This is a genomic window from candidate division WOR-3 bacterium (assembly GCA_039803545.1).
GTDB lineage: Bacteria > Hydrothermota > Hydrothermia > UBA1063 > UBA1063 > UBA1063.
The window spans coordinates 865074-922744 of sequence record JBDRYS010000001.1 but is presented as its reverse complement, the minus strand read 5'-3'; the positions used below and the strand labels follow the sequence as shown (position 1 = coordinate 922744).

Sequence of the window (57671 nt, the reverse complement as noted above, 5' to 3'; positions counted from 1 at the left end):
GAGACGATTCCTAATCCTTGCGGCTTTCTTTCGCTCTTCTCTGTTTCCTTTTTCGATTGTTCCCTTGTCGCTTCAGCTTCTTTTATTGCCCTAATCAGCCTTTCGGCCTCTTCTGGGCTGATCTTCCCTTGTTCTAAGAGGTCCAGCACCTTTTTGATGGCTTCTTCCATTTTTCACCTCCGATAGTTTTAAAAATATAAATTAATTTTTAAGTTTTGTCAAGTATGCTTTTAGTTTTATAAAATTAAGAGTAAATTCCTCAAGGTGGGCTTAAAAAAAACTAAAGTCTTGTGTAGAAGAGGCTAACTTTAGAAGGCGAGAGGAGGAAGAGAGTTTTTATTGAAATTGCTAGTGGACTGGGTTTAAAAACACCAACAAGGGGCTAGGAGGTTTTTTGAAATTAATAAATCCTGTGATTTGACATATTGGCTTTGTTTGGGGTGGATTTGAAGGTTGGGAATTCTAAAACTTCGGGGCGGGCCTTCGGCCCGCCCCGAAGGATTTTCAATGGAGTTTAAATATTATCAATAAGCTTCTTTGGTGTTTTTATAAAGATTTTGGAGTTGGCTCTATATTCTCTTCTTCACTGTTCTTGCTGAAACAACATAAAAGTCTTTGCAAAATCGGGACTCTTTCTCCCTGTAGCACTTTTTGTACTGCGCGACTCTTCTCGGAGAAGAAGCACTTAACTTTGTCAGCCATTTTTAAATAACTCACGAGGAAAAGGATCTGAAAATCGGTAATGTAGCCGCAGGAATTGCCATCATAGGTGAAAAGGCTGTAGTTGCAATAGCAATAGCCGTCCCGTTGTTTTTCCCAGTGCTGGTGAAAACAACGGCCATATTATCCTCGTATGTTAAATTCAACTTTTTGTTTATCAAGGTGAATAAAAGGAGTGAAACAAAGATGAAAGCGATGTTAGGAATAAACAATAAAAGTACGACCTTCCACTGTGCAATAATCATAGTTGCCTTGCTGAAGAAGATGATGAAAACAATTGCGAACATTGAAATCAGAGACAAGGAAGGGAATAAAGGCTGGATTCTTTTGAATCCTTTTTCACCAAGCCATTTCGTTAGCAGAATGCGGGTTAGGTATCCCAAGATCATAGGGGCAATGAGCACGAGCAGGATTGATTTTAACATTTCTGCCATTGGTAATGGAATACGAAAGTTATGTGCAAAAATTGTCATCCAGAAGGGAATGGCAAATATTGCAAGGATAAAGCTTAAGGCAACGATCACGGTGGCAAGTTCAATGTTTCCCTCTGAGAGCCCCGTGTATCCTATAGCCATACTTGAGCAAGGACTACCATAACCAGCATGAATCCCAAGGAAAGCGTGGGGTCGGTCAAGAATAATTTTACGAGTATCCATCCAAAGAGTGGAGCCCATAAGAAATTGAAAAGGATGGAAAGCAAAATTGCCTTGAGATTCTTAGTAGCCTTAACGAGTGATTCCAGTTTAAGGTTTATCATCATCGGGTAGATAATGAGAAAGACAATGAAAGTTGTGAGATTGGATATCGCGACTCGATGTGCCTTGATCCAGGAGGCACTTTGTTTCCCGATCAAAAGGCCTAAAATAATGGCCAGGGTTACATACCCAAGTAACCACTTATTGAGATGTTCTTGGAGTTTTTTCATCATTTTACCTACTCCTTTAAAAATGCTCCTACAAACATACCTGAGAGGATTGCGTAGACAAAAATCAGTATATTAAAAATTAACGTAAACTTCCATCCAAGTACTGCAATAGCAAAGGGAATCCATGGTGCTTTTATTGCCCAGGCACTGATCGTTGTTGCAATGATGTTTGCACCTGCGCCTTTGTCTCTAAGTTCCTTAAAGAGTTGGTAGAAAATATACGGAGGACCCACCATTAGGGATCCGAAGACCGCACCGATTAAAATTCCTTTGATTCCACTCTGTTTACCGATTATCTTCCCTATGGTCTGTTTTGGAATTGTAACACTAATGAGAGCACTGAGCAAAGCCAGGGCGCCAAAAACAACAAAGAGGTTAAGATAAGTTTTTGCCGCGAAAAGTAATGCACTGCTAACTTTTGAGGGGTTGAATATTGCAAGAACAACTGCTATAAGAAGAATTATTATTTCCAATACCCAATCTTTTATTATAGTTTTCATAGCATTACCTCTATTAGAATTGCCACAAGGATCGCCGAGATTAATGCGAATGAGTTTCTCAAAAGTGCGAACTTTTTACCAAGAAATTTAAACTCGAGAGGAAGGGCAACGACACCTATTGCAACCCAGGTGAAAAGGAACGCTGCAACGAGGGAGTATCCGGCATTGTGAGATAATAGATACTGGGCTATTGGATAACTGGAGGCTGCAGTTCCCATCATTATGGAACCGGTAAGAGCACCGACGATTATACCTTTAAATCCCTTGAATTTCAGTAAGAATTGCGATACAGCCTTTGGGGACAAAAATTTATCAAGAATACCAATGATAACGAATATGGCAAAAAGTCTCAAGGAATTTTGAAAAAACACCCTTCCGCTTTTCTTCAAAGCTTCAACGGCTTTTTTTCTGTCTCCCCTGAAGAAGTAATAAACATAGAGGGCAATAACGATCGCTAAGAGGATTATCCCTTCGAGAAGGTTTGGACTCATTGGGGCCCCTTAACTTATCATCTTTTTTATCTCTATCAATAAGGATTTCAAGTCAGCAATTTCCTTTCGCAATGCTGCTATGTCCTTTTTCATCCTTTCAACTTCTTCTGCTAAGTCTCCCGTTTCGCTCTCGAAATTATGCTCATGGTGGGTGTGTTCTTCTTCAATGGCTGCAAATCTAACCTCTCCATGAAGATATTCTTCCAATACATCCTTTACCCTTCCATATGCACCGATGACGGGAGTGATTCCATAGTCTTCGAAAAATGCCTGAGCTCTCGGTCCCATACCGCCCGTGATAATTACATTTACCCCCTTTTCTTTTATAAACCGTGGTAAGTCACCTGGATTGTGTGATTCTGCATAAGGATTGGGGATAGTTTCTACGTTCTTTACGACATTACCTTCAACATCAACGATCACGAAGTACGGGCAATGTCCGAAGTGATAACTCATTGTACTTTCAAGTCCCCTATTTTCATCGCTTGTGAAACATATTTTCATTTTTTACCTCCTTTTATTTTGAAGCCATAGATTAATCATGGCTTTCTTCATTTTCTAACTCTTCAAGCCTCTTTTTGAGTGCTTCAAGATATTTTTCTATTGCCTCTTTCTCTTGCAAGAGAAATTCTTTCTCATTCTTAAAGTTGTCCCAGCACCAGCCGTGAGGATGCCGGAATTTTGGGTGCCTTCCTTCTTCCCCCCAACAAGGTCTGTAAGGCGGGCAAGGTTCAGGATATCCAACTCTCATGGCCCATCCAGGGCCAAATTCCATACTATTGTGACATCTGCCTCTTCTGCACATATTTACACCTCCTCGCTTAAAAAATTTTTAAATGAATCAATTGCATTTTTCAAGGCATCCAGCTCTTTTGCGAAAGTGTTAAGCGCTTCAAGACCTTTTTCAGTTATTTTGTATACTCTTCTTGCGGGACCTTCAGAGACTTCCCACTCCGAGGTAATAAATCCTATTGCTTCTAAGCTTCTAAGAATTCTGTAACCGAGGCCGTTTTCTACGAGCTCTCTAAAGGCGGGTATATTGGGGAAACGTTCTTCTATCTTTGTTAAAATTTCGTAACCGTGGAGCGGTTTTTGGGATAAGAGTTTCAAAATAAGCCCCTGCAAGATATAGCTGGGTTGTAAACCGGCATATCCTACCTCGAATTTCGTTATGCAACAGCGTCTTTTCATTGCAGATATATTATATATTCATATAGGTGAATTGTCAAGTATGTTTAAGGTGGATGGATTATTTTCGTGAAAAATCGGTAAAATTGGCCATTAAAAGAGGGATTGAAGAAAGGTACTGGCGATTTGGATTAATGGTGAGAATGATTAGGTTCGTGTATTATCGAAGTTGTTCTTTAAATTTGAGAAAATCTCCTTTTACCTTATGCATTTCCAGTGGAAAAGGTTAAAATTGGTCAGCCCTCAGAAATTTGCCTTTTTGTAGAAGACTTTTTTCGCAATTTCGGCGGTTACGATGTAGAGGATTACAACGAGCAAAATAGCTAAAAATAAGTGAATGGGCAGGGGTGCAAATCCAAAGATTTTTGCAAGGGGAGTAAAAGGAAACAGGAAAGTGAAGGCCCCTACGGAAAGAGTTGCCAGTAATAGGTATTTTCCAGGTTCACTTTTGAATAAGGATCGCCTGCTCCTTACCACCAGAACCACCATTGAGGCTGAAGCAACGGACTCAATAAACCATCCAGTCCTGAACAGGACTTCATTTGCATGGTAAATTAATAATAGAAGTCCAAAGGTCAGATAGTCGAAAACAGAGCTTAGTGGTCCAAAAATTACCATAAATTTGCGTATCAATTTAATGTCCCAACGGTGAGGATACTTTACAAGTTCATCATCAACATTATCTGTAGCTATTGTCATTTCAGGCAGGTCTGTTAGAAGGTTCGTAAGTAATATTTGTTTTGGCAGAAGGGGAAGGAATGGAATGAGGAGGGATATGCCGGCCATACTGAACATATTTCCGAAGTTTGCACTGGTTGCCATAAAAACGTATTTGAGCGTGTTTACAAAGGTCTTTCTTCCTTCTTTCACGGCTTCAATAAGAACATCCAGGTCTTTTTCCATTAATACGATGTCTGCAGCATCTTTGGCGATGTCCGTGGCATTATCAACGGATATTCCCACATCGGCGGCGTGAAGTGCTGGGGCATCATTTATTCCATCTCCTATGTATCCTACTACATTGCCTCTTTTACGAAGTGCGAGGATTATGCGTTCCTTTTGGTTGGGCTCAATTTCTGCAAAGATGTCAGTATCCATAACGCTTTTAAGAAGGGCTTCATCACTCAGCTTTTTTAATTCCGGGCCTGTAAGAATATTCCTCTGGAGGAGTCCTATTCGTTCAGCAAGGGAAGCAGCAACAATCTTACTATCACCGGTGAGGATTTTGAGTTTTATCCCTAAGTTATTCAGATTTTGGATTGTTTCGGAGATTCCGGGTTTAGGAGGATCATCAAATACGAGGAAACCCAAAAATATCATTTCGTTTTCATCCTCTTTGTCAACGGGGACTCTTTCTACATTCTTGTAAGCGATTCCCAAAACGTGGAAGCCTTTTTTGCTATGTTTTTCGTAAATTTCTTCAATTTTTTCTTTTACAGAATCTAATTTTACAATTTTGCTATCTCCAAGCTCTACGAAGGTGCAGATTTCTAAAACATTACTCAAGGCGCCTTTGGTTATCATTAAATTTTCTACCCTCCACTTAACAACGATACTCAATCGTTTTCTCACAAAATCGTAGGGAATTTCATCTAATTTTGTGTAGCCTGACACATCGTATTTGTGGTCCCTGCGGATTGCCTCATCAATAGGGTTAGAGTATCCTGTTTCGAAGTACGAGTTGAGATAAGCATAAAGCAAAACTTTTTCATTAAATTCTTCGCTTAGGTCAAGGGCTGACTGCAGGCTAACTACCCCTTGAGTTAGGGTTCCGGTTTTGTCAGAGCAGAGAATATTCATGCTTCCAAAGTTTTCTAAAGAAGAAAGCCTTTTAACTATGGTTTTCAGTTGTGCCATTCTTCTTGCACCATGAGAGAGATTTACGCTTATAATTGCTGGCAACAATTGAGGTGTAAGTCCAACGGCGAGGGCTAACGAAAAGAGAAAGGAATCCAGAATAGGTTTCTTTAAAACGACATTTACGAAGAAAATTATAATTACGAGGATTAGAGTTACCTCCATCAAGAAGTAGCCAAAGTGTCGAACTCCCCGTTCAAATTCTGTCTCAGGTGCTCTGAACTGCAAATGCTCTGAAATTTTGCCGAATTCCGTGTTTTTCCCTGTCCTTACAACCAGTTCTTTTCCTGTTCCACTAACAACGCTTGTGCCCATCCACAGCGCGTTTTTTCTTTGATTGATTGGGGCTTCTTCTGGTGAAATTCCTTTTTCTTTTTCTACTGGAAAAGTTTCTCCCGTGAGCACTGCTTCATTCACAAAGAGGTCTTTTGATTCAATAACTATTCCATCAGCGGGCACGATGTCACCTGCATTGAGGATTACGATGTCTCCAGGAACTATTTCTTCCACTGGAATTTCAATTTTTACGCCGTCTCTTAAAACTTCTGCTTTGATTTGCACGATGGAAAGGAGTTTGTTAATGGCATTTGATGCGCTGTATTCTTGCCAGAATCCAAGTACTCCACTTATCAGGATTATCGAGAAAATAATGACTGCATCAACCCAATCTCCCAAGAAGAGGGAAAGCAAAGTTGCGATTATTAAAAGGAGGATAATAGGGCTTTTAAATTGTGATAGAAAGAGTTTATAAGCGTTTAATTGTTTCTTTGCTTTGAGGGCATTGGGTCCATATATACGTAGTCTGCTCTGGGCCTCCTTGCTTGTTAACCCATTATCTGAGGTTTTTAAAATTCTTATTACGTCTTCGACCTTTAAACTCCAGAAATTCTCGAGATTTTCATTTGCCATTTTAATTTCTCTCCTTAAAAGTTTAGAAATTTTTTCATTGAAAGCTTTTGTGAATATGTAAGTTTTTGGCTGGCGAACATTGCCTCAAGGGCTTTAGATTTTTTATTTGGGACTTTGACCCAGCTAAGGTCTGCCCTTCTTTGAAATTCAGAATCGGAAAATAACATTAAAGAATAAAATTCAACTTGCATTGCGAACTTCAAGATTATAATTAGGGCGACTGGTATTGTCAAAATTACGGCGATATTGGAGGAGAATAAAGGGTGAAAGTATTTCTGATGTCAAATATCAGACTCTTAGGTTTTTCGGGTTTGCGGGCTTGATTGAAAGATTATGCTATTTGTTAAGCCCTTTTTAAGTCGTGATTCAAAGTCTGCTCCTGCGAGAAAGTAGAGTACCGGGTACTACGAGAGAATCACTTAAAAAGTGTAATAGGTGGATCAGCTTTTTAAGTATTATTCTGCATAAGGGAGTTCAAACTCCTGGCATAAAAGGTGCCATAAGCATTTTTTATCGAGCAATGTCGGGGAATTTTACTTAGATTTGCAGAGTTTTTTATTCCTGTGCCTTTATTTCTCTTTCCAGAATTTCCAGCATTTTTCTTGCAATGGAACTAAGATCCCTTGCTTCTTTGATTGTTATATAATTTTGCTCGAAACCCTCACTATGAAGTTTCCAGGCTTTTGCCCATATATCTTCTATTGATTCGTCGATTTTGTAAAGTGGATCGTGAGAGAGCCTATAGGCGGAGGCGTTTAAGTGATAAACACTCCAGAATTTAACCTTTTTGGCCTCTTCATATTCAGGTAAGCCTTTAATCTCTGCAAGAATTTTGATGGCCGTGGAAACGATAACATAAATCTTTTCACACGCCCAACGGGCATTTCCCGCCAAAAGGTAGTCTTCTAATTGTGCCTCTTCCTCTTTAAGCCGTTGGAGAAGGAAATCTTTGGACATATAGATAAATTTTGATATAATGGGAAGGTATGTTCAACAGGCCGGAGGCTACTTGGTAATTTGAAAGTCTATGTTTGATGGTTGGGCTTAAGGCGAGAAAATTAGAAATCTTGAGGTCAATTTTTTAAGAGAAGACTTGCCCCTTTTTCTTTTACCAGCTTTAAAATTTAGGAATGGTTTCAATTCCTCATAGGAAGGCTCGCAACACTCAAGTTACCAGCCATATTCATTACTTACATCCGGTTTCAATTCCTCATAGGAAGGCTCGCAACCAAAAGTTATTGAGGCTTACCACGATGATCCGCTTTGTTTCAATTCCTCATAGGAAGGCTCGCAACTCAGCCATTTTGTTGACCCTCCTTTGTGTTGCTTATTTGTTTCAATTCCTCATAGGAAGGCTCGCAACGGGGGCAAGACTTCGATTATCTGGTTCCGTTTAGCAGTTTCAATTCCTCATAGGAAGGCTCGCAACATTGAGGATGAGACAGGACTAACCCCACGTGAACAGAAGTTTCAATTCCTCATAGGAAGGCTCGCAACTATCCCCGCCGACATCACTGTCGGTGTGGGAAGGCAGTTTCAATTCCTCATAGGAAGGCTCGCAACAATGCTGAGAAAACCTCAAGCGGTATTTTTTGGGCAGTGTTTCAATTCCTCATAGGAAGGCTCGCAACAACTAATTACTTTGTTTTTTGAAGCAATTCTTTTTGCAGTTTCAATTCCTCATAGGAAGGCTCGCAACATATTTGGCGGTTTAAGGTTAATCAAGATTTTTACGAGTTTCAATTCCTCATAGGAAGGCTCGCAACCAAGAACGCATATAAACGCATAATGAAAAGACAAAGGGGTTTCAATTCCTCATAGGAAGGCTCGCAACCACTAAACAAAAAATGAGTAAGATTGAATTGACAATGTTTCAATTCCTCATAGGAAGGCTCGCAACTCGAATACGAACTTTGGCATAGGATACCAAGTGATGATGTTTCAATTCCTCATAGGAAGGCTCGCAACAAATCTGGGAATCTCTCAGGGGTGTATTTTATGCACGCGTTTCAATTCCTCATAGGAAGGCTCGCAACCTGGAGCGGATTGACTTAGATTTAGGAGGAGGTATCCGAGTTTCAATTCCTCATAGGAAGGCTCGCAACAAAAGATTAGAGTAATGAAAACACCTAAAATCAGGTAGTTTCAATTCCTCATAGGAAGGCTCGCAACGCACGATATTGCTCACGCATGCGCATCAGAGTGTCTACGTTTCAATTCCTCATAGGAAGGCTCGCAACCCTCGTTCAGAAATTTCCGACGTAGGAACCCGGAGACAGTTTCAATTCCTCATAGGAAGGCTCGCAACTCATATGGACACCGTTCTACAGAAACGCTCTGAAACAAGGTTTCAATTCCTCATAGGAAGGCTCGCAACGAGAGAGGTTTTTGTCTGCGAGCACCGTATTTGGAAGTTTCAATTCCTCATAGGAAGGCTCGCAACTTTTACTGGCGAAATCAATATTATCCCATGTAAGAGTGTTTCAATTCCTCATAGGAAGGCTCGCAACGCGGGCGAGAAAGAGAGAGAGTATATCATCCCAGAATCGTTTCAATTCCTCATAGGAAGGCTCGCAACCCGTGTTTCACTGGACGAGAGAGGTACAGGAGACCCTGGTTTCAATTCCTCATAGGAAGGCTCGCAACATGTAACGTGGGGCAACTCTGTTTCTTCTACTGACATCAGTTTCAATTCCTCATAGGAAGGCTCGCAACGCTAAAAGTACCTACAAATTCCCTGTAGCGAAAATAGTTTCAATTCCTCATAGGAAGGCTCGCAACCTTTGCAGATACAATCCATCCTTTTGCAGGGATAGTAAGTTTCAATTCCTCATAGGAAGGCTCGCAACTCATAGAATCCAACACATCCACGAAAATCATAATGCAATGTTTCAATTCCTCATAGGAAGGCTCGCAACTCTCAAGAACTCAAGAACATCGTAAACAAGTAAGAAAAGTTTCAATTCCTCATAGGAAGGCTCGCAACATAGAGAACTTCTTCGAGGTGAAGAGAACCGTGAATTTCAGTTTCAATTCCTCATAGGAAGGCTCGCAACGACAGTGCTGGTAGGCGAGGAGTTTGAAACTGACGAGTTTCAATTCCTCATAGGAAGGCTCGCAACTTCCCACGCCAGAACTTCTTGCTTTTTCCAGTGTTGGTTTCAATTCCTCATAGGAAGGCTCGCAACATCTTACCGTTTGCCCTGAGAAGATCATCTATACTGTGTTTCAATTCCTCATAGGAAGGCTCGCAACCCGTTATATTTATTATCTACTAACTAAACTGAATTTTCAAAGAACTTTTACTAATAACTTATTATTTTAGGCTTTGTTTGTTTTGTCAAGTGCTTTTGGTGTCGTCGTACCCCTGTGTTTTTTGCACTATTAAAGGTTGACGACTTTACGGTTTTAAAAGGGCTATAGAAAGACCTCATCACCGCCTTTCTTTAGTCCAATTATTTCTCGATTGGTATACCATGAGCTCCTAAAGGTATAAATGATGACTGAGTCCTCTTCTGGTTCAATAATCTTTGATAATTCCATTTTTAATTTTTCGAGTTTAGCTGGAGATATTTCTCCTTCAAAAACAGAATTTTGAACCCAGTAGAGGTATTTACGGCAGGTTTTGAGTACCTTAGCAACCCTTTTAACGTTTACGTCGTAAACTAATATCACATTCATATCACCACCAGGCGACAAAAGGTGTGTATTCTTCTTCTCCAATAAGGTGTTTTTGTAGTTTGTATAACTCGAGTCGAATGAGTTCTCTGTAACTTACATGCCTTCCTAACTTCCTGTGTTTGATAGTCGTTTTGAGTCGTTCATCGAATTCTTGAACGAAAAGTTGTTTGCCTTTTTCATTTAATACAATTCCGTTTAATTTTTCCTCGAAATGAGATGGTTTAATGATTCCTTTGTTTATAACGCTGAATATGAGCCTGTCTCCAATTATGGGTTTGAAAATTTCTGCAACATCAAGATTGAGGGTGAATCTCCTCATGTTGGTTGAATGGAGAAAACCGATGCGGGGATCAAGATGGGTGTGATAGATTTCGCTTAAACAGACTACATAAACAAGCGAATTGGAAAAACTGATGAGAGCATTGATCATATTTTTTGGCGGCTTCCTGGTTCTCCCCTCAAAAGTGAAGTTTTCGTTTTCAATTATTATGTTGAAGGAATCATAATAGTGATCACGGATGTTTCCTTCTATTGCCATTAGGTTTTCTACGGAATTAGCTATACTAATGCTTGGTTCCAGGTTGGCTATTCTTTCAACGATCTCATGTAGCGGTTTTCCGCGGGCAATATAATACTCAAGAACTTTAATTATGTTCTTAACAGCGCCCCAAACGAATTTTTTTGCGAGCCTGAGCCTTTTGGTAGTATCAAGATAATGCTCAGCTTGTTTTAAAATCATATAGCCTGAATTTAGGTGTTCTCTCGGGTAAAAGGAACCGATGTAAAATCCATAATAGTTGAAGAAGTGCACGACTATTTCGTTTTCATTTAGAAATTCTAAAAGGCGTTTATTTAAGGAGACTTCCCCAAAGATTAAGATTTCCTGCGTGTTTTCTATCGGAACATATTTCTTACCTTCTGAAGATTCGAAGTATATGGTGTTTCCCTTTCTCTTTATTTCACCGTCTGAAAAAATGTAAAGTGTACGTTTCATGCCCAGCAGAATTCTCTATAACCGCATTTTGCACAGAATCTGTTTTTTGTTGCAGGTGGAGGTGTTTCACTTTTGATGATTTGGTTTATTCTATCTATGGCCAGATTTAACTTCTCTTCCATTTCTTTCGTTAGAGATAGGGGAATTCTTCTTTTTTCCTTTGGAAAGAGTAGGATGCCTTTTGCATTTATGCCATATTCTTTTAATTTGAGCAAGTAAAAAGCTAATTGCATTGTTGCACTTTTAATAAATCGAGAACTCTTCTTCACTTCGCCAATAATAACTTCTTCATCTTGCGTTTTAACAATGTCAATTACGATATTTTCTATTTGAACTTCCTTTGTGTCCCTTTCATAAGATTCTTGAGAGATAAGACGTCCGAGCTCGATGAATGGATTTTCTTCCCAGGGTGTCAACTGTCTCGACATAAGCCACACCTCTCTTGGACAGATGTAATAGTACCAGATTAGTGTTCCGGTGATCATCTAAAAACTTATTGGCGTTTTGCGGTTTTTATTTCTTCCCACCTTTTCTCCTCTCTGTTCGGTCCGTTGAGGGAATAGGGGAGTAGGCGATATAAATGCCTCTTTCTTTGATTTTGTAAATTTTCAGTTTATCGCTCTTTATTTTCAAAGTGGTAGGATATAAGATGCCTCTCTTCTCTTCAATAGGGAATAGGTAGCTAACCAATGGTAAGTTGTCTTCCCTTTTTAAACACCTTTCATGCATTAGATAAAGGTGACCTTTACCCTCTACAATTTCTGCTTCTTTTAGAAAAGGTACTGGGAATGGTGTAACAATTTCCTTGTGCGTGTTTGCATCTTCTTCTTCAACTTCGACAATTTCTGGGTCTGATTCAAGGGAAAGAGGCGACTCACTGTCACCACAGGTTAGGGGAGAGGTTTTTAAGGCTTCTTTGTAATCCTCAAAGGGGATGCTTTTGTTGTCTTTAAATATTATAGCTATTTCCAAATTTTTTGAATAGCAGAATTGTCTTGTTAAGGCGTTTGTGAATTTTCCGCCGATAAAATCTTCCCACTTGGTGATGGCGGATGTGGTATAGCTTTTCACAACACAGGGTTTTTTAAGGCGCGAACCTGCCCACAATATTTCATCCTCTAATTTTTCCAAATACTCAATGGGGCGTTTGTCATTTTTCGATCTTTGTATAGCATTTGCGAGGAGTCCTATTACAGCAGAAGAAGGTAAAAGGGGGTAAGATAAGGCTGATTGCCAGGTAAAGGGTATGCGGATAGAGTAAAGTGAGTTTAACCTTATTTCAAATATGAGGCCTTTCATTTTTCAATGAGGTTTATAAGCGTTTTAAAAATTTCGTCGATCGTATTTTTTGTCTCTACGCCAGCAGGTGGCTCATTTCCCCAGTATAAAAATTTAGTACCTTCAGGCATAAGGCCTATGGTTTTAGCCTTGTAATCGGAATAGATAGGTGAAACGGGGAAAGGTAGTGGCCCATTCTCAGAGTATGCAACCAAGAGTTCGATAGGGTTTTGGTGTGGGAGGGCATGTGAGAGAGAAGCCCCAATTTGGCCAGATATCATCAATCTATAGGCCTCAATTGCAACTTTAATTCTCTCTTTTCGTTCATTGTCATCAATTGCATAAGGATTCGTTCCGCTTAAGTTTTGTTCTACAAGTCCAACTCTTTCGACGTCAAAGGCTGAAACAAAGGCGTATATCCCAGAAGCATAGGACTTGTTAAAAATCATTTGTGCTGCCCCTTCACCTTCAGCTACCGATTCCTGCTGAGAAACGCGGGTATGGATTACCTGCTTCTGCGTAGTGTCGTAACCTAAAACTGGCATTAACCAGGAAAACATGACTCGTGAAGATCTTCTTAATGGCGGAACCTTTTGCTTCCCTTTTTCTCTTGAAGTTTCTGATTCTTCTTCCTCCTCACCTTTTCCTTTTGCCTCTTGGGCTATTAAGTATCCATGAATATCACAAATAACACAATTCTTCACAAATTGTTCTTCATCTTGAAGTTTTTTAGGTTTAATTTGTTGTAGTTTATCTTCTGATAATGAAGCTGGTCTTATAGGTTCTCCTACTTTGCAGCCAGCACATAGTTTCTTTGAAGAATACTGTCCATTTAATATTAAATGCCTCATCCCTTCATAGTGCCAGTGTTTAAGCATCCTTCCTGAAACTGCTGGGGCTTCGATCCGATTTCCATCTTCATCGAGAAACTCCATTACCCTAATATCTGTAACATTCCCTGCCACAGCCTCATTGTTGAGGTCGTGGACATTTAACTGGATTTTTACTGCAAAGGTTACAAATTTTAACATTTTATAACCCCCTTTTTAATTCTTCAATTTTCTCAAGGAGCAAAAAGAGTCTATCTTTAATATATTGAATAGATTTTGGTGTATTCTTAGCCAAATTATAACCAATGTTCCCTTCTTCTCTTTTACTGTCAGTTTCCCCAAATCCTTGTCAAAGGTATCTAAAATTCTATCTTCTTTAAAGGAAAGATCACGAACATCGCGGTCTACTATCCCCTTTTTAAATTTATACATTCTCCATACATCATAGTTTGAGTTTTTGAGCTCTTTCACCAGATCCAAAGATATGTTTTCATTAGCAAGGAATTTCATTTACTAAAAACCTTTTCTTCTTTTAAAATCTCAAGGGAGTATTCTATGGCAGCAAGGGCATCTTCCTTTGTGAGTTGAGGATAATTTTTAAGAGTCTCCACTGTGTCCCAGCCGTTAGCAAGGATAAACTCAACAGAAATAGGAGTTCCTTTTATAATAGGTTTCCCAACAAGGATTTCGGGATTAATTTCTATCCTGTCTGTATACCTCATTTTATATCTTCCTCTGTTCCCTTTGGAGGGAATGAAAAAGCAAGCATAACAAGTGCAAGCTTTGTAGATTCAAAATCTTCATTGGCAAGTCGGAATACTTCTTTAATTTCTTCTTCGTTTGGCAAATAAATCCAGTTTTTAACTTCTTTCCCTGCCTGTCTATCTTGTTCTTGTTGCACCCTTCTCAATTCTCCTTCCCGTAACATCTTTGCGATAGTTTCTTCAAAGTCCCTTGAGTTCTTTCTCGCATTCCTAATGTCATCCGCATACCCATATTTTCTTTCCCTGATAAAATATCTTAGTGTTTTTGCAAGACTTTGCAATGCTGGATTCTCAATTATATTTGATGGTATCATACCAACCTCCCTTAAAAGGTAATTTGTTGTCTCTAAATATAAAAGATTTGTCCAATTGTTTGTAGATGTTTCTTGAACATATAAACGAGCAAATTTGAGTAAAGAATCAGCTCGGCGATAATAAATTGAATTGTTTAATTCGTTTAATGCTTTATATGCCCCATTCATGAGCAATTTATCTATTGTTGCTACGTTAAAAGATGTTTGCCTAATATAATCTAAATAATACTCAACCTCTATCAAGAAAATACCGTCAACATGATATCCTTGCTGACGGCTCAAAACTGCAACAAATAAACCAAATCCTTCTAAAATATCTGCAGAAGAAGGAATTTTGGATAAAAACACAAGAGGAATAAGAATTTGAGGAATGTTTTGACTAAACCATTCTTTTCTCACCAGGTGTTGCAAAGCAAATATCTCTTGCAGTTTGGAACCAGTGAGTTCTTGATTTGGAATAGGAATCACTATTACCTCTTTATCAGCTACAGAGAAGATAAAAGAGGCATACCACATTCCAAGAAGTGCAAGAAGTGCACAGGTTTTGCAGAGCCTCTTCGGACTGGATGGTCTCCCAATGTAATATCTTCCCCTGTCTTTTTTGGGCTCAGAGTCAAGTTTATCTCTTGAATGATGATAACCAGATTCTGCCGCAAGTCCTAAAACAGTTCCAACCTTCTCTAATTCATGTCCACAAACAGGTTCGTCTTTTTCATTTTTCTTCATTAGAAAAGGATGACCATACACATTTAGAGAAAAATTATCATCAACTTTAAAAGTTATGTTTCCAACAAAACCTCCACCTTTTCCTGACTTTTTAATCCCGGGAGTATTTAGAGGAATATATTCAGAGGATAGCAATCGTTTGCAAACCAAATTAAAAGTTTTATCAAGTTTGCCACATTCACTTTCACTAATATTAATTATTACTGAATAAAAACCACCATTATTATGTATAGAGACCTTTTCTATTCCAACCGCCTCAATCGCTACCCTTGCCAATCCATAAGCAATCTTGACTTCCAAATCAGGAAAACCCGTTGCAGGGGTGTAAAGGGTTAAGGTCATATTTCTCTCCATATGCCTAATCCATCAACTATAAATTTTCTATCTTCAAGCAAAATTGAACCGGGAGACCAGCATAAACCGAGTGGTTCCAATTTTTTCCCCGCACCTTCGCCAGGGTCCCATTCTCTACCTACTAATAATTCAATATCTCCCTTTATTTTTAAGTTTTCAAAGTGCTTTACATGAGCCCAAATGGGGTCGTCTCTCTTCAAAGATATGCACACTTCGCCATTTTCCTCTTTCCATTCTCCAGGTAATTCATTAAATTTTGGATCTTTGATTTCAACAATTTTGTGTAATTCTACCAGTCCAAACCCATACTTTCTTTCTCCTCCGAGCTGCAATCGATTGGCTAACTGGTCTTTAAATTTAACCTTTTTTTCTAAACAGGTTATTATTACTTCATCCTTTATTGAAAGTGAAATATCATTTTCTGAAAATTCTCTTACCCAGATAAACCCAGACATAAAAACTGGCTTTCCATCATCAATGGTATAATGGCTGATGAATTCAACTTCGTGAAGCATCCCATCCTCAGCGGTAAGGGATTGAGCCTCAATAGCAGTAGATGCCATTGAACTTATGAATCTTTTCTCAAACTCATATTTAGAGAGGAGGCCAAACATCAAACCTTTTTCAGTATATTTTGGATAATACAGTTCGCTTTTTTCGTTACTCTCTATATATGGATAGAGATAACCCGGCCGAATCACCTTTTTCAGAAACTCTCCAACTTTTTGATAGTCATCTAATCCAAGAAGTGGCGTGAGTTTTGCTGTCAAAGCACCCCAGAGAGGTTTACCAGGGACATATGGTCTTGTCCTGTAGAAGTGCATTACCTTGTGGAACCCGATATAAAGTGGAGATTTCAAGCGAAATGTCCATTTAAAGAGCCTCCAGCCCATTATTGCTCCTCGCTATCTTTGGAATTCTGGTTATTAGCTTTTTCTTGTGAATTTGCAAAAGCCTTTGCGTGGTACTTGGCATAAATAAGAGATTTCTCCAGCACCTGAATAGCAAGCAAAAGATCGTCAAGCCTTGAGGCAAGCCCGTCGTCTTTTCTGATTTCTTCAAGTAAATCGCCATTGCTTATAAGACTAAGTTCTTTTAATAACCCTGTGGTTATCTCTTCCATCTTTTCAGCACCTTTTTCTTCATTGCTCCCTCTTGATTTACAGAAAAGCGCAAAGGCGTAAAGACCTTGTTCTTGTAACACTCCCAGAGCTTTTGTTATCAATGATTCTGCTTTTTTTGCATCTGAATTGAAGGTTTCTTTAATTTCTTCAGCAAATTTATATCCATATTCTGCACAAAGTCTATCCAAATTCTCCATTTTAGCAATCCTCCTTTTCAAGATTGAGAACTTTTAATCGTCCCATTCCCCTTGTCCCCATTCCTCCAATGCCAAGGGTCTCAAAAAGTTTCAATCCTTTCTCTACTTGAGTCTTAACCCAGGAAATACCTACATCTCCATTGCCTTCGGTTTTTAATTCCTTCTCTGCAATTCTAAATGTCTTTCCAGAATTGTAGACTATCTCAAATTTTAAGATAGTTCCCCTTGGAATAGCTTCATAAGTAAATAGAGCACCTTCTTCCGCTGTTCCCGTCTGTGGGTCAATACTAACGGAAGTTCTTACTTCAAGATTGCTATTAACTATCAAAGAAAACAAATTATCTGAAACAAGGACTGCTCTCTGTGTAACCACCTTGGGTATCCCTTTTTGGTCTAATTCATTAAGATTTCCTTTACCAGTGCCTTTATTCAACATAAGCCAGCCAAAGTTTAACTTATTTTTAAGCAGTTCTCCCAATGGATAAAATCCAACAGCAGGAGCTTGGAATTCCTGTTGTAAGCCTAATCCTTCCAGAGCCATAGGTGAAGTCACCCATACCGGACCAGCCATTGATGCAACCGGGAAAAAGAGGATATGAGCATCAAAGAACTGGGCAAGTCCTTGCATACTATAGCCTGTTCCCTTGGAGAAACCGTAAGGTATACAGACTGGACAGGCAGGATTTACTTTTCCACAGTGTTTTTCACCACCTCCACGGCCAGCACAGGAATATTCAGTATCCCCATCTTTCCACAAATATCTATTAGTTGCTATTGCTGTGTATGCTCTTGCAGTTCCACTGAGACTCGTCCCAGGTATCTTTGGAAGATTTGTTCCTGGCTCTCTTATTATGGGTAAATCCACTCTTCCCAGCCTTGACCCACCCGTGCCAATATGGATTGGATCAAGGGTTATTGCGTAATATTTTTTAATCTCATACATATTCTCACTCATTTTCAACCTCCTGTGTTTTTGCAGGTTTTATTTTCCTTACCTGAAGGTTCCAGTATAAGCAAATGTCCAGCAACCCATCCTTGGTTGCATGGAATAGTTTATTAAATACTTCTTTATCCTCTTCTGGGGATAATTTTAGAATATTGATAAGAGATGATTTTACAAAATTCTCCCAAACCGAATTCACTCCGTAATCCTCATACCTTTTCTTTACCTCTTCCCAGTAAGCATAAAGTTGAGAGATCCCGAGTTTTTTTGACTTAACAATATTCTGTATTTCATTCCATATATCCTCCAACCGCTTGATCTCATCAAGAGGCCTCAAATCGTCACCAATTCTAAATCTGTCAGAAGCGTTTTCCAGAAAGGACAGATTAAAATAAGATGTTTCAATCTTTATGCAATCATTTACTTTAAGTTCTTTCACATGGACTACATAATCGCCATTTCCAGTATAGTCAAAGGAATAATTTCCTCTATTGGGGTTATTACCATTAAATCTAATGTAGGGATGCCACTCATCCTGTTGATTTGGGTCACCTGTAGAATAAGAAATATGCCAGATAATCGGAACAGAAGAATAACACGGGTCAGGATTTAGTTTTAATCGTCGGACATATTTACCTAATTCATTGATAGATACATCATCGATTGGGTCAATTTTAGCATTTATTGTTTTTGTTTTATTCTTAAATGCTTCAATAAGCCTTTTGCCAGCATCCATTGCCACATATAAAGGAGTTCTTCGATGAAAGCCGATGATACCTATATGAAACGGTAATCTATCTCTTACCTTTGAAAATTGAATCTCATATTCCTCAAGAATCTGTTTTGCAATACCAAACGCATCATAAGCAGGAACAAGAGCCATAAACTGATCAGGATATTCATAGATTTTTATATAAGGTTTATAATCCTGAAAACTGTCGTCTGCCGGCTTAGCCATTGATATTTTATATCCTTCTTGCCATTTATTATCGTTCTCTCTTTTTATTTTTATATTTTTTCCCTGCATCCATAGAGCAATCTCATTTAGTGTTTTCCCCTTATTGGACAGGATTTGGAGGTTAGTCTCGGTTATAAAAAGCCCATTCTCTTTATCAACACAAACAGGGCTGAGCCTTACCCCATCAATGTCTATATCCAGTGTTGCACCGACAGAGATACCAGGGTTAGGGTCAATGGTAATCTGTATCCGTTTTCTTCTTAACTCATTAAAAGGGGTATTGGCGCCAAAAGGATATTTATCAAGGATACTTTTAAAAATGGTAGTTTGAATAAATTCCTGTGTTGTTTCCCAGCATCGCCTGATTCTTCCAGAAGAAGATGTCTTTTTTGATAGAGTAGATATCAGATTACCATTTAGCCAGTCGGTTAACTCAAATGAACAGATTAAAAGAGCAACCCTATCATTGTGATCAGAGACCTCATCGAGCCAGATAGTCTGCCGTGGATGTTGTTCAATCCAATTTTTTGCCCGTCTTTTTCTTCTTTCAAGACAATGTTCACATCCATCCGAATTTTCTTCCATGAGTCGCAACCGACATATCGGACAGACTTCAAAGTTTGGTGATGTATTGGGCCGTAAATTAGAAAATTTTTGGGGGACAAGGTTATTTCTATATGGAAAAGCGGTATTTTTTAAAGCGGAAAATCTCTGTGATGTTAAATCCTTAAAGTCTTGAATACTTCTGCTTACTTCTATACAAGGTGAGATTTCAGGTTCAAAATTTTGCATTGTTTGGGTTAGTTCATTAATCAAATCATTCCAAAAATCAAGAGTTGAAATGTCAACATCAGGAAAACTAAAATAGATTCCTGTTCCATCCCTATAAATTTCGTTTCCAAGAGGGTATTTAATTTCAATAATTTTTTTAAGCTCATTAAATGAATCAGTTATAGCATTCATATAACCAATTACATCCCCTATTTTTATACCCTTTGCCAAAAGAGCATAATAATCCACATTTATTCTTAGAATTTTCCACTTAATTACTGTTGTTTTGTTATGATCATTGAAGTCAATTGGTTCAAACCATCCTTCTAAAATCATTTTAGAAAGTGCAGATTTTAGAAATGCAGCGGCAAGAGAGACAGCATCCCACAAAGTAACATCATTAACTGGACGCTGGGTATCACCTACTGTACATTTGTATGCCTTGTTAAAATAGGAAATAATTTTAGGATAATTTTCAATCCACCAATTTTCATCAATTGAAAAATAATTATATCTAATGTGTTCTAAAATAGGGGTTATGTCAGCTATTAAGGAGTTTCTGATATTGGTAATATCATTTTTAGATACGATAGGGATTTCTTCTAATCCAAAGGCAGAGGCAGAGAAAGTATTGTTTTTATCTGCTTGTTTTTTCTTTTGTTTAGGATCACCATGCTGCCATGGGAGGTCTTTTTCTTCAGCGCCTGATACATCATGAGCAGCAGCTAGTATCTTGAGAAGAGCTTTATTTTTGAATTTACAAAGATCCCTTTTTAGATGGTACTTTGCAAATTCACAGAAATTCTCAGGAGAAACATTTGATTGAGGGATATTGTTAATAACATTGTTAATCGAATCAAAAATACTTCTAACCCAATTATCAGTTAGAAAGTTGTAAAAATTGGAATTTAATCTCAGTGGATTATTATCGCATACTCGCCTATATCCAAAATCCCCGCCCGCTTGGCTTTGAGCCTGAATAAACTCTTCTGAAAGCTTTCCAAGTAAATGCAAGTATGCTCCAATCTCCGCAAGAAGGATTGCAGTCCTGTTATCCTCTAATTTCTTAAGAAGACTACTCATTTGTCCCCCCCTCTATTTTGTCAACAACTTTTTTCAATTCATCAAAATTCCCAAACTTGTGGGCGTCCGATATTTCTTTTATAATCAATCTGCTTTCTGTTTTATCCCAGTTATTTTCAATTACCCCATATCCAGAGGATTTCTTCGCTGAAAAACCATATTTTAACATCATCTCTTCCAAGCCCTTTATGACATCTTTAAGGTCTTTGAGTACCTTGTTTTTCAGTTCAGGAAGGGGTTCTCCCAAATAGTAAAATGGCAAGTATACGAGTCTGAAAAATCCCTTTGCACCTTCGGGCACAACTTCATAATAGATAGGATTTTTGCCTGTTTTTGTCTTTCTGTCGTGTGGATTAATAACTTCCAAATCTATTCTGTCCCAGAATGTAGGATAGAAATAGAGCATTCCAGTAAGAGAAGGAGCTTCATCTTTACCAAACCGTTCTTTTAATTTGCTTCTGTAAGCCTCTTTTGCATTGGGGCACAAATCATCAAGATATTTTGTCCAGCCCTTTGCCATTTCTTCCATTCCTTTCTCTGTTCCAAATAAAAGGGTATGCTGATAGCGTATCTCAGCGAACTTTGATGGATCATTTACTACTGGCTCCAGATGAGACTTCATCATTGTCCATCTCAAGTTCCCTTTCCAAGCCATTGAAGATGTAAACGGCACGCCAAATACCTTATCTTTTCTGACTGGGTTTTCAATGATATAAAGAGGCACATCATCCTTAGATATAAATGGTTTTTTCAAGATGATGGGAAATTCAATAATCCAGCTTCCGTGTGGAAGTTCTGAAATGTCTATTGACAAATCTATACCGAGAAGTTTAACCTCAGATAACTTGTATCTTAGCTGGTCATTATAATTACCGTTTGAATGAATGAGGCTTTTTAAGCCTGATGGCTTTTTTCTATCCCCAGCCTTGGCATAATTTCTAAATTCCTCTTTCTCAAAAGCTGACAATAAAGCCATTATTCTTGATAAAACATCAGTTAATTCTTTATATTTTTCGGAACCTGAAGTAAGTTGATCTATATCCTCTTTTCTTTGAATTCGAAAATCCACATAAAAATCGTGGCTCATCAACTGCCTCCTTTGTCTTCTAAAAGACTCTGCAGATAATTGTTAATAACGCTTTCATTTGGAGGGTTAAATTCTCGCCAGACTTTAAGTTTATGATTTTTTGTAAATTTTCCTAAAAGACTTGTCCACGGGATGGTTCTCGTGCCATTCCCATCTAATGCTTGTTTTAAATTATTCAAAAAATTGTTTCTATTAAATCCCTGAAAACCTTCAGGAATCCAGCCCCAGATTCTAAATTCCCATGTTGTGTTGTTAATTCTGTAGGCGCATGAAACATTGATTTTTGAAGCAACTCTCTCAAAAGTTTCTTCCTTTTTAAGAGATTTTCTGCAATTAGAGCACCAAAAGTTTCGCCGATTATTTCTATCTTGATTTACTTTTTCATAACAGGATGAACAAACCCTATCCGTGGTTCCAAACAACCAATTTTCTTTTCTTTCCTTTTTATTTGTGTCCATATCTTGCCACAAATTTTTACCATCATCATATCTCAGCCAATTCTTTATCGCAGGAGAAATAGGAACTGAACCTGTCTCTATCCACTTCTCTAATCTTTGGTCGTTGCTAACGGGTTTTATCCCGTCAACCTCTTTCCACCAGTCATTATTTTGAACCTCAAATTGAACCTTCGCAAAAAACATTTCCTTTATATTTGGCAGTGCATCGTTTGTATCGTTCCTTTCTTTAATGTTTAGTTTGCGAAGTCGTTCACTTTTAAGGATTTTGTCCAATGCACCTTGGAAGTTTTCAAACCTTAATTCGATTTTATCTATCAGTTCCACAACTCCATATCCATGTTGTGTTTTGGCTCCTATGCCACCCCACTTTGCAGCAATAGCTAAAGGAACGAGCACAAGGTTTTCATCAAAATCCCTATCCAGTGGAATTATGTTCAAATCAATTTCTCCTTTAAGACCACTTCCCAGATACCATCCTCTGTTTCTTTGTTGAGGTTTTATGTTAATTGCTCCACCATCAAATATCTTTTCTCCACCACTTATTTCCAGCCTGAAAAGTCTCCTTATTCCAGTTGCTCCAAAAATAAGACATGCAGGACAATATTGCATTTCATCTTTTATCTTTTTTGGGCAACGTTCATCTCCAGCAGGGTCGCAGGCAAATTTACGCATACCCCTTAAAATGGCTTCAGTCCACCATCTTAAAGAACCTATAATTCCAGTGGAGTGAAGCCAATCACTTTTTAAATCAATATCTCCTGTCCAAATGGGTGTTATGATTTTGATTTTCATAACTTCTCCTTTGAATATTGTTTACATATCCGTTTATCTCCTCCACCATCAACCACCCCCCAAAATAATTTTCATCGTCTTCTTTTTGATATTCTTTTCTTTCAGATGCAGCCGAGATGTCGCAAAGTTTTAAAATATGATGAATAAGTGCTGCCTGTATTCTTTTCTTGTGCTGTTCTAAAATTCCTCCGCTTCTCGCCCATATCCTTAAGCCCCTTGCCATGTTTTTTAGATCTTCAATAGTAAGTTCCTTTAACTCTTTTGGGAAGAATTCTTCATCCAAGGTCTCCGTCTCATCAGCCCATTTAACTCTACCGTCAGAATCAACAATTCCCTCAAGGATTGCCTGAACATCCGGCCTTTCAATGTTGTCTCCAAGAAGCCCACTGTCAGTATGATGAATGGCAACGGCAAAGACAATTGCATTTTTTAAATCATCCATTTCGTTTTCTTTTGTAAACTTTTTATATAGATATGCTGCACCGATTGGAGCATGAAAGGGTTTATGTATTTTTTTATTTTCTTTTCTTTCCCGGTTAATAGTTTCTTGCCATTTTGCAGTTAATTTTCCAATATCATGGAAAATTAACATTTGGCTTAATAAAAACTTTATCTCATTGTGGGTATACAAGTAGAAAATTCTTTTAATGGTATGCTCCCAGATAGGAAAGATAAAATCAAACTTTTCTAAACACTCTTCAACGTGCTTTGTGTATTCTTCTTCTGGTGCACTATATAAAGTAGGATGTGTCATTTTTTACCCCCAAATTCTCATCATAATGGCTTTTTTCAATGATATAAATGTTGAAAGGCTGAATTTCTCTTATTTCTTCAAAATCCCAATTTTTGGAGCTGTGATCGTATTTTAATTTGTATTTTAAAACTTTATTATCTTTATTATCTTGAAGTTGCTGTGCAACACCAATATCAATATCTATCGAATTTTCTCTTAAATTTGCTGCGATTTTACGGATGCTGTTTCTAATAATGTCTTCTTTCTTTTTGCCATCCCCCTTAGAAAGATCGATTACTACCAGTGTTACTGGTTTTCCGTTTCTTACTTGAATATTTTGCGGCTTTGTATCTGCATACAGCACACACTCATATAAATCTATCAGTGTGTCCTTTGCTTCAAAATCGTTAGCATGATAATCGAGAATATCAACAAAAGACAAAACTTCATTGAAATTTTTAATGTTAAACTTTGGATTTTCATCCAACCTTTCTCTCAGCCAATTAATTGTCTTATCTAAGTGTTCTTTTTCATAAGGTCTATATCCCTCTTTGTCTTCAACCGGGAAAATTATCATCTCCCCTTCTTCCCCTTCATATCTTGCACACCTTCCTGCTCTTTGAACAAGACAGTCTGCAGGTGCAATCTCAGTCAATAAAAGTTCTGCTGAAAAATCAATCCCTGCCTCGAGAACTTGTGTTGAGACAACAATTCCTACCCCTTCAGGAATTTTAACTTCCCCATTTTCTTTGTGAGGGATTAAAGATAAAGCAGTATTTTCGTGTCTTTCTCTATCTTTCTTCGTAAATCTTGAATGAAGAAGAACGATCTGGTTCTCATTTAATCCTAACCTCTTTTTTATTTCTTCATATATCTTCTGTGCCCTTTTAACCTGATTAAGAACTATAAGGGTCTTCTTTTTCTTCATTATTCCTAAGAGCTCATCATCTATATTAACCTCATTATTTGCATATAAAGGTTCATCACAAATTTTGATCTGTAATTTCGAACTTACAACATCTTCTCCAATTATCTTAGAGTAGTCTTTAATATTTTCAAAAAGGCTCTTTTCAAGACTTTCAGGCATTGTGGCGGTCATAATAACAAATGGAATTTTGCTTTCGTAGAGAATTTCCATTATGGCTCTCATGATTGAGAAAGTAAACTCATCTCTGTACATATGGGCTTCATCAAAAACGACAAGAGATGAGGCAATTGCACCCGCAGGCATATCGATATGGTGTCCAACCTGCTGACTCGCCCTTGCAAATCCATAAACAAACTGGTCAAGGGTTGTGACCACTATATCTGCAATGAAGAAGGGTGCGTCGGGGATATCACCGTGCTGTATTTTTACGGAAATGTAAGGTGAGACTCTTTTAGCGTATTCATTGATTCTTTGAGTTATGCTGTTTACCATAACCCTCATTGGTAATACATAAATCAGTCTTGGGGCGATGTAAAATTTGTTTTCTAAGAATTGGGATAAAAAAGGAGCGAGTACAGCTTCTGTCTTCCCAGACCCAGTTGGTGCCTTAATTAGAAGGGGATATTTTTGATTGCTTATCTTTTCAAATACCTCTGCTTGGAATGGATAAGGATCAAAACCAAATATTTTTTTGAAGACTTCCTGCTCGGTATCTTTCATTTCATTCCCTCCAAATTTCTGCACACCCAAATCCTTGAGAATTTTTTGCGCCGAGGCCTGCTTCAAAGGCCATCTGATAAAGCTTAGGGGGTAGGCTTAGTTCGAAAATACCATCCCACCCTTTTATTACATAACCATCATAATTTAGGATTCTTTCATCTTTTTTGCTTACTTTGTATGGCTTTATTGATCCTCCTTCTATTTCCTCACCAAACCAAATCCTGGCTTTCCTTTTTAAGTTTTGTAGAAGAAGTTTTTCAAAATCGTCCTCGAAGGGGCTGTAATAATAGACCTTTTTCCTACTATCGGCGGTTGTGACCGTGCTATATACCGTAATGGGTGATAGGGTTTTTACAAGAACCTTTTCTTGGTATTCTGGGGTTGCCTCTACTTCAATGGAGGCAAATTCGAGGATTTCGTTACCAAGTTCTATACTGTTCTTCTTAAGCAGGTTCGATGCAAAGGACTGGATAAATTCATTGTAAGGTGAGGCAACGATGAGATAGATATCTCCATGAAAGATTATATGTTTTGCTCTTATCTTTGCTTTTTCAGATGGGATTAAACGTGAAAAGGTGAAAAATTTTATTTGCCTCTTAGAGGCTGGATCTTTAAATCCCTCGTTGTGTAATTTTTCCGCAAGCCAGTCGTCAAGGTTCTTGTAAATAAAGGCCTGAATTAAGGAGTTGTAATGTAGGGGGAATACTGATATTCCATTTTCTGATTTTAAACGAATCTTTAAACGCATTAATTTGGAAAATTATACTTATAAGAGAGGGTACTGTCAATACCCCGGCGATTAATGGAATTTGAAATCGCGATTAGAGAGGTTTTAGAGGACAATAATATTTTCTTGTGGGCGCGGGCGTAGCCCGCGCCCACTAAATAGATTGATACTTTTTTACATCACATCGATTGCATTATTCCAGGCCTTTAAGATTCCCCACAAAGTAGACTAATAACTTTCTTCTACATACCTTGTTGCGACCGGTGTGTTCATCTTTTCAACCGCTTCTAAAAGTATCATTCCAGTATCTGTTAAATTGTTGTAGCCAACATATCCGAAAAGTCGTGCTACTTGCAGTGCCTCCGCAAAGGTTTCGTCGGATAGGCCTGATATCCTTTTTGCTTCTGCAACATTCCGTGGGAGTATGCGCACCTTTTGCTCCTTTACATACAGAGTGCCCACGTTTTTAAGGGCTTGTAATACCCTTACTACAATTGGCGTTACCGGGAATCCTGCGCCCTTGGGAACTGAGAGTAAGGCCTGGTCTAACAACTTGCCCGCTTCAGTCTCTACCACATTTCCATCGGGAAGTACCTCAATTAAACGCCTTGCTTCCAGTTTGTTGATAGCGAATCTTATTTTCCACGCCGGGAGTTCGTCTTTCAATAGATCATAAATCTCCGATAATGTTATGCCCTTTTCAGGTATAACTGAAAATACCATGTACTCGTACTTTGTAAGGAATGGCAGTCTGTAAACCTTTTCAGCAAGGTCTGCATAGAGGTTACCTCTGCGAGAAGGTCCACCAGTCCCGACCAAACCTTCCTTGAGAGCGAGGTTGTACCACTCCAAATTGGGTGCTGCGAAGGCCTTTCTCGGGGTGGTGATCGCTTTAACTGCAGGGGCACTGACCTGTTCAGCCTCGTCTTCTAAAACCTTTCTTCCAAATTCCGTCAAGGTGAACACTTCTTTTCCTTTTTCATCTTTTTCACTTCTAATGAGCTGGAAACTCTCTAAACTATGTAAAAAGGCTCTTAGATCGAAGTTTTCAACATACCAGGCATTCAGGTCTGTGGCGTAGAAGAAGTTTCTGGCAATGTCTCTGTACTCCTCTATGATTTCTTCAAATTTCTCGCCATATTTTTCCTTCATTATCTTGTATTCGGCACTTTTTCGTTTTATCATCTCTTTTTTCAGGTTATCAAAGGTTGGCCTTTCCTCAGGATTACTCTTGGCCTTTTCCCACAGGTCTTTAATTGCTTTTAACACATCTACTTCATCTTTCTCTAAGTCGAAGGCAACTGCTAATCCCTGTGGACGGTCTTTAAGTAAACGGAAGGCTTCCATAGCGAATTCACCTGCAGGGAGAAGCTCTCCCGAAGGTCCAAGGTAGCCAAGGGATTGTAGAATTGTGATTGCAGATTCGGGCAATTTCTCCGTGTCTAAATATTCGGCTAAGGATATTAAGATATCCCTTGATAATACAACACCTTCCCCAAATCCTCCAAGGGTGAGTGTCCTCTTGACTGCCTGGCCGAGGGCAGTAAAGGCAAAAATTTCAGATTTGGGAACGGAATAAGCTATAAGGCGCATCCCTTCGAGGAGGTGTTTTTCATGGTCTGAAGCAACAAGGCGGGAGCTCTCGGCAGGACCCATGGGCAATCTCCGTATAAGATCGGCTAAGGAGGCATCAATTTCCAGGTTGGGCTCAGCATTTCTATAAATTTCTAAAGCTATCTTCCCCTGTTTTGTAAGGGTTACATATTCCTTTTTTCGCTCCCTGTCATAAACTCTGGAGGCCAAGCCGCGTACCATAAGGGGTTCTACTCCCTCTGGTCCAACACGACCTGCAAGGTCAGCTGACTCTAACATCGCTATGATCTCTGAACCGAGGAAACGGAAGTCACCGTCCCAAGCCTCAGGAGGATTGAGCCCTCTTGCTTCTCTGATTACTATGTTTCCTTTTACTTCTTCTTCCTTCTCAGCAAAGGGCTGAGGACCTATTTCGTACAATTCTCGGAGAAGGTTGGCAAGGTCTCGTCCAACGTAAGTCAGGGTTAGCTGAAGTGGGGCAGAGAATCTTACAAGCCCCATAAGCTCCAGCTCCCGAGCCACAAGTTCGTCCACCTCTTCTAAGGCTGTGTAGGGAAGTTTGTTTTCCTCATCTTTTAACAGTTTTTGAAGCAATATTGCATGTTGTTTCTTAATTACCATAAAATCCTCCTTATTTTCCGTTTTTTAAAATAATAGTGTGTTTGCTTGAATTTTCTATACTTTGGGGTTCCTTTTCATTCTTTTTATGGAAGGCGCGATTCTTTCTTTTCGGCAAAATTTCTGCATATTTTAAGTGGTAAAGGTCGTTTTACTGATTTTAGACTCTCGTTTCCTATCCCTTATAATTCTTTTATGAAGAAGAAAGTTCTTTTTATCTGCACCCACAATTCAGCCCGGTCACAGATGGCCGAGGCTTTTCTGAATCATCTTTACCCTGAAAAGTTTCAGGCTTTTAGCGCTGGCACCAAACCCGGAAGCCTGAACCCTTACGTCGTAAAGGTTATGGAAGAAATTGGGATAGATATGTCAGGCCACAGATCTAAGAGCGTTGAGGAGTTCATCGGTGAAACCTTTGACTATGTGGTGACGGTTTGCGACCAGGCAAAGGAATCCTGCCCTTTCTTTCCGGGTGCTAAGGAGTATTTACACCAGAGCTTTCCTGATCCCTCCTCTTTTCAAGGAACTGAAGAAGAAAAACTGGAGTTTACGAGGATGGTCAGGGATAAGATAAGGGCTTTTGTAGAAGAGTTTTTTGGGAAAATTTAGATCTGGTTCTGATTTTTCTCTTTAAGTCTTAGCTCTTACCTACTTTTAATCTGTTGACTTTCTTGAGGTTTAGCATTATCTTAAACTTAGTTATGTTAAATCGCAGTAGGTTGAGATTGTGGTATGATCTTCTGATAGGCCTTACCGGAGTGTTAACTTCCACGGTTTTGGTTATTTTGAAAAGGCCGGCCTTTCCTCAGTTTTTTCTGTATGTGTTTATATGCGTTATATCCGCTTTGGGTGCACTCTGGATTGTGACCTTTAGATCTACCATACTATCTTTTGAAATCGCTCTTTTCTTCTTTGTAACAATCACTTTCGGGCCTTACGTTGGAAGTTTTACTGCAATGATTGTTATCCTTTTGGTTTGGGTTGGTAAGGCACTTTATAGTTATGTTAAAAAGGAAGGGGATCCGTTATATACCCTTAGGGCTGGATTTTTTAACTCGGGGCTTTACGGAATCCTTTATCTTTTAGGTGGTGTTGTTTACACCGCACTTGGGAAAGGTTTCTGGGGATCCCTTCTTTCCATCCTTGTAATTATAGTGACGAATGAATTCATTTTTGTTATTAAGGAGATCCTGCGTGGTCAAAATATCTTGGATTACTTGAAGAACGAGGCATTACCCAGCGATTTTGTCGAGCTTTTAATATTTCCCCTTGGAATCAGTATTAGTCTTTTATTCAGTGCCTATGGATTTTCTGCGGTTGTTCCCGTCGTCGCGGTAATTCTTCTTCTGGCCTACATTGGTCATCAGTATTCTTTGTATCAACAGGAATTAAAGGAGAATCTTTCAACCATGGACAGGCTGAATGAAATTCAGGGGATGCTTAACAGGCTAACGGAACCTCAAGAGATTCTGGATTATTCCCTTGCCAGCATCTCGAGTATCGTTCCCGCTTCCTTTGTTGCAGTAAGAATATTAAGGAAGCTCTCTTATTTGAGTAAACTAAAGATTTATAGGGATGGGGAAATCAGGACAATTGACGAAGAAGAATTTAACAATCTCTCCTGGGATTTGATTTTTAATCTTATTCAGGATGAGCTAATTCTCGGAGAGCTATTTATTGGATTAAAGCAAAGGGTTCCAAGGAGCCTTACATCGGCTCTGGAAAATCTGGTGGGAGTAATTAACGCCAGTCTAAATAGGAGTATCACTTATAAGGAGTCGATTCTCGACGGCCTTACGGGTCTTTATACCAGACGGTTCTTTGAAGAGAGGATAAAATCTTATATAGCTCAAAGTAAAAGGGAGAAAATGCCTTTTACTATTGTCTTATTCGACGTTGACAAGTTAAAGTACGTTAACGATACCTTTGGGCACTTAAAGGGTGATGAATTGTTAGTGTCTTTTTCGAAAATTTTAAGGGAACATACAAGGGAATCTGACCTTTGTGCCAGGTGGGGCGGAGATGAATTTGTTGTCGTTCTTTATGGTGTAAGGGAAAGCGAGGCGGAAAGCATTGCAAGAAGGGTGGTGGAGGAATTTGGGAAGGTTAAATTTAAGGGCATGGGAGGAGAATTTGTGGCAAGTTGCACATATGCCTGTAAGCAGTTTGATCCTGAATTCCCAGCTACGCCACAAGAATTATTTTACCTTGTAGATTCAATCTTGATTGCTAAGAAAAAGAACAAGCAATAAAGTTGATTTTTAAAGGAGGGATCTTATATGTTAAAAGAAGGGGATCTTGCCCCTGACTTCTGCCTTCCCGATGAGGAAGGTAAAGAGGTTTGCCTGAGCTCCCTAAAGGGGAAGTGGGTTATCCTTTATTTTTACCCTAAGGATAATACATCCGGGTGTACGAAAGAGGCGATCAGTTTCACTGAGAGGATAGAGGATTTTAAAAGGCTGAATGCAGAAGTTTTAGGTTTAAGTAAGGATAGTGTAAAGAGCCACCTGTCTTTTAAAAACAAACACGGGCTAAAGGTTAAACTTCTCTCTGATGAATCCGCTGAAGTTTTGAAGAAATATGGCGCATGGGGTAAAAAGAAAATGTATGGTAGAGAAGTTGAAGGGACGATAAGAACCACCTTTTTAATTGACCCTAACGGGCGGATACGAAAAATTTGGTGCAATGTTAAAGTTGAAGGCCATGTTGATCAGGTCTTTGAAGCTTTAAAGGAACTAATAAAGGAGGGAGTGTGAGCGTGAAAGAAATAATCGAAAAAAGGAGGGCTTATAGGTCACTTCAGCCCTTCGAAGTAACCAAGGAACTCATTGATGACCTTGTATATTGTGCTTCGCTTGCTCCTTCCTGTATGAACAATCAGCCGTGGCGTTTCGTTTTTGTATACGATCGAAACCTTTTGGAACAAATTTTGTCGGTTATGCCTAAGGGCAACCAGTGGGCGAAAAATGCCGGGATGATAATTGCCGTTTTTTCTAAGAAGGATATGGATTGTGTCCTCGAGGATAACAGGGAATATTTTCTTTTTGACATGGGTATGGCTACAGCCTTTCTTATTTTAAGGGCCACTGAGCTCGGACTTGTCGCACATCCTATCGCTGGATATGATCCTGTTAAGGTTAAAGAAATACTCGGGATTCCACAGGAGATGGTCTTGATTGCCCTTGTAATAGTGGGCAAGAAATCAGAGGAAATTTCCCCTCTCCTTTCGGAGAAGCAGATACTGGGAGAGAAGCAAAGACCTGAGAGGCTCCCTTTTGAGAAGATAGCTTTTATCAATAGGTATTCCTCTAGTGAGTAGTTTGCATTCTCTTGGCATTATGCATTTTGCTTGACATTTTGCCTTATTGAATTTATATTTTAGCACTAATTCTTTTAGGAGGTTATCATGAGCAAAGTAAAAAGAGAGGATATACTCCAACTATGGGAGTCAGTAACCGACTTTGGGGAGTCGTGGAGTGATAAAATAAAGGAACTACAGGAAAGGATTGGAGAGCTTAAAAAAATAGAGGATTATGAATCCATAAAGGAAGACTTAGAAGAACTGGAGGATGAACTTGACAACTTGAATACGGAGATTGAAGATGTGGTGAGTGACGCAATAGATGGTATTATTTCTTTGGATGAACTTTCCGACTTATTCAGGGACTATGCGGATAAACTTTTGATGCTTGAGCAGGAACTGATAGAGCTTGAATTGGAGCCCGAAGAATTTGAAGAAGAATGGGAAGAGGAAGAAGGAGAGGAAGACGGAGACGAGTACTGAGTTATGAGCGAGATCCCAACCAAGTATAACCCACAAGATATAGAGGATAAGATTTATAAATTCTGGACTGAAAAGGGTTATTTCAGGGCGGATCCAAAGTCTGCAAAACCTAAGTATTCGATAATGATTCCTCCGCCGAATATCACTGGCGTTTTGACCCTTGGCCATGTCCTGAACAACACCCTCCAGGATATTATGGTCCGCTTTAAGCGAATGCAGGGGCATGATGTGTTATGGCAGCCGGGGATTGACCATGCTGGAATTGCTACCCAAAATGTTGTGGAAAAAGCCCTTGCTAAGGAGGGAAAAACCAGGTTTGATATAGGGAGAGAAGAATTTCTAAAACGTGTTTGGGAATGGAAAGAAAAGTACGGAAGTACAATTTTACTTCAACTTCGAAAGCTCGGAGTTTCCTGTGACTGGTCCAGGGTTAAGTTTACAATGGATCCTGATCTTTCGAGGGCAGTGATCACAGCTTTTGTGAGGCTTTACAAGGATGGGCTCATTTACCGTGGAACTCGAATAATAAATTGGTGCCCAAGGTGCGGGACTGCTTTAGCCGATGACGAGGTTGAGTATGTTGAAAGAAAAGGTAAACTTTATTACATTAAATATCCTCTTGTAGATGGTGATGGTCACGTTGTCGTTGCAACTACAAGACCTGAAACCTACTTAGGAGATACTGCTGTCGCAGTAAATCCGGAGGACGATAGGTATAAGCACCTTGTGGGTAAAAAGGTTAGGCTGCCTTTAGTTACCTGGAATAGAGTGGGAAGTGGGGGTGAGGTGGTTTCTCCCGAGATTCCCATTGTGGTAAGCAGGCGTGTTGATGCGGAGTTTGGTACAGGTGCGGTAAAGGTTACACCTGCCCATGATCCTGTGGATTACGAAATCGGAGAAGAGTTGAATTTGCCTAAGGTTAAAATAATGAACCCTGACGGCATTTTGAATGAAAACGCAGGGATTTTCAAGGGGTTAGACCGTGAAACGGCGAGGGTCAAGGTTATTGAAGAACTGGAAAAGCAGGGTTTTATCGAAAAAATTGAAGACTATGTTCACAACGTAGGCACCTGCTATAGATGCAATACCGTAATTGAACCCTACCTATCTCCTCAGTGGTTTGTTAAAATAAAGCCCCTTGCCCAAAAGGCAACGGAGGCAGTGAGAAAAGGAGAAGTACAGATAATCCCGAACCAGTTTGAGAAAATCTATTTTAACTGGCTTGATAATGTTAAGGATTGGTGTATTTCGAGACAAATCTGGTGGGGGCACAGAATTCCCGTTTTTACTTGTCAGAATTGTGGTAACGTGATGGTTGAGGAGAATCCCCCTTCCTCTTGCAGTGCCTGTGGTTCTTCCAATATTGTTCAGGATGAAGATGTTCTTGATACCTGGTTTTCCTCCTGGTTATGGCCACTTTCAACCCTTGGATGGCCTGAAGATACGGAGTACTTGCGGAGATATTATCCCACTGACCTATTGATTACAGGATGGGATATTTTGTTTTTCTGGGTAGCCAGGATGATTATGGCTGGCTACTATTTTATGGGGGAGAAGCCATTCCACAGGGTTTATCTTCATGGTCTTATCAGGGATGAAAAGAGGAGAAAACTTTCAAAGAGTCTTGGAAACTCACCCGATCCCCTTGATCTGATTTCAAAGTATGGTGCGGACGGTGTCAGGATGGGACTTATGCTCATTACACCGGAAGGTCAGGACGTCATCTACTCTGAAAAGAAGATGGAGATTGGTAGAAACTTTGCCAATAAGTTGTGGAATGCCAGCCGACTCCTTCTTATGAATCTCGACGGAAGCAAAATGAAGCCGGAGCCTGCTATTGATTCCCTTGAGGACAAATGGATACTTTATCTTTTGGATAGAACCATTTCTGAAACCACTAAGGCTCTGGAGGATCTTGATTTTAATAAGGCAGCATGGACCCTCTATGACTTTTTCTGGAGTGAATTTTGTGATTGGTATTTGGAATCGATAAAGCCAAGGCTTGCAAAGAAAGACAAAAAGGCTCTACAGAATGCTTTCTATGTTTTGATGAACATTCTAAAGCTTCTCCATCCATTTACTCCCTTTATTACTGAGGAGCTCTGGCAGAAAATGCCTTTTGAGGGGCTTGAAGAGTCAATAATGGTTTCCGAATGGCCCAAAGTTTCAGGTTTTAATTTTGAGAAGGAATACGAGGAGTTTGAGCTAATTAAGGAATTGATTCAGGGGGTAAGGCAGATTAGGGCGGAAGCCGGCTTAGATGAAAACATTGGAATTTATGCGGAGTTTGAAGATGAGGATTTGCTGAAATCCCTTAAGGAGCATATCCATTTATTGTCTTTTCTCGGAGGGATTAGCGGGGTTGAAAGGGCATACGGCATTAAAGGAATCCCTCTCATAATCAAAAATTATCACTTCCTGATACCTGTTGAGGAAAGGGAAAAGGTGGAAAAGATGATTGCCTCCTTTAGAAAGGAGATTGAGGAACTGGAAAACCTGCTGAAGAGAGTGGATGAAAAACTGAATAATGAGGATTTCCTTACGAAGGCCCCATCAGAGGTAGTGGAGAAGGAAAAGGAGAAAAAACGAACCTTTGAGCTTAAAATTAGAAGGTTAAGAAGTTATATTGAGGGCCTTGAAAGGTCCTGAGGAGGGGGTATTGAGTTGCGGTATTTTTGGTTATATAGGTCAATATAAGGTAAAGTTATCCAGTGTAAAAAACCTTCTTAAGGAACTCGAGAGTTTAAAGGAAGATGTAGATACATTGCCCCTTGGCGGTCATGGTGCAGGTTATTTTCTGTTAAGCGATGGGCTTGTCCTGTACCACAATAAGGTTGGCTATTACGAGAACAGGTCCCCGGTAGATGTGCTTTTTGATATGGAGGAATTTTCACCTGATGACAACGTGAACTTTTTTATGGGGCATGTGCGCAGGGCCTCCGATGAGTTTTCAAATCCCGACGACCTTGATGAGTTTCATGCACAACCTTTTGTACATACTGGCTCAAAGTATAAAGTTATAGGTATCCATAACGGTTTTTTGAAAAATTATAAGGATCTTGCAAGTAAATTTCAGATTAGTGATTATTTCACGGATTCTGACGTATTGACCCAGGTCTTTTTAAAAATTCTGGAAAAGAAAGATGACGTCTCGGAATCCTGTGAAGAGTTATTTTCCATAGTTGAGGGCGGAAATACGGCAGTATTCTTGGTTGAGAAGCGAGATAGGTATTGGTTAGTGGTACTCCACACGGGGAAGACGAGAGGACTTGTCCTTTATGAAAATACCGAAGGCGAAATCCTTCTATGTTCGCGTAGAGGTCCTCTTTTGAATCATTTTGGGCCTCTCATAAATCAGAGGAACTTCTTTGAGTCATTATATATTCCACCAAAGGAGCAAAATATTTTTATAAATTGGTGGAGAATTGAGGTGAACCCGCCTTTTAGGCTCAGTGAATATTGATCAGTTTTCCTTTCCTTATGATTTTTCCAATAAGGTTTCGCCCTACTTCATAAACGAGGTGCACAAAGGAATGGCTTTTGAGAATTAAAAGGTCTGCATCGAGACCCGGGCCGATGTTTCCCTTTGACTTTTCAATCTTTATGGCTTTTGCTGCGTTTAATGTAATCCCGAGTAGCGCCTCTTCCACAGAAAGTCCGTAGAGAAAAACTCCTAATGCCATTATGAGGGATTGAGAATAGAAGGGAGAGGTGCCGGGATTGTGATCCGTTCCAAGGGCAATGGGGAGTTTTATTTCCCGCATGAATTCAATTTTTGGCCTCTCCTTGAGCCTGAGAAAGAGGCAGGTGCCTGGAAGCAAAACGGGAACAACGTTTCTTTCCTTTAAAATTTCAAGGTCTTCTTCGGTGGTGTGTTCCATATGCTCTGTAGATACGACTGGAAATTCCATGGCTAACTTAGCTGCGCCGGTGTAAGAAAGTTCGTCGATGTGCATTTTTATTTCGTAGCCGTATTTTACTGCAACACTTAAGATTTCCCTTGCTTCATCGACTGTAAATGCCCCTCGGTCGATAAATATATCGATGAATTTCGCCTTTCCTGAAAAGGCCGGAATCATTTTGTCTTTTAGCAGATTTATATAACCCCTTCGATTGTCCTTATATTCCTGGGGAATGGCGTGGGCTCCAAGAAATGTTGTCACTATGTCAGCTTCATCTTTTTCTTTTAGCATTTCAGCTACGTCAAGAAGCTTCTTTTCCGTCTCGAAATCAAGTCCGTAACCCGATTTTATTTCCACGGTCAGGCTTCCATGGTTTCTCATTTCGATGAGTCTTTCATAGGATACTTTAAAGAGGTTTTCTGTAGAATCTTTCCTTGTGAGAGATACGGTATAATTGATTCCTTTCCCCTCTTTAAGTAAATCCAAATACTCTTTTCCTTTCAGTTTGGCGAGGAATTCCTCGTGTCTGCATCCTGAATAGACAAGATGGGTGTGGGGATCCACAAAACCTGGTATGACGGAGTTCCACTCTGCATCTATGACCTGGTACTTTTCTTCGGAATAGTACTTATCTTCGATCTCTTTTCTTTTACCGAATTCGACAATTTTACCCTCGTTTATGGCAATTGCGGCGTTTTGCAGGGTTTCTAAATTGTCCTCCTTGAAATAAACAAGTTCACCAATGTTTGTTACGATTAAATCAACCTTCATAGTGGTATTTGTCAAGGAGCTCCTGAATTAGGAGGGCTCTCATTTCAGCTTCTTTGGTAAGATCATCCGCCGGTACACCGTAATATATCTTTATGTGGTAAGGCAAGATCCTGAAAAAGACTTCGTTGAAGAAACCAGGATGGATCTCTTTTATATAGCCAAGGTCGACGCCTATTCTCAGGTTTGAAAGGTGCTCGTAGGTTTCCATAAGGCTTAGTAGTTTCGCGGATTGGAGTATAGCTAAGGATTTGTAGATTCTGTCCTCTACTTCCACTGGCCGATCTGCGTAGATCAAGTTCCTTAGCTGATTTTCCAGTTCTACAATCTCTTCGAGGGTAGATGCCATCTTTGTTTTTGTCTCAGCGAAGGAATCGAAGAAAGAGGTGATTTTGATTTGTACAAAGGCACCGTAAGTCTGAATTGTGGTATCCATAAGGCCAGAAAGTACAATTAGATTTCTTTGAAGTATTTGTGAAAAGTTCTGGATTTGACCGAGTAAAAAAATTGCGGGGATGTGGATCATGGCCGAGATGCTCAAGGCGTGCCCGAGGTACCTCGGTGAAGAGGTGAGGTACCCAATGCCCTCTTTGAAGGCAAAATTAAGAGCCCTATCTAAGAGAGCGATGTATATCTGGGATTCTTCACCAATTTCGTCCATTTCAGAGTAGGCGCCTCTGAAAATAAGCTTTATGTGGTCTCTTTCGTTTACCCTTATGATATGTCGTTCGCTCTCGTCAAACATAAGGGCCACATTTCTTCTTTGAAGGCTTTCTGACCCAAGAATGCCTCTTTCATAAAGAATCATCGTTAGTTCCGTTGCGGCTTGCTGTGTCTCAACGATATTAAAGTTGTTCTCCCACATTGGAAGTTCTTTTGCTACCTCAATTACTTTTTGTTGAATTTCTTTAAGTTCTTCGTCAGAAAGCTTAGACGGGAATTTATAGCCATCGAGGTCTCTGTAGTACTTGTAAATTACAAATTGAACTATATTCCCATTGGTTTCAGAGAAGAGATCGGGGACCCTTTCGATGAGTTTCAGGATATCCATTTTAATATATTTTCAAGCTTCCTTATGCGATCCCTAACTTTTATGGCCTCTTTGAACTCTTCGCGCTCTTTAAGCTCTTCTAAGGTTTGTTTCAGTTTTTGTAATTCTGATTCGACGAATTGAGTGAAGTTCTCGGCTTTAAGCCTTTCACCGTTGAAATAGGAGCGATGGATGATCCTGTCGAATACCTCTTTGAAATAGGGAAGGAAATAATCGTAGCAAGTGGGGCACCCCATAAGGAAGTTATTTCTGAAGTCTCTGAGGCTTGTGCCACATACATTGCATTTTATTAGTGTTTCATGGGGAATCATTTCCTCTTCCGGTATAATTCTGATACCGTTTGCGAGTTCCTCTGCGCATTCTCTGCACAGAAAAAGGGTCACTGTTTTACCCTCGACATACTCTTTGTAAGTGATTTCTGCTTCCTTTTTATTACAGCGACTACACAGCATTATAGTAACTCAAGGTATGCCTTTATTTGGTTATATACACCCTCTTCATCAAGTAAGTAAAGCTTCAAAATCTCCTCCCTTGCCCCTTGTTCAATGAAGGTGTCTGGTAGCCCTATATTGTGAATGTTAAATTTCTTGCCCCTTGAAATGTGAATAATTTGCTCATTTATAGCGGAACCAAAGCCACCCGGCAGATTCCCCTCTTCTACGGTGATAATAGCCTTGGGTGAGGATTCAATTATCTCGCGAAGCATCTGGCTATCGAGAGGTTTTATAAATCTTCCATTTATCACTGTGGTTTGAATTCCTTCACTTTCTAAGCGTTTGGCTGCGAAAAGGGCGGGGTAAACCATCGAACCAGTTGCAACGATGACTACATCCTTGAAATCCTTTCCCCATAACTTTTCCCAGGTGCCTATTGGGATTCTTTCAGGAGATTCTTTCATTTGCACTCCAACAACGCTTCCCCTTGGGTATCTTACAGTAATGGGACCCTCCTCGTAATGGAGCATGGTGTAAAGCATGTCCACAAGTTCATCTTCGTCCTTTGGAGCCATAACTACAAAATTGGGAATTATTCTTAAGTAAGCATAGTCAAAAACTCCATTGTGGGTGGCTCCATCCTCACCCACGATGCCACCTCTATCCATTACTATTCTGACAGGTATTTTTTGAATTCCAATATCATGAATAAGTTGGTCAAGTGCCCTCTGCAAGAAGGTTGAGTAGATGCAGGCAAAAGGTTTTAAACCGTTGAGAGCAAGCCCTGCAGCAAAAGTTATCGCGTGTTGTTCTGCAATCCCAACGTCAAAGAACCTGTTGGGGAATCTCTCCCTGAAGAGGTCAAGCCCTGTTCCGAGGGGCATTGCAGCGGTAATAGCTACCACTTTGTCATCTTTTTCGGCAAGATCAACGATAGCTTTTCTGAAAATGGATGTGTAAGAAGGTTTATCCGATGTTTTTAAGGGTTTTCCCGTTTCCTTATCAAAGGGCCCTAAACCGTGGAAGAACTCTGGGTTTTCTTCGGCGGGTTTATAGCCCTTGCCCTTCCGCGTTAAAACGTGAATGAGGATTGGACCTGTTTTTACCCTCTTAATTCTTGAAAAAGTTTCGATCAATTGTTCTAAGTCGTGTCCATTCAGGGGGCCAACGTATTCAATGCCCAGTTCCTCAAAGAGGATTGTGGGGACCGCGAAGCTTTTCAGATTTTCCTTAATTTTCTTTGCGAGTTCTCTTAGCCTTTTAGAAAGGAAATGGGATGGTATCTTTTCGAGGAATTCCCACAGTTCCTCTTTTGCTTTGTAGTATTTAGGAGATGTTACAATCTTGGATAGATAATTGGAAATTGCTCCGACATTTTCAGCAATGGACATTTCGTTGTCATTTAAAACAATGATCAGGTCTTTTTTGAGATGCCCTATGTTATTCAGGGCTTCTAAGGCCATTCCACCGGTGAGTGCGCCGTCACCTACAATGGCCACTACTTTGTAATTTTCTCCCTTTAAATCCCTGGCTACTGCAAATCCAAGGGCGGCAGATAAAGCCGTTGATGCATGACCTGCCCCAAAAATGTCGTGTTCACTTTCACTCCGTTTCAAAAATCCACTTATTCCATTGAGTTTTCTAAGGTTTTTGAAGGCTTCCCTGCGTCCCGTAATAATTTTGTGAGCGTAAGCCTGATGGCCAACATCCCATATGAGTTTGTCCTTAGGGGAGTCAAAAACGTAGTGAAGGGCAAGGGTTAGTTCCACTGCACCAAGGTTTGGAGCAAGATGGCCTCCATTTTTTGATACCACGTCAACGATGTATTCCCTTAATTCCTGGGCAAGCTGATAAAGTTCTTTTAGCGAAAGTTTTTTAATATCCTTCGGCGAATCAATTTTTTCAAGCAACGCCATAATTTTATTTTAACCTTAAATCTTCGTAGCAGGAAAGGGCTGCAATAGCACCCTGGGCCGCTGCTACTATTACTTGCGCTACTCCCCCGGTAACGTCTCCGGCTGCGTAAACCTTTGGCATCGAGGTTCTCATCTTTGAATCAACTTTTATATAGCCCCTCTGGTCCAGTTCAACACCAAGGGATTTTGCCAGTTCACTTTGAGGAATTAGTCCGACGTAGATAAACACCCCATCGGCTTCAATTTCCTTCGTTTCGCCAGTTTCTCGATTTATAAACCTCACGCCTTTAACTTTTTCATCACCAAAGATCTCGGTAACTTGAACGTTTTTAATGTATTCTATGCCAAGTTCTGATAATTTTTTCACGTAAGCATTCTCACACATATAACGAGGCATGTACTCGAGGATCGTTATTTTTTGAGCTATACCGTGGAGGGATATGGCAGCAATAGCACCGGAATTACCACCACCAATAACTACTACCCTTTGATCCTTGAAGAAGTACCCATCACAGGTCACGCAATATGATACACCTTTGCCGTAAAATTCCTGTTCACCTTTTACATTAAGATGTTTGTGGGTGGTTCCTGTGGCGAATATGATTGCGCTGGCGATGTAATCACCCTGCTCTGATTCCACAAAAAATCTCCCATCCTCCTTCTTCTCTATTCTGGAAATGGGTGACATTTCAATGACAGGCAAATAACTTTTGGCATGTTCCTTTATCTTTGATGCCAATTCTTCGCCTTTAATTCCAAAAAAGCCAGGATAATTTTCAATGAAAGGTGCTTCTGAAGCCAGTCCTCCTGCAACACCTTTGTCAATGACAACTCCTTTTAGCCCCGCGCGGGTGGCGTAGATTCCTGCGCTTAGACCCGCAGGACCGGCTCCTATAATAACTACGTCAACCTCTTCCGTTTCCTTTTTCTTCCCCATTCCTGGTACAAATAGCATAGTCACGCCTCCTTGCTTAAGGCTTTAAAATTAGAATATGGCTGATTTCCAAAGGTTAATTATAAATCTGCTTAAAAAGAATTCAAAAGGTCTCTCTTTTAACTCTATCAGGAAAAAGCTGAGAGTTAAGGGGGGACAGGTCAAGGCTTTACAAAGGGATCTCAAAGGGTTAGTGGATCAGGGACTCGTTTATAAAGATGGAAGCAGGTACGTTGCCGTTTCGTCCGAGACAGAAAAAGGTTACTTTCAAAAGTTTGCCGGTGGATTTGGCTTCCTCTTGAGGGAAGGTAAGGAGGATATATTCATTCCGCCCCATGCAACGATGGGTGCAATGGATGGAGATTACGTTCTTGCTGTCATCGTGAGGGAAAGGGAGGGGAAAAAGCCCGAGGGAAGGATAATTAAAATTTTAAAGCGGGCCGAGAAGAATTATTCAGGAACTATAAGAAAACAGGGGAAACGTTACGTCATTGTTCCCGATGATAAAGCACTGCCATCGGAACTGAATATAGCGAAGGCAAAAAGGGAAGGCTTAAAGCTGAAAGACGGCCTTAAGGTGGTTTTTAAGGTCAAAGAAGAGAAGGCTCATATTGAGGAGCTTGTTGGTTTTGAGGATGATCCCACCGTTGACTATAAACTCGTAGTTGCAAAGTATAAGTTAAAGGAAGAGTTTCCAAAGAAGGTTTTAGACGAAATTGAAAGGGTTGAGGTTGCCGATAGAAGAGAAGACCTCCGCGATGATTATATCATTACCATTGATCCCCGAGATGCTAAGGATTTTGACGATGCCATTTCGGTTAAGAAAGAGGGTAATCTTTATCTCCTTGGGGTTCACATTGCCGATGTTTCAGCTTATGTTCTGGAGGATAGCAGACTGGATAAGGAGGCTATGTCCCGTGGTTGTAGCACCTATCTAATTGATAAAGTCATTCCAATGTTACCGCACCAGCTTTCTTCTGACCTCTGCTCTTTAAAACCCGGTGAAGACAGGTATACGATGAGTGTCTTTATGTGGATCGACAAGGAAGGTAACGTGGTGAAGAGAAGATTTGCAAAGAGCATAATAAATTCGAAGGCAAGGCTTTCGTACGAAGATGCTCAGAGGATTATTGACGGTCAGGAACTGGAAAAAGACAGCGTTTCGATTTTTGTGGGGAACTCCTTTGAATACATAAGGGAGTTTTTGCTTCTTGCCCGAGAATTAGCATGGGTATTAAGGGAAAGGAGAGAGAGGCGAGGAAGTCTCGATTTCGATTTGCCGGAACCGGTGGTTGAACTGACGCCCCAGGGGCGGGTAATTTCCATTAGCCCCTCATTAAGATTAGAAACGCACAGAATCATTGAAGAATTTATGGTAAAGGCCAATGAGACGGTCGCGGAATTCTTAGAAGGGCAAGGTATGCCTGCTATTTTCAGGGTTCACGAAGTCCCTGAAGAGTCAAAAATTCAGAATTTCCTTAGGGTGGCTGAAGGGATCCTGGGGGTTAAATTCTCCTTTAATAAAATTGACAAGTTTGCCTTGCAGAAGATAGTCAAGACTGCTGAAGAGATGGGGCATGGCCCAATAATCTCCTATTTACTTTTGCGGTCGATGAAAAAGGCAAAGTATTCTATTCAGAATATAGGACATTACGGACTTTCTTCAGACAGTTACGTTCATTTTACTTCCCCCATAAGGAGGTATCCAGACCTTGTGGTTCACAGGTTATTGAAGAGGGCCATTTCGAAGAAAAAATGGACGCCCACCGATGAGTATATGCAAAAGCTGGATGAAATCGCAAAACTTTCGTCTCAGAGGGAAGAGATTTCCGAGAAGGCTGAATGGGAACTAGTTGATCTCAAGAAGTACGAGTTTATGAAGGAGAAAGTGGGCGAAGTGATGCAGGGTATTGTGACACACCTTGTACCTCAAGGTATGTTTGTTGAGATTGAAGAGTTCCTTACCGAAGGTTTCATACCCTTTTCGAAACTTAAAGAAAGTGTATCTTTTAATGAAGAAAATTTCGAGGTCACCTTAGGTGATAAAAAAATTAGGTTAGGCGATAAAATCATGGTGAAGATACTCTCTGTTAACAAGTGGGCAAAAAGTATGGAATTAGGGCTTGCAGAAGCTTAGATAAAAAATCCTTTATAAATTAGCTTAACTTCCTTTTGTTTGGATTTTACTAAAGTTTAGAAGCCTGGAAAAATGTCATTCATTATTTAGTGGTAGTCTACATAAAGGGAATCTGCAAAGTCTTTGAAAAATTGTTCTCCAGTCATTTTATGTAGAAACCGTATTAGGTTAACATGTAAAGAATGATATAACGCGTCTTGATGGTGATGTTTTAGGCAGTAGTAACTTATGCCACCTGGATTTCTAAATAATGGGAGTTTATCTTGCAGTGTGGTTAGCGAAGCATCGATGTAAAATTTCGCTTCAGGGTCTTTGGTTAACATCCAATATTCGTAAAGGCCGAATAGTCCAAAAATGAAACCATTTAACACGTTATCTGGAACATCCATAGGGTATTCTTCAATCCAGTAGTATTTATCAGGTGTAAGGTTTTTGAAGTTTTACTTAAATTTTACCAAATTCTCTTTTTTGAAGCCGCGGGTTTTAAGATTCATCGAGAATCTTTAATAATTTATAAGCAGTGGAAAAGGGGTAGGATAATGAAGAACACAGTCCTGGTATTGATACCAGAATTGGCTGATGAGTATAAAAAAATTGTGAGAGAAGAATTGGGTGGAGGATTTGATGTGTATTTTGATGTAACCTCGGCACCCATTGATAAAGTTGAGATTTTGATGGTTTTCAGGTGGAATGGAGTAGTGGAAGAATCTTTGATTGAACAGATGAAGTCTTTGAGGCTTGTGCAGGCAATAACCGCAGGTATTGATCACATTCCTGTAAAAGATCTTGCAGAGAGAGGGATAGCGGTGCAGGGTGCCCCGGGTGCCAATTCGAGATATATAGCGGAACATGCCTTTGCTATGGTCCTCACTGCTTTTAAGAAGATTTGCATTCATAATCAACTAATGAGAAAAGGGGAGTTTCATCAGGAATTCATGCAAAGAACACTTTTCGAAAAAAATATGCTCATTCTCGGTTTTGGTACCATAGGCCAGGAAATAGCAAGGATTTCAAAGGTCTTTAAAATGAAACTTCGGGTTTTCAAGAAAAATAGAGAGATTCCTTTAGAGTTTCAAAGTGGGGTGGAAAAGGTTTATACTTCAAAGGCTGAGCTTGAGGAGGCTTGGCCCTGGGCTGATGTGATTGTGGTGGCACTACCGTTAAATGAGGAATTGAAAGGGCTTATAGGAGGCTATGAACTGGATAGAATGAAGAAAGACGCCACGATCGTAAATATTTCCCGAGGAAAGATCATAGACGAAAAGGCACTCTATGAGCACCTCGTAGGGAATCCAGATTTTATCGCCTGTCTTGATGTTTGGTGGGTATATCCCAAGGAAAATGAGGAGTTTAAGCAGCATTATCCCTTTGAGAAGCTGGAAAATGTTTTAATGACGCCCCATGTGGCTCCGAAGGTACCTGGTTATTTTGAAAACATGCTGAAAACAGCCTGCAGAAAAGTTAGAGAGTATTTTGGCTGATTTTACCGGTACTTTTAGCTCGACGTGGTTTCTGGATTTTGATCGGTAGGTACAGCAATCTCAATGGTGTCAGGTAGATTGAAGAAGGCTACAGCGAGTAAAATCCAGCCAACAAACATTGCAAAAATCCCCAGTATAACTATTATTCCAATGGCGCCGTAAAAGAGGAAATCCCCGGCGAGCGCAAAGGTTTTTATCGTGGTCTTAGCAGTGATGCTTTTAAGGCTCTCCCGATAAAAGTAAGTCGATAAAATCGTAATTGCATAAAGAAGTAAAACGAAAAAGATCAGGGCAAAGCTTATTTCTGAGAAAATGTCATAATAACTCATATAACCACCAAAGAGGATCATTTTTGCGATGGACCAGGCCCCATTTATTACTGCTAAGGTGATTGCAAATCCTGTCCCAACGATGTTAATTATTATCCCGATGAGATATTGTCTGAAGATTTTTTCTTCCTTTAATCTCTGAGCAAGTTCATATAGGGCGATCAGTATTAGAATTAATCCAGCGATTCTCAGAAGTGGACCAATACGGCGGAGTCCACCCAGAAGGGTAATGATTACTCCAATACCACCGTAAATTTTTACATTTTTAAGTTCAATCTTTTCCATAGCTAAATTTTACTGAAAGGAACCCCGAAGATCAAGTATGCGGCGTTCCTCAAAATTAATCTATTTGGAATGGGATTGTTTCATCAAAAATAACAAAATAGTAAAACGGCGACTATTCTGCATCCTTTTATCCTATAAAAGTTTATGAAGGCACTATCGCCTTAAGGATTAAAGGCCAAAAATAGCAGGCAATCATCTCATAGAGGCAGAGTTAAGGCGGGAAATAAAGCATACGAATACTTAAGTTTCAAATAATGTTTAACAAAACTTGTTGTGAGAATGCAAAGGGAGCAAAGTTTAAGAACTGTTCATATTGATTTGCAGAGATGTAAAACCATTGGCTCCGATTGTTTTTTTACCATTTTGCGTTCACTTTAACGTCTAATTAAAAGGGCGGGGCTCCTTCAGAGCCCCGCCCAGGAATTGTAAAAATTGCTTTAAATTAGCTCAGGCTCTTTATGTTTCTTACTTAACTATAACAACCTTACCTCTATCTTTCATTAACGGCGTCTCAACCTCGTAGAAGTAAATCCCCGATCTTGGAACTTGAATCTCAAACTTTGTAAAACCGGAAGAAATGTTCTTGGTAATCGGTCCATAAGTCGGACGTCCAGTGATGTCATAGATGCTCAGTTTCACCTCAGTAGGCTGGGGAGAGCTGATATTCACTATAATTAAACTGCCTTTTGTGAATACTTTAATGTCGGGCTTTGTTACAACATCGTTCACACTGGTTGTTATTACTTTAAATCTGTAGCAGTTCCCTGGTGCATTAGCAGGGTCTGTTGCTTCATTACCCGCACTATCCGATGCCCATACATAGTAATAGACACTGTCACCCGCCTGTGAAACAGCGGGAATTTGTCCTTCGTATCTTCCATTACCTGAATTGTAATTCATCACAACCTCAACCCAGCTACTATCGGTAGACCTCTTATAGAAGAGTTTAACCACGTTAACTCCCGCTAAGTTATCTGCAGTTCTGGTTGAAATATAGAAAGGCCCCATGTAGGTCGTATCATGCCACACCGTTGTGCTTTCCATAACTGGTGGTGTTATATCCAATACAAAGCTGGCAGTAGTTGAGAAATTCCCTATGTTTTCTGCTAAATCTCTGGCCCTTACTTTCCAGTAATATCTTCCCCCTTGGAGGGTTAAAATAAGGGTGGTATCCTGAATAGTCGTATTGAGTGCAGTTGCAAAATTGGAAGTTGTATCAATGTAGAAGTCATAAACGACAGGTGCTGGCTTTTCTCCATCCTTTGACATCTTACTTACCCGAGTCCAGATAAAGGTTATAATTGTGTTCCTCAAATACTCTCCCACGGGTGTTACGAGGTTAGGAGTATTAGGTGCCGTCATATCAACTTCATAACTCCATACATTAGACCATTCGCTATAATTTCCTGCATTGTCCTTTGCCTTTACACGCCAGTAGTAGGTTCCTTCATTGAGATTGCTGATTGAATATGTCGTATCAGAGGTTAAATATGTGGTGGGATTGGTAAAGGAGGGATTATTGGCGAGTTGAATCTCATATTGATCCATACCGGATAGGTTGTCTTGTGAGCGATTCCAGATCAGGGTAACACTTGATGTGTTAAAGGCTGCGCCATTACTCGGGGATACAAGATTGGGAGCTGTAGGTGCTGTTCTGTCGATGGTAAACTTACGACTGCTGGACCATGCGCTGTAATTTCCTGCATTATCCTTAGCCCTCACACGCCAGTAGTAGGTTCCTTCATTGAGATTGCTGACTGAATATGTCGTATCAGAGGTTAAATATGTGGTGGGATTGGTAAAGGAGGGGTTATTGGCGAGTTGAATCTCATATTGACCCACACCGGATATGTAGTCTCGGGAGCGATTCCAAATCAAAGTTACGCTGGAAGTATTCAACATCGCATTGGTATCTGGGGACACAAGATTGGGAATTGTAGGTGCTGTTCTGTCGAGGGTAAAACTACGACTGCTGGACCATCCGCTATAATTTCCTGCATTGTCCTTCGCCCTCACGCGCCAGTAGTAGGTTCCTTCATTGCTGATTGAATATGTCGTATCAGAGGTTAAATATGAGGCGGGATTGGTAAAGGAGGGGTTATTGGCGAGTTGAATCTCATATTGATCCATACCGGATAGGTTGTCTTGGGAGCGATTCCAGATTAGGGTAACACTTGATGTGTTAAAGGCTGCGCCATTACTTGGAGACACAAGATTGGGAACTGTAGGTGCTGTTCTGTCGAGGGTAAAACTACGACTGCTGGACCATCCGCTATAATTTCCTGCATTATCCTTCGCCCTCACGCGCCAGTAGTAGGTTCCTTCATTGAGATTGCTGACTGAATATGTCGTATCAGAGGTTAAATATGTGGTGGGATTGGTAAAGGAGGGATTATTGGCGAGTTGAATCTCATATTGATCCATACCGGATAGGTTGTCTTGGGAGCGATTCCAGATTAGGGTAACACTTGATGTGTTAAAGGCTGCGCCATTACTCGGGGACACAAGATTGGGAACTGTAGGTGGGGTTTTATCCAGCTCAAACAGTGAGGCAGTCCAGGAAGTAGAATCAGAGGTATTTGAGGCCACAGCTCTTACCCTCCAGTAGTAAATTCCATCGGAAAGGTTAACACTATAGCTGGTATCAGCAGTCAAATATGTATTAGATGGGTTAAAATTACTGTTTGTGCTAATCTGAAGTTGATAACGGTTGTAACCACCAAAGATTTTAAAGGTCTTCCACACAAAATTAACTGGCGAAGTATTAATAATCTGTAGGGGGCCGGGGAATACTAAAGTAGGACCATCCCCTGTCATAAATTTCAGAAGGAAGGCGTCTGAATAGCCATTATTATTTTGTTGGTAGTAAGCCCCATATGGATTGTAAACAGGAAAATCGGTAGAATGAGTATTACCCGCCACATAAACATTACCATATAGGTCCGTCGCTACAGAATTGGCAGAATCATTATAATTTCCCCCATAATAAGTAGCCCATAACCTCATTCCACTGGAATAGAATTTGAGAATGAAGGCATCAGTATAATTAATAGATCCACCTCCAATTGTCCCCTGATAGTAAGCACCACCGCCTGGATAGTAAACAGGAAAATTGGTAGAACGAGTCCACCCCACCACATAAACATAACCCTGTGGGTCTGTCGCTACAGAATGGGCAAAATCATCACCACTTCCCCCATAATAAGTAGCCCATAGCCTTACTCCACTGGAATTGAATTTGAGTATGAAGGCATCAGAAGTATCAGCCATACTTCCCTGATAGTAAGCACCACCACCTGGATTGTAAACAGGAAAATTGGTAGAACCAGTCTGCCCCACCACATAAACATTACCCTGTGGGTCTGTCGCTACAGAAAAGGCCTCCTCCCACAAACCACTTCCCCCATAATAAGTAGCCCATCGCCTTACTCCACTGGAATTGAATTTGAGTATGAAGGCATCATAACCACCAGCATTATTTCCCTGATAGTAAGCACCACCTCCTGGATTGTAAATAGGAAAATCGGTAGAACGAGTCCACCCCACCACATAAACATTACCCTGTGGGTCTGTCGCTACAGAATTGGCCCAATCATAATCACTTCCCCCATAATAAGTAGCCCATAATCTTACTCCACTGGAATTGAATTTGAGTATGAAAGCATCAGAATACCCAGCGTTACTTCCCTGATAGTAAGCACCACCATCTGGATTTGAAACAGGAAAATCGTCAGATTCAGTCCAACCCACCACATAAACATTACCCTGTGGGTCTGTCGTTATGGAATGGGCCCAATCAATTATATTTCCCCCATAATAAGTAGCCCATAATCTCCCCAAGGGTGGGTCTATGACAAGATTTTCATTCCTCCTCCAGCCTCTTACATCGTAGGCCAAAAGCCCATCATCAAAAACATAGTTCACCTTCACCCTTTTATCACCCTCATAAGCATAAATACTACCATCAAGAATATCTCCCACCGGCGTGGATAAAATGATCTCACTTCCATCATCACTTAACTTTACATCTGCCCACTTCACCTTTAGTTTTATTTCATCAGGATTACCTTCAGGCTTTACTACAAACTCATGGTGTAAGTTCCCATCGGCATCATACCTGAAGACCCAGTCTATACCAGGATAAACATCCTTGACTCTTACAACCCTGTAAGTCTTTAGATTTGTTATCCCCTCAGGACAACCGGGAAGATAGTAGTTCACATAACCCGGTAGTTCATCTTCAAAGACAATCTTTGAGTTATCAATGTTTCCACCCACCAGTTCAAGATCAACACGAGCATAATTTAAAGGGGAAGAATCTTCTTTATTGAGCCTCTCTTTCAAATCGAAGCCTTCGAAAGAATTTAATTCTTCATTAGTTTTTGAGTAAATCACATAACTGACACCATCTTTCTTGAAGAACAAATTGAGTCCCGGAGCTTTTGTTGAGAAGATGATGTCCTTTACAGGTTTGCCTTCGAAGTCCTGCACCTGGCCGTAGTTTGGTTCAAAGCCCCTGTAGGCCTTTATCAGTTCTTGAGTGGGAATATAGGCCCATAGGGGCAATGACACCACTATTACATACACTATGTACCTTAGAGGCCTCATCTTTCAACCTCCTTTTTGCCTCTCTATCTCAAACTAAAGCTCGGGAACACAGGGCTAAAGTTCAAGATAGTAATCATAATATACAATAAGTTGAAAAATTTGTCAAGAGTTCGGCGTTCCTCAAAATTAATCTACTTGAAATGGGATTGTTTAATCAGAAATATCAAAATAATAAAACGGCGACCACACTGCATTCTTTTGTTCTTACAACAAGGAGGAACGCAATGTAGTCATAGCAAATGAAGATGGCGAGAGACACAAAGTAAACGGGAGAGAGGTAAAGTGGGAATGAGATAGCGGCGCAGTTAAACGGGTGTTAAAAGTTGAAGGTGTAGGCGAAGAATCGGGAAAAGTTATTGGGTTTGAGAAATAACATAAGGATAGTAAAATTGACAGAAGCAATAATCAAACTAAAAAGGGAGCTTGACAAGGCCTAAAGCAAGAAAAAGAGCCTCAAAGGGGAATCAGAACTAAAATACAAGATCATGCAATTAGGCTTAATTTTGAGGGGTTGAGATTTTGCTTTTTCATTTTCATGATTATAAAATTTTTCAAAATTAAAAAGGGGTGAAATGTCAAAAGTTTTAAAATTAATAGTATCCCTTGCAATACCGTTAATTGTTGGTTTTGTTGGGAGTATCTTCACGTCAACCTCCGTTAATACATGGTATAAGGAGATAAACAAGCCATCTTTCACTCCGCCGAATTGGCTTTTTGCTCCTGCGTGGACTTTACTTTTCATTCTTATGGGGCTGGCTTTTTATTTCGCCTGGCTAAAGGGATTTGGTGGCAATCCTTCTCTGTGCATAGGTGTTTTCGCAGTCCAGCTCCTTTTGAACTTCTTGTGGTCAATCCTATTCTTTGGACTTAAAGCACCATTATACGCTTTCGTCGAAATTGTATTTCTTTGGGTTGCTATTCTCATAAACGTAATCGTATTTTTCCGTGTATCAAGGGTTTCCGGCTATCTTCTTCTTCCATATATCCTATGGGTGAGCTTTGCCTCTGCTTTAAATCTCGGGGTAGTACTTCTGAATAAGTTCTAACCCCCCCTTGTTTGACCTTAGCGCTTTTGTTCTCGAAGGGCTGCAGAGCGTTTTTTTCTTTTCACTTGCGTTATGGGCTTTAATAAGAGTACTCAGATTTTTCAGCAGGTGTCGGGCACCATCGAATGGGGTTAAATCGATTTCCATTATAATACCGGCGAGGAATGAAGAGAGAAGGTTGCCGAAACTACTGAATTCAATTAGATACCAGACTGTGAAACCGTTGGAAGTGATAGTGGTGAATGACGATTCCAGTGATGCTACCGCGGAAGTAGCCGAAAGATATGGTGCGAAGGTACTCAATGTGAAACCGCCTCAAGGATGGTTAGGAAAGAGTTTTGCATGCTATGCAGGAGCGAAATCAGCACAGGGTGAGATCTTGCTGTTCCTGGATGCTGATGTGATCTTAGCACCTGAGTTCCTCGAAAGATTTGGAGGCCATATTGGAGAAAATACGGTTTTATCCATTCAACCTTACCACATTCTGGAAGATTTTTATGAGCATTTTTCCCTATTGTTTAACCTAATTGCTGTGCTTGGGATAGATGCAAGGAAAAAGAAAAATTGTACGTTTAAAACGAAGGGTCTCTTCGGGCCCTGCATATTTTTCCCAAGGCGCTTATATGAAGAGACAGGAGGCCATCTACTTGCAAGAAGTAGCATTATTGAGGACATGGATATGGGAATCTCTCTTGCGGAGAAAGGTGTGAATCTTTTATCTTTGCCTCACAACGGTCTGATCAGCTTTCGAATGTACCCGGAAGGGATACGAAGTTTAATATTTGGATGGATGAAGAATTTTGCTACGGGAGCAAGTCGCTCTTCCTTTTTTACAATATTACAGGTTTTTGGAATTGTAGCTACATCTTTCAACTGCTTGAAAGGAATTTTTGAGAATCTAAATTCGCCTTTGTTGTTCGGGTACACGCTGCTATACGTTGTTTTCTTAGGTCTTGTCTATGTGGCTGCGACAAAACTTGGGTCATTCAAATGGTGGGACACCATTATGTGGCCTTTACATGTAACTTTTTTTGTGGTTGTGTTTCTCTTGTCTCTGGTTTTAAGATTTCTGCACATACCCATTCCTTGGCGCGGGAGAAAAGTTTACCCATCTTGAAATATCTTCTGCTAACCAATGCTCTTCGAGTCCCTGATTTCCATATACCGTAAATGTTTCTTGAGATACTGCAATACGAATTTTTTAGTATGGGGTAATATGCAATTGGAGCAATCCCAGTAACCATATTCATTTCTTAGGCCATAGGGAGAATTGATTTTGCACCCACCGAATTCCTTCCTTTCTTCATCCCAGAGGTCATAGTCGTAGTAAGGACATCCACAAAAAAAGCAAATAAGCTCTTCTTCGGACACTTCGTGGCATCTTTCATTGGTTTTGTAAAGAGGGCAGAAATCGGGCTCCAGCACTTTCATATTCTTGTAAGTGAAATAGTCTGCTATTTGCTGCGGATTTTCAAGGTGGTTTTTCTTCACGATTTCTGCCCTCTTTTTTGTAAACTCCTTGAACCACTTCTGGAGCGGATTTTCAAAGTCAGGTATCACTATTTCTCCTATTCTCTAAAGATACCGATGGGTCCTACACCTTTTGCAAGTCCCGCATTTATGGAATTATAAACAATGTTGCTATCAGGGTCCACAAAGAAGATGTAGTTGGAATCAGATGCATTAAAGACGGATACAAGGCCTGTATTCCCGTCCTTGATAATCCTTGATGCCCCATAAACTATCATCACCGTGTCAATGAGGCTGTTATTTCTTATTCTAAAGATGCCATTCATAAAGTCGGTGAATAATACAGTTCCATTGGAGAACACTTCAAAGTCACTTGGGTAGAAGTTTACTTTAATGGAATCTTCGATAGCAAGAGTTGAAGGGTTAATGATATATAAGGCACCCGTGTTCCCGGCGTAATCTCCGGTGCAACATACCCATATTTTGTTATCTCTAATTTTTACTATCTGTGGGTTTTTACCAACTTTCACGGAGTCCTTGGAAAATCCTGCTTTGGTCTTTGTGACTACATACAGGTAACCATCACCGTAGGTATAATCTTGAATATTGAATCCAGTGGATGCCACCAGGATTTTTCCGTTAAATGCAGTTATACCCTCGGGCCATTTACCTACTGTAAAGGAATCTATGGGAAGAAAATTCTGGTTTAATACATAAACCATGTTGTTTGCCGCTAAGGTCACATAGAAATTTCCATTCATATATGCAGTGGAATACGGGTTGGAACCTGTAGGAAGTGGTTTTCTTGATAGAATCTTCATCTGGGAGAGGTCGATTATGTCAAGGGCTGGAATACCTTGAAATCCTGAGTTTACAATAATTCCGGTGGTTCCGAGGATTAAAAGGTCGTTAGGTGTTCTCCCTGTAGTTATTACATCTTCGTAGAGGGTATCTTTGTCTAAGTCGTAAAAGGAAACCGTTTCAGAGAGTGTATTTACAATTACAAGGTAGTTTTTGAGTTCAGGAACATATTCCTCCGCCTTTCTACAGGCGATAAGGCTGAACAGGACAGCGACTATTATTATGGTTACTGTTTTTTTGAGCATACTACATCCTCCTGTTTACTGAGATTTCAAAGAATAGCTCCCGGCCGGGGAGGGGATATCCCCTTACAATTTCATAATTTTTATTCAAAAGGTTTTCTACGCCTGCTCTTATTGCAAAATTTTGACCTCCTAAAGTAAAACTTTTCTCCATGGAAAGATTTATCATCCAGACAGGAGGTAGCATTTTTGTACTATTTGGCCTCTCGGGGCGTTTACCTATGTAACTGAGTTCTATCTTAGTAGGTCCCATTCCGAGGCTGCTGCTTAAGGTCAGATTTGGCCTGTAGATAAAGGGCGTACCGTTTAATCGGGAGTCCTGTAAATTTAGACTGAACTCTGCATAAATGAGGTCATTCCGAGGTTTAAAAACCGCCTCAAGCCCTGCGCCTTTATGGGACAAAGACGCAAAATTTTTAGGCACGTATTTATCTTCCTGAACCCATAAGATTCCGTTGTTTATTTTTTTAAAGAATACAAAGAGGTTAAGGTAAAATTTTGGCGATACCTTTCGAAGACCAGCATCGATGTTGAAAGACCTTTCTGGTTTTAGTTCTGGATTTCCCCTTGCGAAGTTATCCTCAGGCCAGTAAAGTTCATTTAGGGTCGGATTGCGGTGATTTAAGGAGACTGTCAAAAAACTGAAAAGGTCAAATTTTAGATTATTGCTTAAGGAGATCGAAGGATTGGGGAAGAGGGTTTTAAAGGTTGGGTTGTAAATAAGGTTTATTGTCGCAATTAGCTCAGTCTTTTGAGTCAACATCCTTTTAATGCCTAAGATGCCAAAAATTTCAGGAATGATGTGATTTCCTATTTTTGTGGAGTTTGCACCATATAAATTTGCACCTGTTTCTACCTCTTTTCCCTTTATAACTCCTCTAAGGAAAAGGGTTTTGTGAAAGTCTGACGTGCTTGAGGATGTGTAAGTTTGCGAAGTGTAATTGGAGGAAAGTTGGAGGTTGCATTTCTTAAGAGAGAAATTAAAGTTTGAGCCAGCGGATAGCTCATTCCTTTCTCCCGTGGATAAACTACCGAGGGGGCCGGGGGCACCAGCCTTTCTTTTAATAACTAATACGGTTCCTTGACTGAATTTCGCTAAAAAACCCGTTTTTTCATCGTGGGTATTTTTTACCCAGAGGGTAACCTTTTCATATTCAATAGGAAAGCTATCGGTGAAGGTCTCGTGAAAAACAGTAAGGGAAAGGCCCTTAAAGGGTCCAATACCGAGTTTTAGTTCTTTTCTAAGATTTGAAACCTTTACTTCAAGTGGGTTTTTCAAAGGGATTAAATTTATTGCGCCTCCGATCCCTGCAAGGCCGCTAAAAGGGCTTGAGCTATGGATGACTTCTGCGATGCCGATGAGGTTTGCTGGGATTAATGACAGTTCCTGATACCCCAGCATGGGATTTATGAGAGGAATCCCGTCAAAAAACACTAAGTTTTCTTCCGGTGAAGTACCTCCTAAGGATGGCGAGTAGATATTGTACCCTTTGAATACCAAAAGATTGGAATAGATAGGGGTCGAATAAAAGGCTAAGGATTTTATGGAATAGTTGTAAGGGACTCTGAAGTTTGAAAGGAGATTGTCAACGTAGGCATAACTGTAAATTGTGTCTTTAATTTCAAAAAATGGCAGAAAAGATACAAATAAAAGCAAAAACTCCATTTAATCCTCCTTCCCCACACCCCGGGGGCGGGTTTCAGCCTATCCGGATTCGGGTCTCCCGGCTCGTGGCACCTTCCTCGCCTTCCCAGAGAAAGAGCTTGCACCCTTTTCTCCAGTGGCCTTTTGAGGAAGGCCTTTTGCCACTCACGGTTGCGGGGGCAGCGTGGGATTTTCACCCAACTTCCCCTCACCCGGACAATTCCAAAGAGCGTCAAAATTATACAAGATCAGGTCTGGATGTCAAAGAATCTTTTTAGATGGATAAGATGGACGACATAAACTTTAATCTTGAAGGTTTTAGGTATGAAAAATAGCTTTTTCTTTTAGCGAGCTTCGCTTATATTTAGTAAGGGATTTTGTCTTCCTTTTTAATCCAGACCTCGAAGGCCTTGTTCTTCTCAGGGATGTCCAGTTTGATCATTTTAATTTTTCTATCTTCTGGCCTCTTGCAAATTTCTTCATAGAATTCAAGGTCGTCAAAACCTGCATTTTTGGCGTCTTCTCGAGTCGCTGCGTAGTAAATTTTATCTATCCTTGCCCAGTAGATGGCACCAAGGCACATAGGACAAGGTTCGCAAGAGGTGTAGATTTCAGTACCCTGAAGATTAAAGGTGTTTAAGTTTTTTGCAGCGTCGCGGATTGCAACTATTTCAGCATGGGCGGTAGGGTCATTTATCGAGGTAACAAGGTTTGTGCCTTTTCCGACTATTTTTCCGTCTTTGACAATAATTGCAGCAAAGGGCCCACCACGCCCTTCTTTAACATTATTTTCAGCCATCTCAAGAACTATCTTCATGAACTCGATATCTTCTTTTTTCATATTCCGCGTCCTTTTTGAAAGCATAAAATATTAAAGCAATTGTTCCGTACTAAGGATGGTATTTTAGAAATTTTGAACTTACTTTTTTATTCCCTTTCATTGATTGCACGCGGCTTGTTAATTATACTTTTAGCGATGAAAATCAATCTTAAAATAGCTATAGATGGTCCAGCCGGTGCCGGAAAGACAACCACTGCAAAATTGGTTGCAAAGGCTCTGGGTTTACTCCCTGTGGACACCGGAGCGATGTACAGAGCGGTTGCCCTTGCGGTATTGAGGAAAGGGATAGACCCTACAAAAGGTGAGGAGGTTAAAAAAATCATCGACGAGGTGAAAATCGAGCAAAAAGTGATAAATGATGAGGTCCGAACTTACCTCAATGGAGAGGATGTATCTGAAGCCATAAGAACCCCGGAAGTTGATAAGGTGGTATCGATTATTTCAGCTTATCCCTTTGTTAGGAAAAAGATGGTTGAACTACAGAGGAGTATGGCTCAGAAAGGTGGTGTTGTAATTGAAGGTAGGGACATCGGGACAGTGGTTCTCCCTGATGCTGACCTCAAAGTTTATATGGAGGCTTCTCCAGAAGAAAGGGCAAGGAGGCGGCTTAAAGAGTTGGAATCAAAAGGCATTAAAGCGGATTTCAGCAAAATTCTGGAGGAAATTAAGAGACGTGATGAGATGGATTCAACGAGGGATTACGCCCCTTTGAAAATCCCTGATGATGCCTTTATATTAGATACAACAAATCTTTCTATTGAAGAGCAGGTAGATTTGATTCTAAAGGAGGTAAAGAGGCGTTTTGGCCTTTCTTAGATGAGTTTCAAGTGGATTTTAGCAAAGATTATCCTTTACATTCCTTTTAAGTTCATATTTAGGCTCAGGGTGTATGGAAGTCATAATGTACCAAGGAAAGGTCCCTGTATTATTTGCGTTAACCATACCTCTTTTTGGGATCCACCCTTTGTTGGATTTGCATCTCCAAGAGAACTTCATTTCCTTGCGAAGAGAGAGCTTTTTGAGAATGTGAAGGCTTTTGGAATGCTGATTTCGTTCTATAATGCAATACCCATTGACCGAGAAAACTCCCTTTCTGGTTTGAAAAGGGCTATGAATCTTCTTAAAGAAGGTAAAGCATTAGTCATTTTTCCTGAAGGCACAAGGAACCGCACAAAAAACAAATTTTTGCTACCTTTAAAGGAGGGGGCGGCCCTTTTGTCCTTGAAAATGAACGCACCGATAATTCCTGCTTATCTATTTGAGAGCAAAGGGAATGTGCTGGATTGGATAACGGGAAAGAGAAAACTAAGAATAAGGTTTGGAAAGGCTTTACTTCCAGATGCTTATAAAAGGAATTCTGATGATCCCGTAAAGGACCTGACAAAAGATATAGAGTGGAGGATGAGGGAGCTATATGCCAGAGGTTAAACTAACCGAAGAATACGGTTTTTGCTTTGGAGTTAAAAGGGCTCTTGAGATAGCGAGAAGAAGTTTGAGAGAAGGTAAAAAGTTTGACAGTCTCGGGCCCATTATTCATAACGAGTACGTGGTTGATGAGTTGAAGAAGGAAGGTGTTGAGGTAATAAATAGTATTGAGGATAGTAAGAAGAATCTTGTTCTTATAAGGACCCATGGTGTTCCTCCGGAGATATACGAAAAGGCGAAGTCCCTCGG

Annotated in this window: 51 protein-coding genes, 2 pseudogenes, 1 CRISPR repeat array and 1 riboswitch (2 of these 55 cut by a window edge); of the genes and pseudogenes, 14 read left to right on the top strand and 39 right to left on the bottom strand. The window is 40.0% G+C overall.

The genetic code is table 11. The features are described from left to right. From ABIM45_04195 to ABIM45_04065, 27 genes and pseudogenes are all read right to left on the bottom strand, one after another. On the bottom strand, positions 1–170 hold the start of the coding sequence (locus ABIM45_04195; protein MEO0239110.1) for a hypothetical protein. 598 nt of this gene lie to the left of the window's left edge; 170 of the gene's 768 nt are visible here — the first part of the coding sequence; it begins with the start codon at positions 168–170; its stop codon lies off the left edge, out of view. A 543-nt stretch (positions 171–713) separates the two neighbouring features. Beyond that, a pseudogene (locus ABIM45_04190) lies at positions 714–1477 on the bottom strand (bile acid:sodium symporter). A 176-nt stretch (positions 1478–1653) separates the two neighbouring features. Further along, positions 1654–2145, bottom strand: coding sequence for a hypothetical protein (locus tag ABIM45_04185; protein MEO0239109.1), 492 nt, complete (start codon positions 2143–2145; stop codon positions 1654–1656). Continuing rightward, on the bottom strand, positions 2142–2636 hold the full coding sequence (locus ABIM45_04180; protein MEO0239108.1) for a hypothetical protein: 495 nt from the start codon (positions 2634–2636) through the stop codon (positions 2142–2144). Before ABIM45_04180 ends, ABIM45_04185 begins: the two co-directional genes overlap by 4 nt. A 9-nt stretch (positions 2637–2645) precedes the next feature. After that, positions 2646–3140, bottom strand: coding sequence for a NifB/NifX family molybdenum-iron cluster-binding protein (locus ABIM45_04175; GenBank protein MEO0239107.1), 495 nt, complete (start codon positions 3138–3140; stop codon positions 2646–2648). Positions 3141–3171: 31 nt separating this feature from the next. After that, a complete protein-coding gene (locus ABIM45_04170; GenBank protein ID MEO0239106.1) occupies positions 3172–3441 on the bottom strand; it encodes a DUF5320 domain-containing protein in 270 nt (89 codons plus the stop codon). A gap of 2 nt (positions 3442–3443) precedes the next feature. After that, positions 3444–3827: a PadR family transcriptional regulator gene (locus tag ABIM45_04165; GenBank protein ID MEO0239105.1), complete on the bottom strand. Its 384-nt coding sequence runs from the start codon at positions 3825–3827 to the stop codon at positions 3444–3446. 240 nt (positions 3828–4067) lie between these two features. Further along, positions 4068–6590, bottom strand: a complete 2523-nt coding sequence (mgtA, locus tag ABIM45_04160) for a magnesium-translocating P-type ATPase (protein ID MEO0239104.1) — start codon at positions 6588–6590, stop codon at positions 4068–4070. A 555-nt stretch (positions 6591–7145) separates the two neighbouring features. Further along, complete coding sequence (locus ABIM45_04155; protein MEO0239103.1) at positions 7146–7547, bottom strand: PaREP1 family protein; 402 nt, start codon at positions 7545–7547, stop codon at positions 7146–7148. Between the two features lie 176 nt (positions 7548–7723). Then, a CRISPR array of direct repeats spans positions 7724–9845; the repeat unit is 30 nt; unit sequence GTTTCAATTCCTCATAGGAAGGCTCGCAAC. A 162-nt stretch (positions 9846–10007) separates the two neighbouring features. After that, positions 10008–10271, bottom strand: a complete 264-nt coding sequence (gene cas2, locus ABIM45_04150; protein MEO0239102.1) for a CRISPR-associated endonuclease Cas2 — start codon at positions 10269–10271, stop codon at positions 10008–10010. A gap of 1 nt (position 10272) precedes the next feature. Then, positions 10273–11265, bottom strand: a complete 993-nt coding sequence (gene cas1b / locus ABIM45_04145; protein ID MEO0239101.1) for a type I-B CRISPR-associated endonuclease Cas1b — start codon at positions 11263–11265, stop codon at positions 10273–10275. Continuing rightward, positions 11262–11750 carry a CRISPR-associated protein Cas4 gene (gene cas4 / locus ABIM45_04140; protein ID MEO0239100.1) on the bottom strand — a complete coding sequence of 163 codons (489 nt, stop codon included), beginning with the start codon at positions 11748–11750 and terminating at the stop codon, positions 11262–11264. The genes cas1b and cas4 overlap by 4 nt, the downstream gene beginning before the upstream one ends. A gap of 28 nt (positions 11751–11778) precedes the next feature. After that, the gene (cas5, locus tag ABIM45_04135; GenBank protein MEO0239099.1) at positions 11779–12564 is read right to left on the bottom strand and encodes a CRISPR-associated protein Cas5; all 786 of its coding nucleotides are present in this window, start codon (positions 12562–12564) and stop codon (positions 11779–11781) included. Then, positions 12561–13574, bottom strand: a complete 1014-nt coding sequence (locus ABIM45_04130; GenBank protein MEO0239098.1) for a DevR family CRISPR-associated autoregulator — start codon at positions 13572–13574, stop codon at positions 12561–12563. Before ABIM45_04130 ends, cas5 begins: the two co-directional genes overlap by 4 nt. Positions 13575–13589: 15 nt before the next feature. Then, positions 13590–13883 (bottom strand): DUF5615 family PIN-like protein, encoded by a 294-nt coding sequence (locus tag ABIM45_04125; protein MEO0239097.1) that lies wholly within the window; start codon positions 13881–13883, stop codon positions 13590–13592. Continuing rightward, positions 13880–14095, bottom strand: coding sequence for a DUF433 domain-containing protein (locus ABIM45_04120; protein ID MEO0239096.1), 216 nt, complete (start codon positions 14093–14095; stop codon positions 13880–13882). The genes ABIM45_04125 and ABIM45_04120 overlap by 4 nt, the downstream gene beginning before the upstream one ends. Next, positions 14092–15531 carry a type I-A CRISPR-associated protein Csa5 gene (gene csa5, locus ABIM45_04115; protein MEO0239095.1) on the bottom strand — a complete coding sequence of 480 codons (1440 nt, stop codon included), beginning with the start codon at positions 15529–15531 and terminating at the stop codon, positions 14092–14094. The genes ABIM45_04120 and csa5 overlap by 4 nt, the downstream gene beginning before the upstream one ends. Next, on the bottom strand, positions 15516–16424 hold the full coding sequence (locus ABIM45_04110; GenBank protein ID MEO0239094.1) for an RAMP superfamily CRISPR-associated protein: 909 nt from the start codon (positions 16422–16424) through the stop codon (positions 15516–15518). The genes csa5 and ABIM45_04110 overlap by 16 nt, the downstream gene beginning before the upstream one ends. Then, positions 16424–16873 carry a hypothetical protein gene (locus tag ABIM45_04105; GenBank protein MEO0239093.1) on the bottom strand — a complete coding sequence of 150 codons (450 nt, stop codon included), beginning with the start codon at positions 16871–16873 and terminating at the stop codon, positions 16424–16426. Before ABIM45_04105 ends, ABIM45_04110 begins: the two co-directional genes overlap by 1 nt. Then, positions 16854–17807 (bottom strand): RAMP superfamily CRISPR-associated protein, encoded by a 954-nt coding sequence (locus ABIM45_04100; GenBank protein MEO0239092.1) that lies wholly within the window; start codon positions 17805–17807, stop codon positions 16854–16856. The genes ABIM45_04105 and ABIM45_04100 overlap by 20 nt, the downstream gene beginning before the upstream one ends. Then, positions 17800–20607, bottom strand: coding sequence for a CRISPR-associated protein Csx11 (locus ABIM45_04095; GenBank protein MEO0239091.1), 2808 nt, complete (start codon positions 20605–20607; stop codon positions 17800–17802). Before ABIM45_04095 ends, ABIM45_04100 begins: the two co-directional genes overlap by 8 nt. After that, positions 20600–21694, bottom strand: coding sequence for a CRISPR-associated protein (locus ABIM45_04090; protein ID MEO0239090.1), 1095 nt, complete (start codon positions 21692–21694; stop codon positions 20600–20602). The genes ABIM45_04095 and ABIM45_04090 overlap by 8 nt, the downstream gene beginning before the upstream one ends. After that, positions 21694–22944: a type III-B CRISPR module RAMP protein Cmr1 gene (gene cmr1, locus ABIM45_04085; GenBank protein ID MEO0239089.1), complete on the bottom strand. Its 1251-nt coding sequence runs from the start codon at positions 22942–22944 to the stop codon at positions 21694–21696. The genes ABIM45_04090 and cmr1 overlap by 1 nt, the downstream gene beginning before the upstream one ends. After that, positions 22901–23698, bottom strand: coding sequence for a CRISPR-associated endonuclease Cas3'' (locus tag ABIM45_04080; protein ID MEO0239088.1), 798 nt, complete (start codon positions 23696–23698; stop codon positions 22901–22903). The genes cmr1 and ABIM45_04080 overlap by 44 nt, the downstream gene beginning before the upstream one ends. Then, positions 23676–25325, bottom strand: a complete 1650-nt coding sequence (cas3, locus tag ABIM45_04075; protein MEO0239087.1) for a CRISPR-associated helicase Cas3' — start codon at positions 25323–25325, stop codon at positions 23676–23678. The genes ABIM45_04080 and cas3 overlap by 23 nt, the downstream gene beginning before the upstream one ends. A 1-nt stretch (position 25326) precedes the next feature. After that, a complete protein-coding gene (cas6, locus tag ABIM45_04070; protein MEO0239086.1) occupies positions 25327–26073 on the bottom strand; it encodes a CRISPR-associated endoribonuclease Cas6 in 747 nt (248 codons plus the stop codon). Positions 26074–26280: 207 nt separating this feature from the next. Continuing rightward, positions 26281–28266: a DUF505 domain-containing protein gene (locus tag ABIM45_04065; protein MEO0239085.1), complete on the bottom strand. Its 1986-nt coding sequence runs from the start codon at positions 28264–28266 to the stop codon at positions 26281–26283. A gap of 192 nt (positions 28267–28458) precedes the next feature. Between ABIM45_04065 and ABIM45_04060 the strand changes: the two genes are divergently transcribed. From ABIM45_04060 to ABIM45_04030, 7 genes are all read left to right on the top strand, one after another. Then, the gene (locus ABIM45_04060; GenBank protein MEO0239084.1) at positions 28459–28872 is read left to right on the top strand and encodes an arsenate reductase ArsC; all 414 of its coding nucleotides are present in this window, start codon (positions 28459–28461) and stop codon (positions 28870–28872) included. Between the two features lie 92 nt (positions 28873–28964). Then, a complete protein-coding gene (locus ABIM45_04055) occupies positions 28965–30515 on the top strand; it encodes a GGDEF domain-containing protein (GenBank protein ID MEO0239083.1) in 1551 nt (516 codons plus the stop codon). A gap of 27 nt (positions 30516–30542) precedes the next feature. Beyond that, entirely contained in the window at positions 30543–31019 is a 477-nt protein-coding gene (bcp, locus tag ABIM45_04050) for a thioredoxin-dependent thiol peroxidase (protein MEO0239082.1), read from the top strand. After that, positions 31016–31582 (top strand): nitroreductase family protein, encoded by a 567-nt coding sequence (locus ABIM45_04045; GenBank protein MEO0239081.1) that lies wholly within the window; start codon positions 31016–31018, stop codon positions 31580–31582. The genes bcp and ABIM45_04045 overlap by 4 nt, the downstream gene beginning before the upstream one ends. An 87-nt stretch (positions 31583–31669) precedes the next feature. Further along, on the top strand, positions 31670–32047 hold the full coding sequence (locus ABIM45_04040) for a hypothetical protein (GenBank protein MEO0239080.1): 378 nt from the start codon (positions 31670–31672) through the stop codon (positions 32045–32047). 3 nt (positions 32048–32050) lie between these two features. Beyond that, positions 32051–34696, top strand: a complete 2646-nt coding sequence (locus tag ABIM45_04035; GenBank protein ID MEO0239079.1) for a valine--tRNA ligase — start codon at positions 32051–32053, stop codon at positions 34694–34696. Beyond that, positions 34674–35510 (top strand): hypothetical protein, encoded by an 837-nt coding sequence (locus ABIM45_04030; protein ID MEO0239078.1) that lies wholly within the window; start codon positions 34674–34676, stop codon positions 35508–35510. Before ABIM45_04035 ends, ABIM45_04030 begins: the two co-directional genes overlap by 23 nt. Here the strand turns inward: ABIM45_04030 and hutI are convergent. The 5 genes from hutI to ABIM45_04005 are packed head-to-tail and all read right to left on the bottom strand — an operon-like array spanning position 35497 to position 41073. After that, positions 35497–36720 (bottom strand): imidazolonepropionase, encoded by a 1224-nt coding sequence (hutI, locus tag ABIM45_04025; protein ID MEO0239077.1) that lies wholly within the window; start codon positions 36718–36720, stop codon positions 35497–35499. The two genes, ABIM45_04030 and hutI, sit on opposite strands and share 14 nt — an antisense overlap. After that, positions 36710–37768: a hypothetical protein gene (locus ABIM45_04020; protein ID MEO0239076.1), complete on the bottom strand. Its 1059-nt coding sequence runs from the start codon at positions 37766–37768 to the stop codon at positions 36710–36712. The genes hutI and ABIM45_04020 overlap by 11 nt, the downstream gene beginning before the upstream one ends. Then, positions 37756–38220 (bottom strand): hypothetical protein, encoded by a 465-nt coding sequence (locus tag ABIM45_04015; GenBank protein MEO0239075.1) that lies wholly within the window; start codon positions 38218–38220, stop codon positions 37756–37758. Before ABIM45_04015 ends, ABIM45_04020 begins: the two co-directional genes overlap by 13 nt. After that, positions 38220–40121 carry a 1-deoxy-D-xylulose-5-phosphate synthase gene (dxs, locus tag ABIM45_04010; GenBank protein MEO0239074.1) on the bottom strand — a complete coding sequence of 634 codons (1902 nt, stop codon included), beginning with the start codon at positions 40119–40121 and terminating at the stop codon, positions 38220–38222. Before dxs ends, ABIM45_04015 begins: the two co-directional genes overlap by 1 nt. Before the next feature lies 1 nt (position 40122). Continuing rightward, a complete protein-coding gene (locus tag ABIM45_04005) occupies positions 40123–41073 on the bottom strand; it encodes an FAD-dependent oxidoreductase (protein MEO0239073.1) in 951 nt (316 codons plus the stop codon). 37 nt (positions 41074–41110) lie between these two features. Here ABIM45_04005 and rnr point away from each other — a divergent pair, with 37 nt between their 5' ends. Next, the gene (gene rnr, locus ABIM45_04000; protein ID MEO0239072.1) at positions 41111–43189 is read left to right on the top strand and encodes a ribonuclease R; all 2079 of its coding nucleotides are present in this window, start codon (positions 41111–41113) and stop codon (positions 43187–43189) included. Positions 43190–43275: 86 nt separating this feature from the next. On the opposite strand, the pseudogene ABIM45_03995 reads toward rnr, so the two are convergent. Further along, a pseudogene (locus tag ABIM45_03995) lies at positions 43276–43599 on the bottom strand (D-glucuronyl C5-epimerase family protein). Positions 43600–43728: 129 nt separating this feature from the next. Between ABIM45_03995 and ABIM45_03990 the strand changes: the two are divergent. Beyond that, a complete protein-coding gene (locus ABIM45_03990) occupies positions 43729–44670 on the top strand; it encodes a 2-hydroxyacid dehydrogenase (GenBank protein MEO0239071.1) in 942 nt (313 codons plus the stop codon). Between the two features lie 14 nt (positions 44671–44684). Here the strand turns inward: ABIM45_03990 and ABIM45_03985 are convergent, their stop codons facing one another. Together ABIM45_03985 and ABIM45_03980 are read right to left on the bottom strand one after the other, a co-directional pair. Then, positions 44685–45284 (bottom strand): DUF996 domain-containing protein, encoded by a 600-nt coding sequence (locus ABIM45_03985; protein MEO0239070.1) that lies wholly within the window; start codon positions 45282–45284, stop codon positions 44685–44687. A gap of 465 nt (positions 45285–45749) precedes the next feature. Next, positions 45750–49892 carry an SBBP repeat-containing protein gene (locus ABIM45_03980; GenBank protein MEO0239069.1) on the bottom strand — a complete coding sequence of 1381 codons (4143 nt, stop codon included), beginning with the start codon at positions 49890–49892 and terminating at the stop codon, positions 45750–45752. A 572-nt stretch (positions 49893–50464) separates the two neighbouring features. Here ABIM45_03980 and ABIM45_03975 point away from each other — a divergent pair. Continuing rightward, the gene (locus ABIM45_03975) at positions 50465–50938 is read left to right on the top strand and encodes a TspO/MBR family protein (protein ID MEO0239068.1); all 474 of its coding nucleotides are present in this window, start codon (positions 50465–50467) and stop codon (positions 50936–50938) included. A gap of 7 nt (positions 50939–50945) precedes the next feature. Further along, the gene (locus ABIM45_03970) at positions 50946–52055 is read left to right on the top strand and encodes a glycosyltransferase family 2 protein (protein ID MEO0239067.1); all 1110 of its coding nucleotides are present in this window, start codon (positions 50946–50948) and stop codon (positions 52053–52055) included. An 11-nt stretch (positions 52056–52066) separates the two neighbouring features. Here the strand turns inward: ABIM45_03970 and ABIM45_03965 are convergent, their stop codons facing one another. The 4 genes from ABIM45_03965 to ABIM45_03950 all read right to left on the bottom strand — a co-directional run bounded on the left by ABIM45_03965 (position 52067) and on the right by ABIM45_03950 (position 55997). Continuing rightward, positions 52067–52498: a hypothetical protein gene (locus ABIM45_03965; protein MEO0239066.1), complete on the bottom strand. Its 432-nt coding sequence runs from the start codon at positions 52496–52498 to the stop codon at positions 52067–52069. 8 nt (positions 52499–52506) lie between these two features. Further along, positions 52507–53514: a hypothetical protein gene (locus ABIM45_03960; protein ID MEO0239065.1), complete on the bottom strand. Its 1008-nt coding sequence runs from the start codon at positions 53512–53514 to the stop codon at positions 52507–52509. Position 53515: 1 nt separating this feature from the next. Next, complete coding sequence (locus ABIM45_03955; GenBank protein ID MEO0239064.1) at positions 53516–55177, bottom strand: TonB-dependent receptor; 1662 nt, start codon at positions 55175–55177, stop codon at positions 53516–53518. A gap of 30 nt (positions 55178–55207) precedes the next feature. After that, positions 55208–55395: riboswitch (cobalamin riboswitch) on the bottom strand. 125 nt (positions 55396–55520) lie between these two features. After that, positions 55521–55997, bottom strand: a complete 477-nt coding sequence (locus ABIM45_03950; GenBank protein ID MEO0239063.1) for a nucleoside deaminase — start codon at positions 55995–55997, stop codon at positions 55521–55523. Positions 55998–56132: 135 nt separating this feature from the next. Between ABIM45_03950 and cmk the strand changes: the two genes are divergently transcribed. The 3 genes in view from cmk to ABIM45_03935 are tightly spaced (each overlapping or abutting the next) and all read left to right on the top strand, a layout consistent with a single transcriptional unit that may run on beyond the window. Further along, a complete protein-coding gene (gene cmk / locus ABIM45_03945) occupies positions 56133–56813 on the top strand; it encodes a (d)CMP kinase (GenBank protein ID MEO0239062.1) in 681 nt (226 codons plus the stop codon). Further along, entirely contained in the window at positions 56814–57425 is a 612-nt protein-coding gene (locus ABIM45_03940; GenBank protein ID MEO0239061.1) for a lysophospholipid acyltransferase family protein, read from the top strand. It begins immediately after the preceding gene. Beyond that, positions 57412–57671: the start of a 4-hydroxy-3-methylbut-2-enyl diphosphate reductase gene (locus tag ABIM45_03935; GenBank protein ID MEO0239060.1), read on the top strand. 622 nt of this gene lie beyond the right edge of the window; the window shows 260 of its 882 coding nt (coding positions 1–260); its start codon is at positions 57412–57414; the stop codon falls past the right edge of the window. The genes ABIM45_03940 and ABIM45_03935 overlap by 14 nt, the downstream gene beginning before the upstream one ends.

Bases quoted from the DNA above. Each gene is read 5' to 3' on its own strand.
- ABIM45_04185 (MEO0239109.1), bottom strand. From the start codon at position 2,145: ATGAAAACTATAATAAAAGATTGGGTATTGGAAATAATAATTCTTCTT.
- ABIM45_04180 (MEO0239108.1), bottom strand. From the start codon at position 2,636: ATGAGTCCAAACCTTCTCGAAGGGATAATCCTCTTAGCGATCGTTATT.
- ABIM45_04175 (MEO0239107.1), bottom strand. From the start codon at position 3,140: ATGAAAATATGTTTCACAAGCGATGAAAATAGGGGACTTGAAAGTACA.
- ABIM45_04170 (MEO0239106.1), bottom strand. From the start codon at position 3,441: ATGTGCAGAAGAGGCAGATGTCACAATAGTATGGAATTTGGCCCTGGA.
- ABIM45_04165 (MEO0239105.1), bottom strand. From the start codon at position 3,827: ATGAAAAGACGCTGTTGCATAACGAAATTCGAGGTAGGATATGCCGGT.
- mgtA (MEO0239104.1), bottom strand. From the start codon at position 6,590: ATGGCAAATGAAAATCTCGAGAATTTCTGGAGTTTAAAGGTCGAAGAC.
- ABIM45_04155 (MEO0239103.1), bottom strand. From the start codon at position 7,547: ATGTCCAAAGATTTCCTTCTCCAACGGCTTAAAGAGGAAGAGGCACAA.
- cas2 (MEO0239102.1), bottom strand. From the start codon at position 10,271: ATGAATGTGATATTAGTTTACGACGTAAACGTTAAAAGGGTTGCTAAG.
- cas1b (MEO0239101.1), bottom strand. From the start codon at position 11,265: ATGAAACGTACACTTTACATTTTTTCAGACGGTGAAATAAAGAGAAAG.
- cas4 (MEO0239100.1), bottom strand. From the start codon at position 11,750: ATGATCACCGGAACACTAATCTGGTACTATTACATCTGTCCAAGAGAG.
- cas5 (MEO0239099.1), bottom strand. From the start codon at position 12,564: ATGAAAGGCCTCATATTTGAAATAAGGTTAAACTCACTTTACTCTATC.
- ABIM45_04130 (MEO0239098.1), bottom strand. From the start codon at position 13,574: ATGTTAAAATTTGTAACCTTTGCAGTAAAAATCCAGTTAAATGTCCAC.
- ABIM45_04125 (MEO0239097.1), bottom strand. From the start codon at position 13,883: ATGAAATTCCTTGCTAATGAAAACATATCTTTGGATCTGGTGAAAGAG.
- ABIM45_04120 (MEO0239096.1), bottom strand. From the start codon at position 14,095: ATGAGGTATACAGACAGGATAGAAATTAATCCCGAAATCCTTGTTGGG.
- csa5 (MEO0239095.1), bottom strand. From the start codon at position 15,531: ATGGAGAGAAATATGACCTTAACCCTTTACACCCCTGCAACGGGTTTT.
- ABIM45_04110 (MEO0239094.1), bottom strand. From the start codon at position 16,424: ATGGGCTGGAGGCTCTTTAAATGGACATTTCGCTTGAAATCTCCACTT.
- ABIM45_04100 (MEO0239092.1), bottom strand. From the start codon at position 17,807: ATGAGTGAGAATATGTATGAGATTAAAAAATATTACGCAATAACCCTT.
- ABIM45_04095 (MEO0239091.1), bottom strand. From the start codon at position 20,607: ATGAGTAGTCTTCTTAAGAAATTAGAGGATAACAGGACTGCAATCCTT.
- ABIM45_04090 (MEO0239090.1), bottom strand. From the start codon at position 21,694: ATGAGCCACGATTTTTATGTGGATTTTCGAATTCAAAGAAAAGAGGAT.
- cmr1 (MEO0239089.1), bottom strand. From the start codon at position 22,944: ATGAAAATCAAAATCATAACACCCATTTGGACAGGAGATATTGATTTA.
- ABIM45_04080 (MEO0239088.1), bottom strand. From the start codon at position 23,698: ATGACACATCCTACTTTATATAGTGCACCAGAAGAAGAATACACAAAG.
- cas3 (MEO0239087.1), bottom strand. From the start codon at position 25,325: ATGAAAGATACCGAGCAGGAAGTCTTCAAAAAAATATTTGGTTTTGAT.
- cas6 (MEO0239086.1), bottom strand. From the start codon at position 26,073: ATGCGTTTAAAGATTCGTTTAAAATCAGAAAATGGAATATCAGTATTC.
- ABIM45_04065 (MEO0239085.1), bottom strand. From the start codon at position 28,266: ATGGTAATTAAGAAACAACATGCAATATTGCTTCAAAAACTGTTAAAA.
- ABIM45_04060 (MEO0239084.1), top strand. From the start codon at position 28,459: ATGAAGAAGAAAGTTCTTTTTATCTGCACCCACAATTCAGCCCGGTCA.
- ABIM45_04055 (MEO0239083.1), top strand. From the start codon at position 28,965: ATGTTAAATCGCAGTAGGTTGAGATTGTGGTATGATCTTCTGATAGGC.
- bcp (MEO0239082.1), top strand. From the start codon at position 30,543: ATGTTAAAAGAAGGGGATCTTGCCCCTGACTTCTGCCTTCCCGATGAG.
- ABIM45_04040 (MEO0239080.1), top strand. From the start codon at position 31,670: ATGAGCAAAGTAAAAAGAGAGGATATACTCCAACTATGGGAGTCAGTA.
- ABIM45_04035 (MEO0239079.1), top strand. From the start codon at position 32,051: ATGAGCGAGATCCCAACCAAGTATAACCCACAAGATATAGAGGATAAG.
- hutI (MEO0239077.1), bottom strand. From the start codon at position 36,720: ATGAAGGTTGATTTAATCGTAACAAACATTGGTGAACTTGTTTATTTC.
- ABIM45_04020 (MEO0239076.1), bottom strand. From the start codon at position 37,768: ATGGATATCCTGAAACTCATCGAAAGGGTCCCCGATCTCTTCTCTGAA.
- ABIM45_04015 (MEO0239075.1), bottom strand. From the start codon at position 38,220: ATGCTGTGTAGTCGCTGTAATAAAAAGGAAGCAGAAATCACTTACAAA.
- ABIM45_04005 (MEO0239073.1), bottom strand. From the start codon at position 41,073: ATGCTATTTGTACCAGGAATGGGGAAGAAAAAGGAAACGGAAGAGGTT.
- rnr (MEO0239072.1), top strand. From the start codon at position 41,111: ATGGCTGATTTCCAAAGGTTAATTATAAATCTGCTTAAAAAGAATTCA.
- ABIM45_03990 (MEO0239071.1), top strand. From the start codon at position 43,729: ATGAAGAACACAGTCCTGGTATTGATACCAGAATTGGCTGATGAGTAT.
- ABIM45_03985 (MEO0239070.1), bottom strand. From the start codon at position 45,284: ATGGAAAAGATTGAACTTAAAAATGTAAAAATTTACGGTGGTATTGGA.
- ABIM45_03980 (MEO0239069.1), bottom strand. From the start codon at position 49,892: ATGAGGCCTCTAAGGTACATAGTGTATGTAATAGTGGTGTCATTGCCC.
- ABIM45_03975 (MEO0239068.1), top strand. From the start codon at position 50,465: ATGTCAAAAGTTTTAAAATTAATAGTATCCCTTGCAATACCGTTAATT.
- ABIM45_03960 (MEO0239065.1), bottom strand. From the start codon at position 53,514: ATGCTCAAAAAAACAGTAACCATAATAATAGTCGCTGTCCTGTTCAGC.
- ABIM45_03955 (MEO0239064.1), bottom strand. From the start codon at position 55,177: ATGGAGTTTTTGCTTTTATTTGTATCTTTTCTGCCATTTTTTGAAATT.
- ABIM45_03950 (MEO0239063.1), bottom strand. From the start codon at position 55,997: ATGAAAAAAGAAGATATCGAGTTCATGAAGATAGTTCTTGAGATGGCT.
- cmk (MEO0239062.1), top strand. From the start codon at position 56,133: ATGAAAATCAATCTTAAAATAGCTATAGATGGTCCAGCCGGTGCCGGA.
- ABIM45_03940 (MEO0239061.1), top strand. From the start codon at position 56,814: ATGAGTTTCAAGTGGATTTTAGCAAAGATTATCCTTTACATTCCTTTT.